We start from the raw sequence: 43,836 nt of genomic DNA on the forward strand, positions 1-43,836 counted from the left end.
CCGAGACGCGTGCTATCTGAGAGGATAGAAACAACATGACGACGATTGCGAAGCCGGTAGTTCGCCCGGCTAACCCTAATTTTTCATCCGGTCCCTGTGCAAAACGTCCCGGCTGGTCGCTCGACGCGCTGGTCGATGCCGCTCTTGGCCGTTCGCATCGCGCGAAAATCGGCAAGACCAAGCTGAAGGACGCCATCGACCTTACCCGCGAAATCCTGCAGGTGCCTGCCGATTACCGTATCGGCATCGTTCCGGCATCCGATACCGGCGCTGTGGAAATGGCGCTGTGGTCCATGCTCGGCGCGCGTGGCGTCGATATGGTCGCGTGGGAAAGCTTCGGCGCGGGCTGGGTTACGGATGTGACCAAGCAGCTCAAGCTCGAAGATGTGCGCACTTTTGTGGCGCCTTACGGCGAGATTGTCGATTTTTCGCAGGTCGATTTCGACCGCGATGTCGTCTTCACCTGGAACGGCACAACGTCGGGCGCGCGCGTACCGAACGCCGATTTCATCCCGGCCGATCGCAAGGGTCTGACCTTCTGTGATGCCACCTCTGCGGCTTTCGCGCAGCGTCTGGATTTCGCGAAGCTCGACGTCGTGACCTTCTCCTGGCAGAAGGTTCTGGGCGGCGAGGGCGCACATGGCATGCTGATCCTCAGCCCCCGCGCCGTGGAACGTCTGGAAAGCTACAAGCCTGCATGGCCGCTGCCCAAGATTTTCCGCATGACTTCCGGCGGCAAGCTGATCGAAGGCATCTTCGTCGGCGAAACCATCAACACGCCGTCCATGCTCTGCGTGGAAGACTATCTCGACGCGCTTAACTGGGCGAAGTCGATTGGCGGCCTTGATGGTCTGGTCGGACGAGCCGACAGCAATTTTGCCGTTCTGGATGCTTTCGTGGCCAAAACGCCATGGATCGCCAATCTGGCCGCGAAGCCGGAAAACCGTTCCAACACCTCCGTTTGCCTGACCATCGTCGATCCGGAAGTGACCGCACTTTCTGCCGAAGCTCAGGCTGCTTTCGCCAAGGGCATGGTTACGGCGCTGGAAAAGGAAGGCGTCGCCTATGACATCGGCGCTTATCGCGATGCGCCTTCGGGCCTGCGTATCTGGGCCGGTGCGACGGTTGAGACGTCAGATCTGGAAGCACTGACCCATTGGCTCGACTGGGCTTTTGAAGCGCAGAAAGCTGCACTCAAGGCTGCTGCCTGAGGCGCGTTCCTGTTAAGCCGTGGCCATTCGTTGGGCCACGGCCCGCATTCCCAAAATATTTGCAGCATTTCGCATGAGCCCAATGCGGTGCCTATCTGCAAGCTCACGGTTTGAAATGCTTGGTCAGGAATTGTTTGAAGGAGGCCCCAATGGCACCTCGCGTTCTCGTATCCGATAAGCTTTCGCCCACTGCCGTCCAGATTTTCAAGGATCGCGGTGTTGAAGTCGATTACTTGCCCGATCTCGGCAAGGATAAGGAAAAGCTCCTCGAAGTTATCGGCCAGTATGATGGTCTGGCAATTCGTTCGGCCACTAAGGTCACGGAAAAGCTGATCGCCGCTGCTAAAAATCTCAAGGTTGTCGGTCGCGCCGGTATCGGCGTGGACAATGTTGATATCCCGGCTGCTTCGCGTCGCGGTATCATCGTGATGAATACGCCTTTCGGCAATTCGATCACCACAGCGGAACATGCCATTGCGCTGATGTTCGCCGTGGCGCGTCAGTTGCCGGAAGCCGACACTTCCACCCGCGCCGGCAAGTGGGAAAAGAACCGCTTCATGGGCGTGGAAATCACCGGCAAGACGCTCGGTGTCGTCGGTTGCGGCAATATCGGTTCGATTGTCGCCACGCGCGGCATTGGCCTCAAGATGCATGTGGTGGCTTTCGATCCGTTCCTGTCCGAAGCCCGTGCGCAGGAACTGGGCGTTGAGAAAGTGGAACTGGACGAGCTGCTTGCCCGCGCCGATTTCATCACGCTGCACACGCCACTCACCGACAAGACCCGCAATCTCATCAATGCGGAAAGCCTTGCCAAAACCAAGCCGGGCGTCCGTATCATCAATTGCGCGCGCGGTGGTCTGATCGTTGAAAAGGACCTCATTGCCGCATTGAAGTCCGGTCACGTGGCCGGTGCCGGTATCGATGTTTACGAAACCGAGCCCGCGACGGAGAATGAGCTTTTCACCCTGCCGAATGTCGTCTGCACGCCGCATCTGGGGGCTTCGACCTCGGAAGCGCAGGAAAATGTCGCGCTTCAGGTGGCCGAACAAATGTCGGACTATCTCACCAAGGGTGCGGTTTCCAACGCCATCAACATGCCGTCGATCACGGCGGAAGAAGCGCCGCGCCTACGGCCTTTCGTCAAGCTGGCGGAAGTTCTCGGTGCTTTTGTCGGTCAGGTGACGGATGAACCGATCGAGGAAGTGGAAGTGCTGTTCGACGGTTCCACCTCCGCCATGAACACCCGCGCTTTGCTGAGTGCGGCTCTGGCCGGTCTCATTCGCCCGCAGGTCGCCGATGTCAACATGGTTTCGGCGCCGATCATGGTGAAGGAGCGCGGCATCATCGTTTCGGAAGTGAAGCGCGACAAGTCCGGCATTTTCGACGGCTATATCAAGCTGACCGTCCGCACGACGCTGCGCGAGCGCTCCATCGCCGGAACCTGCTTCTCGGATGGCAAGCCGCGCTTTATCCAGATCAAGGGAATCAACCTCGATGCCGAGGTCGGTCCGCACATGCTCTACGTCACCAACAAGGACGTTCCGGGCATGATCGGCCTGCTCGGCACGATCTGCGGCAAGCACAATATCAATATCGCAAATTTCTCGCTTGGACGCGATCATCCCGGTGGCGACGCCATTGCCATGCTCTATGTGGATGAACAGATTCCGCAGGCAGCACTTGACGAACTGATAGCTCAGGAGGCAATCAGAGCGGCAACACCGCTTGAGTTCAACGTCGGAGAAGTTTGAAAACATGACTGAAGAGATGGCACAGCCGGAATGGCGGCGCATGCACGAGCAGGATATCGAGCGCGTGACTGTGGTAGCCAATGTGGTCCATCTCGACTTTTTTCGAGGATGAAGCGGTCTTCCGGGACCGCTTCAAGCTCTATCCGGCGGGTTGTTTCGTCTATGCCCGTGACAATGACATTCTGGGTTATGGCATCAGCCATCCCTGGAAACTCGATACGGTGCCCGCGCTGAATTCGGTTCTCGGCGAACTGCCGGAAGACACCAGCACCTACTATATCCACGATATTGCGCTTTTGCCCGCCGCCCGCTCCGCCGGTGCCGCCACGCGCGTGCTGGAACTGATGGCCGCCCAGGCCGAAACAGACGGCTTTTTCACCATGTCATTGGTGGCCGTGAATAACTCCGAAGGTTTCTGGGAAAAGAAGGGCTTCGTCTCCCGCGACCTGCCAGCACTGGAAGAAAAGCTGAAAAGCTACTCTGATGATGCCGTCTATATGGTTCGCGCAGGCTAGCTCGCAGATATTCCGCTTCTGACGGTCTGCAAATGGCGTGATTTTTCGCTTCCGGTGCTCATGTACCCAAAAGTACATTCCGCTCCGGTTCTCCAATCCCACCATTTTCGCCTCGTCATAAACGGAATCTCAAGCGACCTAAGCGCCTCTTCTGTCCACCGTGCTCGCAAAAATCGTGATTTTTTTTGCACGAAAGAGTCGCGCAAGCGGGATTCAGTCTGTATAGAGACGAGGGATCAGCACCCCGTGAACCTTTCGGGGAAGCTTGCGATCCTTGGGTTGTTAAAGGCCAATAGTTAGTTTTACGCATTTCCGAACGCAAAACCGCTTCACACTTTTGCTGGAAATGCTTCATGCCGACCGAGGAGTTTTCTTAAATGGCAAATGTGGTTGTCGTCGGGTCGCAATGGGGCGACGAGGGCAAGGGTAAGATCGTGGACTGGCTGTCCGAACGCGCCGATGTCATCGTGCGCTATCAGGGCGGTCACAATGCCGGTCATACGCTTGTTATCGATGGCGTCAGCTACAAGCTTTCGCTGCTGCCATCGGGGCTGGTGCGCGGCAAGCTCAGCGTCATCGGCAACGGCGTCGTCGTCGATCCGCACCATTTCGTCTCTGAAGTCGCGAAGCTGCGCGCACAGGGCATCGAGATTTCTCCCGACGTTCTGCGCATTGCCGAAAACGCGCCGCTCATTCTGTCGATCCACCGCGACCTCGACGCCATGCGCGAAGGCTCCAATTCGGGTCTCAAGATCGGCACCACCAAGCGCGGTATCGGCCCTGCCTACGAAGACAAGGTCGGCCGTCGCGCCATCCGTGTCATCGATCTGGCCGAACCGGAAACGCTGGAGCCCAAGGTCGAGCGCCTGCTGTCGCACCACAATCTGCTGCGTCGCGGTATGGGCCTTGAGGAAATCGCCGTTGAGACGATCCTCAAGGAACTGACCTCGGTTGCCGATGAAATCCTGCCTTATATCGATCAGGTGTGGCGTGTGCTCGACGAGCGTCGCAAGGCTGGTGACCGTATCCTGTTCGAAGGTGCGCAGGGCGCTCTGCTCGACAACGACCACGGCACCTATCCGTTCGTGACCTCGTCGAACACCGTTGCCGGTCAGGCTGCTGCCGGTTCGGGCCTTGGCCCGACGGCTATCGGCTATGTGCTGGGCATCACCAAGGCTTACACGACCCGCGTTGGCGAAGGTCCGTTCCCGACGGAACTCCACGACGAAATCGGCGAATTCCTTGGCACCAAGGGCCATGAATTCGGCGTGGTGACAGGCCGCAAGCGCCGCTGCGGTTGGTTCGATGCCGTGATCGTGCGTCAGACGGTTCGCACTTCCGGCATTACCGGCATCGCGCTGACCAAGCTCGACGTTCTTGACGGTCTGGACGAAATCAAGATCTGCGTTGCCTACGAACTCGACGGCAAGCGCATCGACTATCTGCCGTCCTCGATGGGCGCGCAGGCTCGCGTCAAGCCGATCTATGAAACGCTGCCGGGCTGGTCGGAAACGACCGCAGGCGCCCGTTCCTGGAACGATCTTCCGGCGCAGGCCGTCAAATATGTTCGCCATATCGAAGAACTGATCGGCGCTCCGGTGGCCATGCTGTCCACCAGCCCGGAACGCGAGGACACCATCCTCGTCACCGATCCTTTCCAGGATTGATCATTTCAAGGTGGCGTATTGATCAACCCGAAGCAGTTTTGCATAAACTGCTTCGGGTTTTCAGTTTTTGAGCATTGCAGTGGTGTCCGGTGGTTCAGATTGGCCAGAAAATGCCCGAAGCTTCGTCAAATCTGCCGCTATTTCGCCTCATCGTTTTGAAAAGCTTCGCTTAATTACTGCCAGACACTTTGCTTTCCCTTGATTATTGTGATTATTGGGACATTTAATTGCATCCAGTGCTTGTGGTATCTGAACGGGCGATAAACCGGGTAAGACGGAATGGCGGATTTTGTAGCTGTACTGAAAAAGACGATCGATGCGCAGGCGGACAAATCGCCTGAATTACGCCAGCGCGTTTACGCGAAGGCGCGCGCGACGATCGAGCAGAAGCTTGTGACGGCAAATGCCTCGCAGGCTGTGGCGGTACGCCAGCGCAATATTCTTGAAGATGCGATTGCCGAAGTCGAAGCCTTTTATGCGCCGCCGGCGGCTGCGGCGGCACCCGATCCGGTCAATGATGCGCTCGAAGATTTTCTGCAGGAAGCGGATCAGGGCGTAAGCGCCACACGCGCTCACCATGACGACGATGACGACGCCGCTTTTTCTGCCGCACCAGCTGCGGAGCGTCACGACCATGTGTCGGAACCGGACGAAGATGCGTCGTTCAGCGCGGATCGCAGCGGCGACTGGAAGATCGACCGCGCCAAGGAAAAGGCGCAGGCGCGCCGCAGCGAATATATCGAGCGCAGCGCCGTCAAGGAAAAGCGCTCCTATAAGGGGCTGATTGCCGGTCTCGTCGCTCTGCTCGTTCTGGGCGGCGCGGGTTACGGCGTCTGGACCAACAAAGACAAGATTCAGGAACTCGCATCGAGCCTCGGTCGCAACGATGCGCCGTCCACGCCTGCCAGCGGCGACGCGGGCACGACGACGCCGCCTCCCGCCGAGAACCACACGGCAGATCAACAAACCACGCTACCGCCGGAACATCAGGCTCAACCACCGGCTGGCGAGCAGAAGCTCACCCAGCGTTTGATGCCGGATGGCAGCGAAACCGATGAAGGTCCCGCTGGCGGCGCGCCGGGTCTCGGCGAAGGCAAATCCACGGCAGCATCAACGCCGTCTGGCTCGCAGGCGACACCGGGCGAGCAGCCACCGGCCTCGCAGCAGGCTGTGGCCGTCGGTCAGCAGGCGCTGCTTTATGAAGAGCGTGGCGGCACCGAATCCGGTTCTGTGGAAAAGGGCAATGTCGTCTGGTCGGTCATTCAGGAAAGTCCGGGTGACGGTCAGCCGGAAGAACCGGCGGTCCGTGGCACGGTGACGATGCCGACGAGCAATCTTCAGCTGAAAATGACGATCCGCAAGAATACGGATCAGTCCATCCCCGCCAGCCATTTGATCGAGATGGTGTTCACCGTTCCCGATGGCTTCACCGGCGGCGTGATCGACAATGTTCAGCGCATCACCTTCAAGGATACAGAGCAGGCAGCGGGTAACCCGCTGATCGCGGTTCCGTCCAAGATTGCGGATAATTTCTTCATCATCTGGCTCAACGATGCCCGCACGGCACAGGATACCAACCTGTCGCTGATGCGCCGTCTGCAATGGATCGATATTCCGGTTTCCTATCGTAACGGTCGCCGTGCGCTGATCAGCCTTGAAAAGGGCGTTCCGGGCGAGAAAGCCTTCACCGACGTTCTGGGCGCTAACTAAAGCACCGTTATTGCAATGAAAAAAGGCCGCGCGAGCGGCTCTTTTGTTTGCAGAAATCTCTGCGTTATTTCTTGTTCTTTTCCGTGAAAGCCCTGATGGCTGCGGCAACTTCATTCTGTGCTGTTTCAGCGGTATCAAAGCCACCCAGTTCCACGACCTTGCGGCCTTCCGGCAGCTGCTTGTAGACGCGGAAGAAGGCTTCCAGACGCTGCTGCTCAATCTTCGGCAGGTCGGCGACTTCCTTGATGTTGTCGTAGGTCGGATCGATATCGGAAGCCGGAACGGCGACGATCTTGTCGTCCTTTTCGCCGCCATCGATCATCTTCAACACGCCGATCGGGCGAACCTTGATGATGGCGCCCGGTACGATCGGCTCGCGCGTGTAGACAAGCGCATCGAGCGGATCGCCGTCGCCGGCCAGCGTGCTGGTGATCGAGCCATAATTGGCCGGATAGATGACCGGCATCGACTGGTAGCGGTCAACGACGATATGACCGGTCTTGTCGTCTATTTCGTATTTGGTGAAGCTGCCCTGTGGAATTTCGATGGCCGTGAAGAATTCCTTCCCATCCTGTTCCTTCTGCGGATAGTCGAGATAGGAAACATAGTCGGAAGCAGATGCGGCAGTAGCAGCGGTCAGCGCAAGAGCTGCGGCGAGCAGGAGCTTTTTCATGGGATGTCCTTTAGGCATCGGTGAAACACGCTTTGTGCCTAAAGGCCTACCATTGCAGTTATTTGAAGCTTTTATTGCGGTTGGATGACGGTTCCGCGAGAAAGCGTCTGCGATATTCCGCCGGGCTGATGCCGATCTTCTGTCGGAAATGGTGGCGCAGCGTGTAGGCGCTGCCAAAGCCCACGGAAGCGGCGATATCGTCCACACTGGCCGGGGTCTGGCAGAGCAGTTGCTTGGCGGTCGTCACCCGTTCGGCAACCAGCCATTCGCCGGGCGTGGTCGCGGTCGCTTCCGCAAAACGCCGCAGAAAAGTGCGGGCGCTCATGCGGCTCTCGCTGGCCATTCGTTCGATGGTCCATTCAGAGCCGAGATTGCTTCTGATCCGATCGAGGAGGGGGCTGATTTCGGCGCCTTCGCGTTTGGCGACCGGCCTTTCGAGAAACTGCGCCTGTCCGCCGGTGCGGTGCGCTGGCATGACCAGACGGCGGGCGACGGAATTGGCCGCCACCGGACCAAAGTCCTGCCGCACGATTTCGATCAGCAAGTCTATTCCCGCAGCACTACCCGCAGAGGTCAAAATACGATCATGCTCCCGATAGAGCGATGCGTCATCGACCGCAATGTCAGGGTGTCTGGCGCGCAGGGCCTCCGCATAGCGCCAATGGGTCGTGGCCTCACCTCCATCAAGCAGACCTGTCGCTGCCAGAACAAATGCGCCGGAACAGATCGAAGCCAGCCGTGCGCCGCGCCGGTGCGCGCGCCGCAGTCTTTGGCAGATCGCTTCGGGCACGGGAATATCGGCGCCTTTCCAGCCCGGCACGATGATGATGTCAGCCTCATCGATCAGTTCCGGCCCATGGTCCGGGGTGATGACGAAACCGCCATGCGCGCGCAATGGGCCATCCTCAATCGGGCAGCTGGCAAAGCGATACCAGTCCGGCCCCATTTCCGGGCGGGGCAGACCGAAGATTTCTGCCACGATGCCGAATTCGAACGTGCAGAGTCCATCGTAAAGAAGGGCGACGACCAGCGGGCCGGCGGTTTGGGGCGTCTGTTTTGTCATGATCTTTACGTATATTGTCAATCTCGCCAATTGCAAGCGCGATGATGTTCAGGCGAAAAGAATGGCGAACATCACAACAGGAGATCGCCATGACCATTGCGTTGAAGACCCCGGCCAAATCCGCCGTGACAGCCATTGAAGCCGCGCCAAGTGCTTTGGCGCGCGACCATTTTGCAGCGCAATTCGCTTTCGAGACGGATTGCTGGGATGTGCATGATGCGCTTTCGAAGGGGGCCGATTTTGTGCTTCTCGATGTGCGCAGCCCAAGCCAGTTTGCAAAAGGGCATGTGCCGGGCGCGATCAATCTGCCGCACGGCAAGATCATCGGCTCGAAAATGGCAAAATGGCCGGAAGAGACAGTGTTTGTCACATATTGCGCGGGGCCGCATTGCAATGGTGCGGCGCGTGGCGCCTTGCGGCTCGCCGATCTCGGCAGGCCGGTCAAGCTCATGGCTGGCGGGATAACCGGCTGGATCGATGAGGGTTTTGAGCTGGAAACCGGGGAGGCGGCAGAATAGCCGTGCCCATAAACAAATCTGCCGCAGGGCGCTTCACGCATCCTGCGGCAGAAAAAAGTGCTTAAGGTTTAAGCCCTTACGCGTGCGCTTCCTCGACGTGGTTCAGCGCCTTTTGCTGCTTGAATGCGGCAGCCTTGACGGCAGCCTGCACCTTTTCAAAGGCGCGCACTTCGATCTGGCGCACGCGCTCGCGGCTGATACCGAACTCGCTGGACAGGTCTTCCAGCGTCATCGGATCGTCGGAAAGACGGCGGGCTTCGAAGATACGACGCTCGCGATCATTCAGCGTGTCCATGGCCTGTTCAAGCATCGAGCGGCGGTTTTCCAGCTCGTCCTGTTCGATCAGAACCTGTTCCTGGCTGTTGCTGTCATCGACCAGCCAGTCCTGCCATTCGCCGGATTCACCTTCGCTTGCACGCAGCGGCGCATTGAGCGAGGCGTCACCCGACAGACGGCGGTTCATGGAAACCACTTCGTCCTCACTGACATTCAACTTGGTCGCGATCTGCTTGACCTGATCCGGACGGAGATCGCCATCGTCGAGCGCCTGAATCTTGCTCTTCATCTTGCGCAGATTGAAGAACAGACGCTTCTGGTTGGCGGTCGTGCCCATCTTCACAAGGCTCCACGAACGCAGGATATATTCCTGGATCGAAGCCTTGATCCACCACATGGCATAGGTCGCAAGACGGAACCCGCGTTCCGGCTCGAAACGCTTGACGGCCTGCATCAGGCCGACATTGCCTTCGGAAATGACTTCGCCGATCGGCAGGCCATAACCGCGATAGCCCATGGCAATCTTCGCCACGAGACGCAGATGGCTCGTCACCAGCTTGTGAGCGGCTTTCGGATCCGTATGTTCATGATAACGCTTGGCCAGCATATATTCTTCCTGCGGCTCAAGCATCGGAAAACGGCGGATTTCTTCCAGATAACGGGTAAGGCCACCGTCACCGGACGTAATGCTCGGGAGATTCATTTGGGCCATAGAGCACCCTCCTTTATAATTTCAGGTTCCCATTTGGCGAACCTGTCGCGGGGGGCTGCCTCCTGCACTTCCCTCACGCGAGCCTCCATATATAGGCATGATTTTGGCGAAAACACGATCCTTTAACTCATGAAACAATCTGTCACTGCAATGTGAACGCTGATCTGCGTGAAAAGTTGCAGAAAGCGTTTGTAAAGCACAGCGGATCGGACTGTTCCCGATGATCCAGGCGCAGTTTTCGAAGTAACTGCACCCGGAACGACAATGGTTCGGTCCTACCCATGCGCTTCAAAAGCTATGTTTACATGCGACGCGAGGCAGGGGAGAACCGGAAGACCTGACAGTATTATATGGAGTGCGCGCGGAAATTTTCCAGTAGGTGCTCCATATCTTCGGGCACGGGCGCTTCAAAACGCATCAAGTCATCGGTTGCGGGATGCGTGAAGGCCAGAAGCCAGGCGTGGAGCGCCTGTCTGTGAAAGCCGTTTACAGCTTCCTTCAGCGGTTCCGGCAGCTTGTTCGCTTTGGTTTTATAGGCGCTGCCATAATCCATGTCGCCGACCAGCGGATGACCGATATGGGCCATATGCACGCGGATCTGGTGTGTGCGACCGGTTTCAAGACGGCATTCCACCAGAGACGCCAAAGCTGTGGCATCCTCGCGGGGGCCGAATTTTTCCACCGTCGCATAATGGGTGACAGCGTGGCGCGCATCTTCGCGCTCCTCATTCAACACGGCCTGCTTCGTGCGGTCGCGATGCGAGCGCCCGAGATGCGCATCGATGACGCCTTGCGGGCGCTCGGTCATGCCCCAGACGAGGGCGAGATAAGCGCGCTCCAGATCGCCAGTGCGGCCATGATCTGCAAATTGTTCGCTCAAATGCCGGTGCGAACGGTCGTTCTTGGCCACCACCATGACGCCGCTCGTATCCTTGTCGAGACGATGAACAATGCCCGGACGGCGGATTCCGCCTATGCCGGACAAGCTATCGCCACAATGATATATAAGGGCATTGACAAGCGTTCCCGTCCAGTTGCCGTTGCCAGGGTGAACGACAAGGCCAGCAGGCTTGTTGATCACGATGAGATCATCGTCCTCGTAAAGAATATCGAGGGGAATGTTCTCGCCTTGCGGTTCGGCAGGTTCAGGCTCGGGCAGCACGATGGCAATCTTCATGCCTTCGCGTAGCTTCTGCTTGGTTTCACGAGCAGGTTCGCCGTCGATGGTCACATGACCGTCGGCAATCAGGGACTGAACGCGACTGCGGGAGAGTTCCGGCCCTAATGCTGCGGCCAGCCACTGGTCCAATCTTTTGCCCGCAGCATCAGTGTCGGCAATTAGTTCTTTCAATTGTCTCTTCCCTTCGTTATCACGCGCCACGGGTGCATGAACCGGAGTCATTTAATGCAGGATCCACACTATCCGCGATACCAGAATCAGCAGGATTCAGGATATCAGGACTATCAGCAGGGCTATTATCAGGACGAACAACCGTCCGAGCCTGTGCTTGATCCGGCAATGGAACGTGTGCGCCGCAAGATGATCCGGCTTCTGGCCGTTTCCATCGGCGTTATGCTGATCGGTCTTATGGCCGTGCTCGCCGCTGTTGTCTACAAGATCAATCGCGCGCCCGAAACCCCTGCCACGCAGGAAGCCCGTTCGGATATTCCGGGCCAGACCGCAGCGCAGCCTGTAAAACCGGAACCGCCGAAGCTGATCGAGTCGCAGATCAACCTCGTGCCCGGCACCCGCCTTCTGTCGCAAAGCCTGTCCGGCAATCAGCTTTCTCTCGAAACGCTGCTGCCCGATGGCGGTACCGAACTCATCATCTATGATTATCGCGAATCCCGCGTGGTCGGGCGCATCAAACTCGGCAGCGTCGAGTAAGATCGGGCTGTCTATCAATGCAAAAAGGGCGGCTGGAGCCGCCTTTTTTATATTCCCGGATTGCGCTTTTCTGTAAGGGCGATTATATCAGCCAGCAATAGACCCTATGCGCCCATCGTCTAGCGGTCAGGACGGCGCCCTCTCACGGCGCAAACAGGGGTTCGATTCCCCTTGGGCGTACCATTGATTTCCAGCACATTTTTTCGATGGCTCATAAACCGTGGTTATCCCTTGCCGCGCAGTTCTTCGACAACCAGCAATAGGACGGCTGGTAACCATCACGAAAAACGCCGTCAGCCCAACATTGAACCAGTCCATGGAAGCCCCCCCAACACCCATTCGGCCCCCCGAACCGTCCGCCCTATTTAAATTGAACGTCGAGATGTTGATTCAGTTAGTGGTTTTTACAGAGAGAACCAGTGGAGATATTGGCTAAAGCGCTTTTGAATAGACGAAAAACCCCGCCTGTGGCGGGGTAAAAGAGCAGAGGGGAATAGAACAGATGCTTTTAATTATTCCGGGCACCCCTTGTTGGGTTGAAGCTCAACACCCCTTTCACCAACGACCAAACACATTTTGGTATGCGATATACAATGTCCTGGTAATGAACTGCCTGGGCAAACGACGCCTAGTTCCTGAGCAGTAGCGTTGGAAATCAAGGTGCCTATAAGCACAGCTACGCTTAATGAGAATTGAAGAGTTGCTTTCATCTTTAAATCAACCTACAAGTTTTTATTTTAATATTATAATTTTGAAATTATATTCTTAACAATGCAAATTGCAATCGCAATAGGTTTTCCGCCAAAAACCTTTGGCAATAAATATGGCGCTTGAGAGCCTCATTTAAATCGCTGGGGAGATTGCCTCATTCCAGTTGCGAAAATTTGCAACTGGCGGCGGGAGGGTGCATAATCAGCTTATGAGCGAACGTTACAAAAAGCCCGATTACGAACAAGGAATTGCGACAGGCCGGGGTGCGCATCACGCGCCCGCGCCGCATCATCCTGAATATTCTGACTGAAACGGAAGATCATCCGGATGCTTTGGAGATTTTTCGCAGGGCGGTCGAGATCGACAGCAGCATTTCGCTTTCGACCGTTTACCGCACCATGAAGCTTTTGGAAGAGCGCGGTGCCATCCATCGTCATGCCTTTGCGGGCGGCCCGTCGCGGTTCGAACAGGCAAGCGGCGCCCATCACGACCATATCATCGATATGGATTCCGGCGAGGTCGTTGAATTCCGCTCCGACAAGATCGAAAAATTGCAGGAAGAAATCGCCCGCTCGCTCGGCTATGAGATCGTTCATCACCGTCTCGAACTTTATTGCAAAAAAATAAAATCCTGACGGAACCAAATTCCAGGGCCTGCGTTTTTGGTCCATGAAGCCCGTGACCCCGCCCCCCAACACGGTCTTCACAGTTCGCCCCAACTCCCCCAACAAGGGTGGACGGCGTGAACGCCGCGCAGACGGTTAACCGTTGTGCCAGCAGGCGTTTCGCTCTTTTTTAATAAGCCGTCATGGTTCGTCCATGACGGCTTTTATTTGGGCCGGAGTGTTGTCTGGAAATCAGGAATCGAACTGTTCGTCCGGTATGGTCAGCGAATAGACAGCGCCGGTGCCATCGATGCGGTATTGCGCCTGGCCGTTGACCGAGGCGGGGACTATGCGCTGAAGCACAGCGCTGCCGAAACGGGGATCGTGCTGATAGACCTCCGGCATGGCCGGATTGGTTTCTTCCCAGCGGAAGACCAGCTTTTCGCCTTCGTTTTCGGTGCGGACGACTTCTGCCGAAATCGCCACACGGCCATAAGGGATCGAAAGGCCACCGAATGAGGTCGCATTGACCACCAGCTCATGCAGCGCCAAACCGACATGCAAGGCGGCGCCCGGGAATAGATAGGGGTTGTCTCCTTCGAGACTGAGTCGCTCATCGGTGACGTCGATATATTTTTCCACCTGAGAATGGACAAGGTCGCGGAAAAGCGCGCCGCGCCAGTTGGAATCAGTCACCAGATCCTGTGAATAGGACAGCGACTGGATACGTCCGCGGAATTTCAGGAGAAAATCATCGATCGTGTCGGTGAAGCGCGCTGTCTGGCTGGCGATGCTCTGCACGATGGCCAGCATGTTCTTCGACCGGTGACTGACTTCGCGCAAAAGCGTTTTTAATACCTGCTCGCGGCGTTTCAGCTCGCTGATTTCCAGTGCTGTCGTCACCAGTCCGAGGAGATTGCCGCTGGTATCGCGGTCGCAATCGATATGCAGTTCGACCCAATGGAGCTTGTTGCCGTCCATGATGGAAAGTTCGACATTCTGCGCCGTCATGGTTTGAAGCGCCGTCTCTTTGGCCGATTTCAGCTTGGCGAGCGATGTGGAAACGATGAAATCCTCGTCGGTGCCGCCGGCTTTCCAGTTATTTTGCCAGTAGACGGGTAGATTTTCCCCCCCAGGCATAGGTCAGATCGGGACGCTGATAGAGCACGCAGACATTGCTGTTACGGACTGCCCGAAGGAGCGCGCGCAGACGGGCTGCATCCGGTTCGGCTTCGCGTAATGGCAGGTCTGATGCGCTCATTATAGTCTCGATAACGGTCGATTGGGCCGGATGGCGTGCGCTGACTGAAGGTCGGGACGGTGGACCCTATTTTTCTCCAGAAAGCAAACCGCCGCGCAATCTCGCGCGACGGTATGTTGTTGTTCATATCGGTAGGGCCGGTTTACGGCCAAAAACAGACCAGTTCTGAACTGGGTTTTTCTCCGCTCTATCAGGCCTTGCGGATCGCCGAGGCTATCAGCGAAATGACCAGCAAGGCTAGGAACACGAAGAACAGAATTTGGGCGATACCCGCCGATGCTCCGGCAATGCCGCCAAAGCCCAGCGCACCGGCGACAAGAGCCACGACGAGAAATACGAGCGCGTAGTAAAGCATATCCGATCTCCTCTTTTGTATATGAGGAATAAACTACTTTGCTATGCATTCGGTTCCTGCCAGCGCTTAAAAATGAGTTATTCAGGGTTGAGAGCGGGGCTTTCTCAGGTTGCAAAGCGGGAATGCACGCCGCTCCGGGAAGAGGGTTTCCCTTTCCCGGAGGCGATTACAACCGCCAAACTTGGCTGTAGCGGGCCGAACTCAGGCCGCGACTTGAGAAGCCTCTTCGAAAAACAGCGCCTGACTGATCAGGGCTTTCACCATGTCGGGATTGAACGGCTTGGTCACGAGGAAGGTCGGCTCGGGGCGTTCGCCGGTCAGCAGGCGTTCTGGAAAGGCCGTGATGAAGATGACAGGGATTGTGTCGTCTTTCAGGATTTCATTCACGGCGTCGATGCCCGAGCTGCCATCGGCAAGCTGGATATCAGCCAGAACCATCCGCGGCTTCTCTTTTTCATAGAGTGCGAGGGCCTCATCCTTGGTGCGGGCGATGCCGACGACCTCATGTCCGAGGCTTTCGACCATCTGCTCGATATCCATGGCGATCAGCGGTTCGTCTTCGATGATCATCAGGCGGGTTGCGACCTGACGCGAGATTTCCGTCGATGCGGCGGAAAGGAGACGCCCCAGTTCGCCATCGTCGACATTGAGAACCTCGGCGGCTTCCTTGTCGCTGAAGCCTTCGACGGCCACCAGCAAGAAGGCCTGACGGGGCAGCGGCGCAATATGCGCCAGATTGCGGTTTGCCCGCTGTTCCCAGCCGATCTCCGAAGATTGTTCCGGCACCCGGATCGATGCGGTCTTGTAGAGGTCGCAGAACAGGCGATAGACGCCGATGCGGTCCGACGATGTATCCGGGAAAATGCTCAGATCGGCGATCAGAGCTTCTAGCACGGCCGCCACGTAAGCATCGCCGGATGTCTGAGAACCGGTGAGGGCACGCGAAAAACGGCGAAGATAGGGAAGATGCGGCGCGATACGCGTCGATAACGTCATGGTAATGGAACTCCTCATCTGCCGCTTTGTTTTACATTCGCATGAATCCGGTTTGAACAATCGGCTCGAACCAGCTTTTGGCCAAGCGCGATCATCCGCAATCGGGCGCGGCATTACGGATGGAAACGATGCGACTTGAAAAAAGTTCCGAACTGACGGCATAATTTCTGGAACTTTTTTGGGGCTGGTGCATTCCCCGTCCAACAGAAGCTTTGTAACAAACAGGACAGGGCTCATCGCCTAGAACGATACAATATGACAGATAAAGATAACCTTCATACGAATGGCGTCGCGGCGTCGCGGCGCGTCCCGAAGGACATATTAGGACCCAATTGTGAAGTCGGATTGAAACTCAAGGCGTTATACGCCTCGATTCAAGATGAGACGATCCCGGACCGTTTTCTCGATCTTCTCGAAAAACTCGATCAGGCTGAACAGGAGAGTATGCGTGGACAGAGCACCCGTTCCGTCGGTTGATGGAAATGCCCCTCAGGAGGGCCCGCAAGGCGCGCAGTTCAAGCGAGAGCTGCTGGCGTCGCTGCCAAGCTTACGCGCATTTGCCGTGTCACTTATCGGCCAGCATGACAAGGCAGACGATTTGGTACAGGACACCATCATGAAGGCCTGGGCCAAGCAGGAAACCTTCGAGATGGGCACCAATATGAAGGCCTGGCTTTTCACCATCCTGCGCAATGAATTCTACACTCAGATGCGCAAGCGTGGGCGTGAGGTGCAGGATACGGATGGCCTGTTCAGCGAACAGCTCGCCGTGCATCCTTCGCAATATGGTATGCTGGATCTGCAGGATTTTCGCTCGGCGCTCGAGCAATTGCCCGACGATCAGCGCGAAGCGATCATTTTGATCGGCGCTTCCGGCTTTGCTTATGAAGAAGCGGCAGAGATTTGCGGCTGTGCGGTCGGTACGATCAAGAGCCGTGTCAGCCGTGCGCGGACCCGGCTTCAGGAAATCCTGAAGATCGAAGGCGAGGGCGATTACGGCCCCGATGCCGATTCGTCCCGCGTCACCTTGAGAAGTTTTGCATGAGGCTTCATGCCGCCGGATTCTTTGATCCGGCGGCATTCACCACAAGCTTAAGCAGTTTGTGTGCCATTTTGGCTTAAATGATCCGGTGCCGTCGCCCGGCGGCATTTATTTTCGCTGGTCATGACAGTTTTTTGCCCCAGAGACTTGAAGGTTAGCCGCCACTGATATTTGCTATCAGAAGTGGGTGTTCAATTTGTATTGGGGCGCGTTTTGCCATCAGTCTTGTTGCAGAAACTGCTTCAGTCTTCACCGAAACCGATTGCGGTTATCGTCTCGCTCGGACTTGTGCTTCTTTCTGCCGTGATGACGCTGTTTCTGTCCTCGAGCGTTACGCATCAGATTGTCGATATTTCCCGCAATTATGCCTTGCGCCAGCAGGTGGACAAGGTTGCCCGGCTTGCCAACAATATCGAGATGAGCCGTCGCGGCTATCTTCTGACGCTCGACGAGGCGCATCTCGATCTCTATCGCAATTCGATCCTCTCTGTTGAGCAGACATTGACCGATCTGGAGGCCCTGTCGGTCCCCAATCCGTTGCAGGATACGCGGGTAAAGCAGATTCGCGCTCTGATCGAGCGAGAAGAAGCGGATGTGCGCCAAACGGTGGAGCTTGCATCGTCGGGCAATGTCGCAGCAGCGATGCAGCGGGTGCGCAGCGACGAAGGCAAGGCGTTGATGGACCAGCTGTCCACCACCGTGTCGGACTTTATCGATGTGGAAGAAAAGCAGCTTGCCGAACGGAACGAGCGCATCAACCGGATGCGCTACTGGATGACGGCCACCTCCATCGTGGCGCTGGCTTCGGCGGCGATGCTGGGCTTACTGCTTTTCAGCCGCGTGCAGCGTTATGCGCGCACCATGTTCGAAGGGCAGTCGGCGCTGCGCTCTGAAAACGAGTTTCTTGAACAGCGGGTGCGCGAACGCACAGCCGAGCTGGAGGAGGAGCGCCGCATTGCGGAGCGTGAGCGTTATCGCGTCGAGCTTCTGCTACAGGACACCAATCACCGTATCGGTAATTCTCTGGCGACCGTCTCCTCCCTGCTGGGTTTGCAGATGCGACAGGCGCGTAGCGAGGATGCGCGTGCTGCCCTTTCGGCGGCGCGCGACCGGGTGCAGACGGTTTCGACAGCCCATCGGCGTTTGCGGCTGGGCGAAGACATGGAAACCGCCCGCGTCGACGAGTTTCTGACCACGGTTATCAACGATATCCGCAATGCCATCGGTCAGGACCGCCAGATCGAGATCGTGACGAATTTCGAGCAACTCGACCTGAAAGCCCGGGATGTGACGACCATTGGCATCATTGTCGGCGAACTTGTGACCAACGCCATCAAACATGCTTTCAAGGGGCGACCAGGCGGACAGATTTCCGTCAGTTTTCAGGCGGATGCCGATGGTGTGCCCGTTCTGGCGGTGGAAGATGATGGCGTCGGTTGGGGGACGGAAGGCGCGAAGCCGGGCGACAAGAACGGACTTGGCACGCTGGTGGTGGAACAGCTTTGCATGCAGTTCGGCGAAAAGCCGGTCTATGGTGAAGCCGTGGATCGCGCTGGCACACGCGTTTCTGTGCGCCTTGCATCGCTGGTCGATAGCACCGACGCGGCTGCGCAGTAAAGCGAAGCGCCTCCCGATGACCCATGAAAAAACACCGGAACAGGTTCCGGTGTTTTTATTTTTATAGGGCTTTTGTCAGGCTTTGGGCGGTCGCTTCTTCTTGTCTGAGAGGAGCGAAACCAGAGCAATGCCTGCAAGCGGCAGGGCGGCTGCCAGTATCGGCCGCTTGAGGATTGATGGGATCGTCGCAAGAGCGGCTGTCGCCATCATTGCCGATTTGTCGGCTGCGATCCGCTCTTTGCGCTTTTTCGCCTCTGCTGCGGCCTGTATCTTCAGCACAGCGAGAACGAGCAGCGCAAGTATCAGCGAAATGGCGGCAAGAATCAGTGCCGCAAGCGGACCGCCATAGGTCTGCGCCAAAGCCAGAAAGGCCGCGACACAGAGAAACGTGACCGTGATGATGCCGAAAATGCCAATCGCCACGCCGTAAATCGCTGCGCGTCGCGTTTGGCTGACGGTGAATCTCACTTCTTCGCCAGCCAGAGCGGACAGGATAGGGACCAGAGCTTTAAGCATGGGACGCCTCAGCGGCGGGAAAGAAGGGCGAGCAGATAGCCGATGCCAAGCGCGGTAGCGAGCGATGTAATCGGACGTTCACGAACGGTTGCCGTCAACTGCGCTTCGAGGTCCTGCGCCTTTCCGCACAATTCATCAACAACATCGCCGCCTTGCAGATAGGCGCTCTGATAGGTTTCCTTCGCGGTGCGCTTGGCGTCGCGGACGGTCTGGTTGCCGAGATTGGCGAGCGTCGCGGCGATGGCTGCGATGTCCTCCTTCAACTGCTCGACCTGCGCCTGCAAGTCTTCCGTGGTCGAATCGGTCAACGCTTCCTCGATCTTTTCTTCGATCTTGTTCGTCTTCGCGGATGCACGCGCCATATCTGGCCTCCTGTCATAACGGATTATCGTTGTAACAACGCTTTTCGTCACCAATGGTTGCACGCATTAGCCAATTGCAGCAACGCTGCGCGTCACTTCTCGTGCGTCATGGTAAACGGGCAGAGCCGTCGCAGGTGCTGGTCAGAACAAGGCGTGGTCAGACCATGTCAGACGAGGAACAGATAGGCTGCGCCTGCAATCATCAGGAAGGCAAGGCCGACATGGGCCGGTTTCAGCGCGCGCTGCGGAGCTGGCAGCGGATCATCATTGCCCGCCATGGCGGTTCTTGCCGCATGTTCGAGTGCCTGAATGTCTTTGTGCATCATGTGCATGCTCCTCCTGCCGGACCGCACGCTCCAATATTGTTGATCAGGGAGACGAACACATCCGACATGGTTATCAGGTCTGATTTGTCCGCATTATGCAACAGCTATTTATAAGGGGTTTGACAGGCCCCACCTCCCACAAAAGCTGGCAGAAAAAGGCAGTTACAACAAAACATGACTTGCATCATCATATTATTGGGGGTTAAAAAGGGTTCAACAAGCAGCGCTGCGGCGTGCGTGATGGGTCGTCCTTGGCGCCCGAGTTGAACAATCAAAAGGCGATCAAGATGACTGGTTTCTGTCGGAAAGGCTTCATGGCTGCGGCGATGGGCATTGTCTTGCTGGGCGTTGGTCCGGCATTGGCTCAAGAGGCGACACAGCCCAATCCTTCAACTGCGCCCGCAGCCACTCAACCAGCCACCCAGCCTGCGCCGGCAGCGCCTGCCCCTTCGGCCCCGCAAGCCGAGCCACAGCCCGTAATCGCTGGCCAGCCTGCCGCTGAAGAGCGCGATGCCAGCCTTCCGCATGATCTGTCGCCCTGGGGCATGTTCATGGCTGCCGACTGGATCGTGAAGGCGGTGATGATCGGTCTCGGTCTTGCCTCGCTCGCAACATGGACCATCTGGGTCGCCAAGTCGCTCGAATTGGCTGGCGCTCGCCGCCGGGCTAACAAGGCGCTGAAGACCATCGGTCATTCCGCCACGCTTTCCGAAGCCGTCCGCGCGCTTGACGGCGTCAAGGGTCCGGGCGCCATCATGGTGCGCGCCGCAGAAGACGAGGTTCGTCTCTCCAGCCCCGCACTGGCGCGGGCTGGCGGCGAGGGCCTGAAGGAACGCGTTTCGTCGCGCCTGTCCCGCATTGAAGCCAAGGCTGGCCGTCGCCTGTCCAAGGGCACCGGCATTCTCGCCACCATCGGCTCGATTGGACCATTTGTCGGTCTGTTCGGCACCGTCTGGGGCATCATGAATTCCTTCATCAACATCAGCGAAGCGCAGACGACCAATCTGGCCGTGGTAGCTCCGGGTATCGCCGAAGCGCTGCTCGCCACGGCCATCGGGCTTGTCGCCGCTATTCCGGCGGTTGTGATCTATAACGTCTTTGCCCGTGCGATCACCGGCTACCGTTCGCTTCTGGCCGATGCATCGGCAGGCGTTGAACGTCTGGTCAGCCGCGATCTGGATTTCAGGGCAGCTGGCGTGCGTGAAGGCACGCTGCACGCAGCGGAGTAGGCATCATGGCGAGTAAAGTTCGCGAAGGCGGTGGTGACGATCTCGAACTCAATCACGAGATCAACGTAACGCCCTTCATCGACGTGATGCTGGTTCTGCTCATTATCTTCATGGTGGCAGCGCCGCTTGCGACCGTGGACGTGAAGGTTGATCTGCCAGCATCGACCGCTGCCGCCGCGCCGCGTCCCGACAAGCCGCTTTATGTGACGCTGAAGGAAGATCTGAGCGTCAGCGTTGGCAATGATGTCGTGGCGCGCGAGCGTCTGGGGGCGGCACTGGATGGTCTTTCGGAGAAGAACAAGGAAACGCGCGTTTTCCTGCGCGCCGACAAAACCGTCCCTTATGAAGAGCTGATGCGCATCATGAATTCGCTGCGTGAAGCGGGCTATCTCAAGATCGCGCTGGTCGGCCTCGAAACCGTTGGCGCGGCTGCTCCCGCTGCTTCTGCGTCCCCAGCACCGGCGCCTGCTGCGCCCGGAGCGGCACAATGAACGCACTTCCGCCCGATCATCCTCCCGTGAAGGTGGCTTCTGCCGACGCCCATCATCATTCCTTCTGGCATGATGCGGGACGCTGGATCGGCGCGGGAATTCTTGTGCTGACTGTGCATGCGGCTGGTGCTTATGCAATCCACCAGATGCGGGAAGAAGAGCAGCCGTATGGCGCTGAGGTTGCGGCTATGGTAGTCGAGCTTGCGCCGGAGCCGATGGCTCCGATGGAAGAGCAGGTTGCTGATGAGGCACAGCCGGAAACGGCGGAAGCGCCGCAGGAAGTCGAGCCTGAGCCGGTCGTTCAGCCGGAACCGCAACCTGAAGAGCCAACGCCGCCAGAGCCCGAGCAGGTAACACCACCGGAACCCGAGCCGCAACCTGAGCCGGAAGTTCAGGAGAAGCCGGAAGAGATTATTCCGGATGTGGTCGAGGCTGAAAAGCCGGAAGTGGCCGTACCCATGCCGGTTGAAAAGCCGGAACCAAAGCCCGAGCCGAAGCCAGAACCCAAGAAGGTTGAAAAGCCGAAGCCTGAAAAGCCCAAGCCGCAAAAGGTTGAGAAGCCGAAGCCCAAGAAGGCGGAAAAGGCACCTGAGACCCGTCAGGCCAGTGCGCCGCGCATGGATGCCGATAACGGCCCGAAGGCGGCTGCAAACCGCCGTGGTCAGAATAACGCGTCGGCCGGTGTCAATTCGGACAAATGGAAAGCGAAGCTTTTTTCTCACCTGAATCGCAATACCCGGTACTTGCAGCGCAAAATGCGCAACGCCCGGGGTCTTGTGACGGTGACATTCGTTGTCGATCCTACCGGTACTGTCTTGTCGGCCCGTGTGGCCGGGTCGTCGGGTGACCCTGCGGTTGATCAGCTTGCACTTGAAGCGGTGCGTCGTGCGTCACCCGTACCCGCTCCGCCGCCAGCGCTCGCCGAGCCGCGCAAATCGATCAGCGTGCCGTTGATGTTCAAGTAAGTTCTCGAGCGTGTATTCGAAAAAAAGCCGGTCTGGAGGAACCAGACCGGCTTTTTGCTGTGTCCTATTCGGACGACAGCGCGACGGCTGGAAGTAGGCGCGACGCCTTGCGGGCAGGCAGAAAGCCGAAGACTAGCCCTGTTGCGAAGGCGCAGGCGAAAGCCAGCAGAACCGGTCCGATGCTGTAACCGACCGAAAGTCCGGCCCAACCGGCGATGGCGGCGGCCCCAAGGCCGATGACCACGCCGAAAGCGCCGCCAATGGCCGAGACAGTGAGCGCTTCCGTGATGAATTGCAGGAGGATATCCCGCCGCCTTGCGCCGGTGGCCATGCGCACGCCGATTTCGCGTGTGCGCTCCGTCACGCTGACCAGCATGATATTCATGACTCCGATACCGCCGACCAGAAGCGAGATGGCGGCAACTGAACCGAGAAACAGCGTCATGGTGCTGCCCATGGCCGCCGCATCGTCGCGAATCGACGACATATTGGTGATCATCGTGTCACGCTGCTTGTGGCGCTCGTCGAGCAGGCCCTGAATCTGCTCCTGTGTCGTGTTGATGAGGTCCGCATCCATCACCTGCACGGTGATGGTGCGCACATATTTCTGGCCGAACAGGCGCAGATTGCCGGTCGAAAGCGGAACGATGACCACATCATCCTGATCCGTACCGCCGAAGCCAGCCCCTTTCGGCGCAAGCGTTCCGATGACCTGAAACGGGATTTTCTGGATCAGAATATATTGGCCGATCGGATTGCTGCCATCCGGAAACAGCGTCTTGACCACGGTGGCTCCGAGCACGGCAACCGGCGCATAGGAGGTTATATCGTTCTGCGTGATGAAATCGCCCGTCGCGAGCTTCCAGGATTTGGCCTCCGAAAAAGCCGGAACCGTGCCGTTGGCCTGTGACTGGTAATCGACATTGCCGCGCCTGAGCGTGACTGTGCCTGTCACTTCCGGCACGGCGGATTTGATGTTCGGCAGTTCGAGGATCGCGTCCGCATCGGCTGGCACAAGCGTTGCGATACTGCCCGAGCCGCGAAAACCCGTCATGGACGGGCGCACCAGCACCAGGTCGGTGCCCATGGCGTTGATGCGGTCGAGGATCGAATTTTGCGCGCCGGTGCCGATGGCGAGCATCGTCACCACCGAACTGACGCCGATGATTATGCCGAGAAGCGTCAGTACCGTGCGGAAAATATTGGCCCGCAAGGCGCGCATGGCCATTTTTACGGCTTCCGAAATATCGGCAATGCGCGCGGCATGTCCATCGCCCGCCCGCTGCAAGCGCTGCGGCGCCTGCCGGTCTGGAATGCCCCGCTTGGTCGTATCGGACAGGATTTCGCCATCCTTGATCTCGATCAGCCGGTCTGCGCGCTCCGCCACTTCGCGGGCGTGGGTGATGACGATGATGGTGTGGCCCTGCTGATGCATGTTGCGCAGCAGTTCCATCACATCCTCGCCGCTCTGGCTGTCGAGCGCGCCCGTTGGCTCGTCCGCGAGAATGATGCGTCCGCCATTCATCAAAGCGCGCGCGATGGAAACGCGCTGCTGCTGACCGCCCGACAGCTGGTTGGGACGATGGTCGATACGGTCTCCGAGCTTCAGCGAGTTCAACAGTTCGGCTGCCCGCTCGTGACGCTCGGCAGCGGGCATGCCTGCATAGATCGCCGGAACCTCGACATTTTCCTGCGCGGTCGATGTCGAGATCAGATTGTAGTTCTGAAAGACGAAGCCGAATGTGCGGCGGCGCAGGGCGGCCAGCGCATCGGCATCGAGGGTGGAAACATCCTCACCATCGAGCCGATATTGCCCGCCAGTCGGGCTGTCGAGGCAGCCCAGAATATTCATGAGGGTGGATTTGCCTGAACCCGAAGCACCCATGATGGCGACGAACTCGCCCGCACGGATGTCGAGGCTGATGCCATGCAGAACCTCAACGGCGAGGTCGCCATTGTGATACGTCTTGCTGATCTCTTCAAGCCGGATGAGGGGCGCGTCTTGCATGGGGGACGTCCTCAGAAGAAGGGCATGCCGCCGGGGCGACGACCGCCACGTGCATTGGCATTTCCAGCGGACGAAGTTCCCGAAGCGCTGGTGACGACGACCTTGTCGCCTTCCTCCAGTCCGCTTTTGATTTCGGCCTGCACGCGGTTGCGCACGCCGACTTCGACCGTGCGCTCGGCGATAGCGCCATTTGCGTCAACGACCCTGACGATGATCTGTGGTTTTCCGCGATGCTGGCCCTCACGCGGGCTGCCGCCATTGCGGGTGCCGTTGCGCTGTCCTTGCGGGCGTTCGGCTTGCTGACCTCCCGCCTCACCGGAAGGATCGCGGCGTTTGAAGCTCAGCGCAGAGGTTGGAACGAGCAGCACATCCTTGGCCGAATCGATCACGAAATAGACCTGCGCGCTCATATTGATCATGAGCTCGCCGGTCGGGTTCGGCACATCGAACAGCGCATAATAAAGCACGACGTTATTTTCGGTGGCAGGTGTCGGCTTGATCTGGCGCAGCGTGCCCGTGAAACGTTTTTCCGGCTGGCCGAGCAGGGTGAAATAAACCTCCATGCCGGGCTTCAGTTTGGCGATATCCGCTTCGGAAACCTGCGCTTCGACCGTCATGACCTTGAGGTCGGCGACCGTCACGACGGTCGGCGCGGTTTGCGATGCGTTCAGCGTCTCGCCTTCCTTGGCGGATTGATCGACGACGGTGCCCGCCATGGGGCTGTTGATCTTGGTATAGCCGAGATCGACCGTGTCGCTCGCCAATTGCGACTGCTGCTGGCGGATTTGCGCGCCAAGCGCCTTCACATCTGCATCGGCCATGGCGAGATCGGCTTCGGCCTGATCGACTGTCGATTGAGAAACGCCGCGCGTGGCAAGCAGGGACTTCTGCCGCGTTGCGTTGAGCTTCTTGAGCGTCAGTTGCGCTTCCTTGCTGAGAAGCTGGGCTTTCAAATTGTCGAGCTGCGCGCTGGCGATCTCAACCCTCTTCTCGAAGGGAGAGGGATCGATCTCGGCGATAAACTGGCCTTCCGTGACCTGGTCGCCAACTTCCACCTGCACGCTTTTGAGCTGTCCCGAGACCTGCGCACCGACATTGATGCTGCGCAGGGCGCTGACTGTACCCACCGCGGTGATCGCGTTTTCAATATCGCCACGCACAACCGTTTCAGCGAGATAGCTGCTTTTTTCATTTCCGGCTGCGCGCGCATCGAAGAAATACCAGCCAGCGCCGACAGCAATGACCGCAGCGGGCAGCCACAGCCACCAGCGACGGCGTTTGCCGAAGGCGCGCTTTTGCGACAATGTCGCCTTCTGGCCCGAACCGGATGAAGCGGAAGATGTGCCCAACGTTAAATCCCCTGAATTCTTGAATCCCCGCTCTCGCGGGAAAACCATGCCTTGTCCGTGAAAAGCACCCGTTCTGGCCGCAAGCCTGCACGCCCGATAACCGAAGCGTGCCCGTACTTCTCCCAATAAAGTGGTGCTTCGGGTTATCTAAACTTTCGCACTCAAGATTTCATCTTAATTATCTGTCATGCAACCAGCCATTGTCGACGCTTCGGGGACTGGTTGGCGGGTGGTCGCTTTCGCCGTAGACTTGCGCGGGTAAACAAGGGAAGCTGCGTAACTGCCGTTATTTTGTGCAACTTGTGGTTATAATTTACTGCGAGTTCAATAAGGTTTTGCTGTTTCTATCTATTTAGCTTTTATTAAATTATTTTATGTTGATATGGCATCGACGGCGTTAATATGAAAAGTAATAAAAATAAAAATCGAACGCATTTCTTCTGTCAAACAGTTGAATGCGCGTGCATGAAGCATGTTCATTCGTGATGTATATACATAAAAGTTTATCTGCTCTTGGACGGGAGGGCATATGGACTGCGGGAACACAGTTAAAACGATTAATTCCCCATCGTTGAAGAGAAAAGCATGGTTTCAGGAGAGTTTAAGATCTGCTGTTCTTTTTCCACGTAATAAAGTGGGAACTGCGGCAGTAGAGTTTGCGATACTGGCGCCGGTTTTTCTGCTGCTGCTGATGGGCGTGATCGCCTTTGGCATTTATCTTGGGGCGGCCAATGCCGTGCAGCAGCTGGCTGCGGATGCGACGCGCACGGCCCTTGCGGGCATCGATGCGGCGGAGCGGCAGACGCTTGCCACGACCTATATCCAGAAAAACGCGGCCAAATACACGCTGATCAACCCGGCGCAGATCGAGACCGCAATCGACAATGCCGCGTCGGATCCAAGCCAGTTCACAGTCACGATCAGCTATAACGCGGCCAATCTGCCGATCTGGAATCTGTTCACGGGATTGCCTTTGCCGGGCAAGACGATCACGCGTGCCTCGACAATCCGGCTCGGAGGGACATGACATGCGGGCGGGGGGCTTACGGTTTCTCAAGGCGCGCGAAGGCAATCTGGCCACGATGGCGGCCCTTGTCGCGCCGCTCTTTCTGGCAATCGCTGCACTCACCATCGATTCAAGCTCGCTCTATCTGGAGCGACGGCAATTGCAGAACATGGCCGATCTGGCGGCTATCAGTGGCGCAAGCGCAATAGGCACTGCTAGCGACGCGGTGAAAAAGCAATTGCAGGCCAACGGGCTTGATCCGGTCATGATGACGGGCGCTTACGATCCGTCCGTCGTGAAAGGCAAGACGGATAATCTCACGCGTGTCTGGGTGGAGACCGGCAAATATACCGCCGATAAATCGATTGCTGTCGGCTCGCGCTTCGTGGCAGGTGGAACAAGTCCCGATGCCGTGCGGGTGACGCTCGCAAAACCTGGCAATCTCTATTTCGGTCAGGCGCTGATGGATCGCCCTGCGGTCAGCGCGAGCGGCATGGCCGCCTCCCATGCGGAAGCGGCCTTTTCCATCGGCTCCCGATTGGCCAGTCTGAACACGAATGAAAGCGCGTTGAACGGACTTCTCGGCGGTTTGTTGGGTACAACCCTCAATCTCAAGCTGTTGGATTATAACGCGCTTGCCGCCACCGATATCAATCTGCTTGGCTTTCTCGACAAACTGGCGCCGCAGGTTGGGCTGACCGCCGGGACTTACGACCAGCTGTTGAACACGGATGTGTCAGTCGGCGTTCTGGCAAAGGTGATGGCGGATGTCGTGACCAACAACGCAACAGCCAAGGCGGCGCTCAATGTTCTTGGAAAAAATGCTGCAGCACTTTCCACCAAACTGCCAGTCGGAAAACTGCTTGGGCTTGGTTCTCTGGCGAATGCCAGTATAGGGTCTGCTGGCAATTACAACATCACCGCCAATGTCTTGCAGCTTGTGACCGCATCCGCAATCTTGGGTGGCAAGCACCAGATCGACGTTGGAACAGGGCTCGACCTTGGCGGGCTTGCAACCGTTACGGTCAGTGTCGCTATCGGCGAACCAGCCCAATCGACTCCATATTTCAGGGTTGGCGCTCTCGGTTCGCTCGTTCGCACCGCTCAAATCAGAATATCGCTCTATGTGGGGCTGTTAAACAGCTCGGTTCTCGGGCTCATTACGCTCGGAGATTTGAAATTACCCATCTATGTCGATGTTGCTTCGGCGGAAGGGGAACTGAAAAGCGTAAGCTGCCCGGCGGGGCCGCAAAGTGCGAAAGTCGGCATTGGTGTGACGACCGGAATTGCTGGGGTTTACCTTGGAAATCTAAGCGATCCCGACTTTAAAAATCTCAACAAGAAGCCGGTGGTCACCAGCAAGAAGATTGCGCAAATAAAGGTTTTGGGTATTGGACCCGATGTATATGCGAAGGCAGAAATTCCGTTGGGAGATGATGTCCAAAGAATTCTCAACTTCAGTTATAGCGACATACAGAATAAAAAAATCCAAACTGCCTCGTCGACCAAGCTCCTGGGGGACTCACATCCGCCCTGCTTTCGAAGATGGAAGTGAACGTAGATTTGGGTTTGATTTCTCTGGATTTAAGCGGCGTTTTCAGTCTTCTCGGTGCTCTTCTCACGCCTATCTCAGCACTGCTTGACAATCTGCTCTTTGCTCTTCTGGATTTGCTCGGTGTCAAACTAGGCCAAGCCGATGTGCAAGTGACCGGCGTGATCTGCCAACAGGCGGCGCTGACACAGTAACGCCCAAACCAAAAAACCGGGCATTTCGCCCGGCTTCTCATTCAAGCTATTTCGCTTGTTCAGGCCGTGCCGGTCGAGCCGAAGCCGCCCGCGCCGCGCGTGGTTTCGGTCACCTCAGTGCGTTCCTCGATCTTCGGCTGTACCACGGGTGCAAAGACTGCCTGTGCGATGCGCATGCCGCGTTCAATGCGGAAATCATCGTCACCCAGATTGACCAGCAGCACCTTCACCTCGCCGCGATAATCGGAATCGATGGTTCCCGGTGTGTTGAGGCAGGTAATGCCGTTTTTGAAGGCGAGGCCGGAGCGCGGACGAATCTGCACTTCAAACCCTTCCGGGATTTCGAAGATCAGACCCGTCGGCACCAGCGTCCGGCGTCCGGGCAACAGCACGATCTGGCGGTCTTCGGCAACGGCTGCGCGCAGGTCCATACCTGCAGAACCGGAGGTCTCATAGGCGGGAAGTTCAAGGCCTTTCGCATGTTCGAGGCGAATAATGCCGAGCGTTGGTGCTTGAGCGGATGCTGCGGTCATGAGGGAGCCTTTCCTGCGGGAATTCAAATTGGCGACGCTCATACGTGAAAACAGATCAAAGGTGTACCGCCTATTTGGCGTTTTGCAATGATAGTACGGCACAGGATCATGCTTTTTTCGTGTATAGCCGATCTGACGCTGCCGTCAGCGCAGGTCGAGCGGGACGACGGTGGTTTCCTTGATTTCTTCCATCACAAAGGAAGCCGAAACATCCGACAGCGGAACGCTGGCGATCAGTTGCTGATAGAGCCGGTCATAAGCCTTCACATCGGTGACCCGCGCTTTCAGCACGTAATCGAGATCGCCGGTCATGCGGTAGACACCGACGATTTCCGGGAAACGCGCCGTGGCGTTGCGGAATTTGGCCAGCCATTCCGGATCATGGCTGGATGTGCGCACCAGAATGAACACGGACAGGCCGCAACCCGCCAGCTCGGCGTCCACCAGCGCGACGCGCGCCTTGATGATGCCTTCCTCTTCCATGCGCTTGACCCGCCGCCAGCACGCATTGCGCGACAGGTTCACGCGCTCCGACAGAGAATCAACGGACAATGTGCCGTCAATTTGCAGTTCTCCCAATATTTTGCGGTCTATCTCGTCCATAGATGCTATCATGGTGGGATGATTGTCCCAATTTTTTACAGATTTCAAGGATATTTTGAGATTTCATCTTCCTCTTTCTTGCTAAAATGATTTTCCAGAAAGGCGCTTAAGCGCAGGGCATAAGAGAATGAATTTCTCAATCAAACGGGAGCACTTGCAATGACGACGCGTATTACCCGCATTTTCACCGACCATCCCGCATCGGTCGACGAGACCTATTTCGAGCATATGGCATTTGCATCGCGGTTTTCATTCAAACTGTTCGGGGCAGCCTTTGCTGCTTTGATCCATGCATTTTTGCCATTTTTGTTCGAAAAGACTGCAAGCACCATCGTCCGTCAGCTTTATGAGCGGACGCATAACAGAGGTCGCTGAGTTACGCGGTTTCCGCTTTCGGGCGACACGTTTATATCGGATCGCACATGTGCCGTTGGGCCGCCTATCTCGGACCTGAGACCTATCTGGAAGACATTATTTCGTCTCCCTGCCATTCGCTCGTGGCGCAAAGCCACGATGCGCATGAAGCCAAAACACGCACCAATGGCGATGGTTTCGGCGTCGCCTGGTATGGGCATCGCACCGAACCGGGCCTTTATCGGGATATTCTGCCAGCCTGGTCCGATCAGAATCTTGGTAGTCTGGCGCGACAAATCAGGTCGCGCCTTTTTCTTGCGCATGTGCGCGCCTCGACGGGCGGGCTAACCAGCCGTTCCAACTGCCATCCCTTTGTTTCCGGGCGCTGGAGCTTCATGCATAACGGGCAGATCGGCAGTTTCGACCGGCTGCGCCGCAGGCTGGAAGCGCATCTGAGCGATCATGTCTATGCGCAGAAGCACGGCGCAACCGATTCCGAACTGATCTTTCTGCTGATGCTGGAATTCGGCCTCGACAGCGATCCGGTTCAGGCCATGAAGCGCATGGTGGCGACGATCGTGGATGAAGCCGGAAAGGCCAATGTGCCTCCGTTTCTGCGGCTGACAGCCGCCTTTTCCGATGGCAACCAGCTTTATGCAATCCGCTATGCCACCGACGCCTTTGCGCCGACGCTTTATACCGCGACGCTTGGCGCATCGTCCGGCATCTGTGTGGTGTCGGAGCCGCTGGATGGCGAAGCCGCCAACTGGATGGCCGTGCCGGCAAACAGCTTTGTCACCGTCTCCCGGCAGGGGCGCATCGCCATCGACGGTTTTGAGGGGACGATGGCGTCTCCTCAGGGTGTGGCAACAGTTTAGGCGTTGCCGATCAGAATACCCGCCGCCAGAACCAATGCGCCGCCCAGCACCACTTGCAGGACCGAGCGGAAGAAAGGCGTTTCCATGAAGCGGTTCTGGATGAAGGCAATCGCCCAGAGTTCAAAGAACACGATGACCACCGCCAGAGACGTAGCCGTCCAGAAATCGGTGATCAGATAGGGCAAAGCGTGGCCGAGGCCGCCCAGCGCCGTCATGATACCGCAGGACAGGCCGCGTTTGATCGGCGAACCACGGCCAGACAGTTTACCGTCATCATGAATGGCTTCCGTGAAACCCATCGAGATACCCGCGCCGACCGAGGCGGACAGGCCAACGAGAAAAGTCTGCCAGGTGTCCTGCGTAGCAAAAGCGGCAGCAAAGATCGGCGCAAGGGTGGAGACCGAGCCGTCCATCAGACCCGCAAGGCCGGGCTGCACATAGGTGAGGATGAACTGCTTGCGCTCCAGCGCACGCTCCTCGTCCTGTACGGTTTTGGGCGTCAGCTCATGTTCCAGCGATTCGGCTTTAACCTCGTGCTGCTTTTCCTGAAGCGCCAGATCGCCCAAAAGCTTGCGCGTGGCCGCATCTGTGACGCGCTTTGCGGCCTCGACATAGAAGCGATAGGCCTGATCTTCCATCTCGGAGGCCGCGTCGCGCACCTTGTCGATGCCCAGCGGACGCACCAGCCAGTCGGGCTTGCGGTCATAATAGCCGCTGACATGTTCGCGACGAATGAGCGGAATATGGTCGCCGAAACGCGCGCGGTGCCGCTCGATCAGCGCATCGCGGTGCCCGTGTTCCTCCGCCGCCATCTGCTCGAAAATCTTCGCCGACTGCGGGAATTCTTCGCGCAAGCCATCGGCATAGGCGAGATAGATGCGCGCATCGTCCTCTTCAGACGAGATGGCAAGCGCAAGGATTTCCTGTTCGGAAAGCGAATCGAACGGGCGACGACCGTTGCGGAAAAATCGACTCAGCATAATCAAATCCATCAGTTTAGAATTATTCTAAAGTTATAATGAGTCAGCTGAAAGTCAAGTCTTGCGGTGCGGGCTTGTTTGGCGCATTACATTTCGGCCCCGGTAAAGCGGGGTTTTGCAAAGCAATGACCTGACGAAAAAGCCAGTAAAGAACAGGATCGATGGCATCGATGAACACGCACGCGCAAGGCATTAGCCCCCGTCCGCTGAATGGACAGGATTTCCGCACCCTTGGCCTTTCGGCCCTTGGCGGCGCGCTGGAGTTTTATGATTTCATCATCTTCGTGTTCTTTGCCAGCGTCATCGGGCATCTGTTCTTTCCGCCGGATATGCCGGACTGGCTGGTCATGATCCAGACTTTCGGCATTTTCGCAGCCGGTTATCTGGTGCGCCCGGTCGGCGGCATCGTGCTGGCGCATTTCGGCGACAAGTTTGGGCGCAAGCGGGTTTTCGCTTTCTCGGTGTTCCTGATGTCGATCTCGACATTGGCCATGGCCTGCCTGCCCACTTATGCGACGCTGGGTGTCGGCGCGCCGATCCTGCTCATCGTGTTTCGCATGTTGCAGGGCGCGGCCATTGGCGGCGAGGTTCCCGGCGCGTGGACCTTTGTGGCGGAACATGTGCCTGCCAATCGGGTCGGCATGGCCTGCGGCTTTCTCTGTTCCGGCTTGACGCTCGGCATCATGATTGGTTCGTTGATCGCCACGGCCATCAACTGGATTTTCACCCCGGAAGAACTCTCCGCCTATGCATGGCGCATTCCGTTCTTCATCGGCGGTATTTTTGGTCTGCTCGCGGTTTATCTGCGGCGCTGGCTGGCAGAAACCCCGATCTTCACCGCGATGAAGAACAGCCATTTGCTGAAAGACAAGCTGCCGCTGAAGACCGTTCTGCGCGAGCATATGCACGGTGTCATCATCTCCGTGCTTCTGACCTGGATCTTGTCAGCCGGTATCGTTGTGACCACGTTGATGACGGCGACTTTCCTGCAAAAGCTCTATGGTTATACGCCTTTGCAGTCGCTTGCCGCGACCAGCTTCGGCACGCTTTTCCTGATGTTCGGAACTGTGACTGCCGGTTCTATCGTTGACCGTATCGGCAGCGGACGTTTCTTCGCGGTGGCCGGTGTTTTCTTCGGCATTGCCACCTTCGTTTTCTACAGCTTTGCCGGTACGTCGCTGCCGGTGCTGTTTGCGCTTTATGCGGTGATGGGACTTTCCGTCGGTATGGTTGGCGCGGTGCCCTATGTCATGGTGCGCGCATTCCCGGCCCCGGTGCGGTTCTCCGGCCTGTCTTTCTCCTATAACATTTCCTATGCGGTGTTCGGTGGCTTGACGCCGGTGATCGTGACGACGATGCTGGCGGTCAACCCGATGGCCCACGCCTGGTATCTGGTGTTTATCGCGGTGCTGACCTCCGGGCTCGGTTTCTACCTCATGGCGCGCAGCGACCGGGTGGAAGGTGCTATCGGCCTTGATGATCTGTCGGTTGCAAACGCTGTTCCACACAGGAGCTAACAAAAAGGGCCGCATCAGCGGCCCTTTTCTTTTCGTGTTTAATGCGCCGCCAGTTTGGCAGTGCTCAAGTTCTTGTCGTGAACGGCGAAGCGGTCGATCATGTCGGCGCTGGCTTCGTTGAAACCGATCACCGACACCTCGGTGCCGCCGGTACGATATTTCATCACCACCTTGTCGAGTGCGCCGACTGCGGTGATGTCCCACAGATGCGCGTGGCTGACATTGATGGTGATCTTTTTCGCCGGCTTGGCGAAATCAAACGCGGCGATAAAATTCTGCGCCGAAGCGAAGAAAATCTGGCCCTGAACAGTATAGATGCGTTCGCTACCGTCGCTGTTTTCGGCCTCGGAGACGCGGAACATCTTGGCGACCTTGCCCGCAAAGAACACGCCGGAAAGCAGAACGCCGACCAGAACGCCTTTGGCCAGATCATGCGTTGAGACGACGGTGACCACCGTTGCCAGCATGACGAAGGACGAGGATGGCGGGTTACGACGCAGATCGAGGATAGACCGCCACGAGAATGTGCCGATGGATACCATGATCATCACCGCCACTAGTGCCGCCATCGGAATGATGCGCACAAGATCGTCGAGCACCAGAATCAGGAACAGCAGGAAGGCGCCCGCCACGAAGGTCGAAAGCCTGCCGCGTCCGCCGGACGACACATTGATCACCGATTGTCCGATCATGGCGCAGCCGCCCATGCCGCCGATCAGCGCCGAGGCGATATTGCTCGTGCCCTGACCGATACATTCCTGGCTTTTGTTGCTGGGCGTGTCGGTCATGTCGTCAACAATCTGGGCGGTCATCAGCGATTCGAGCAGCCCGACCGCCGCGAGCGTGATTGAATAAGGCAGGATGATCTGCAAGGTTTCGAGCGTTACCGGCACTTGCGGCAATGCGAAGACCGGCAATGCGGATGGCAATTCGCCGAGATCGCCCACGGTGCGAAGATCCATCCCGCTCCACCAGGCCAGTGCGGTGAGAACCGCAATGGCGACCAGCGGCGAGGGGATCGCCTTGGTCAGTCGCGGGAACAGATAGATGATGGCGAGGCCGCCCGCGATCATCCAATAGGTCTGGACTGGCACATGGATCAGCTCTGGTAGTTGTGCCATGAAAATGAGGATCGCCAGCGCATTGACGAAGCCGGTGATGACCGAGCGCGATACAAAGCGCATCAGGCGTCCGAGCTTCAGGAAACCGGCAAGGATTTGTATTATGCCCATCAGGATTGTGGCGGCAAACAGATATTGCAGCCCGTGTTCCTTGACGAGCGAGACCATCACCACGGCGGTTGCAGCCGTGGCGGCGGAAATCATGCCGGGGCGACCGCCGGTAAAGGCGGAGACGCAGGCAATGGCGAAGGAAGCAAAAAGGCCCACTTTGGGATCGACCCCGGCGATGACCGAAAAGCCGATGGCTTCGGGAATAAGGGCAAGTGCTACGACGATGCCGGAGAGAATATCGCCGCGAATATTGGAGAACCACTCGCGGCGGTAGGCAGCAAGACGTGTCATTGAATTTTCCGCAAATAGAAGACGGGCGTTGAGAGCCGTCCGATTCAACATGGCCGATTGTAAAAATGGGAGATGTTGTTGCGTTGTCTGGCGGATAGGCGGCCAGAAGAGCCACCCGGGCTTTCACCGGGTCCTTGCGAATACACGTGTATAAACAAAAAGAACGCAGCAGGGCAATAACCCGCTGCGTTTTCTATTGGGCACTATTGAATAGATCAGAGAATCTTCTGCATGAAGGTCAGATCGAGCCAGCGTCCGAATTTCTGGCCGACTTGTTTCAAGGTGCCACAATCTTCAAAGCCCTGCGATTTATGCAGCGCGATGGACGCGGCATTGCCCGCCTCGATACCAGCCACCAGCACATGCACCTTGCGGCGGCGCGCTTCTTCCACCAGTTCGGCCAGCAAGGCGCGACCGATGCCGCCGCCGCGCGCATCGCTTGCCACATAGACCGACAGTTCGGAGGAATGGCGGAAGCCTTCGAAGGGCCGGAAAGGACCATAGCTCGCATAGCCGACAACCTGGCCTTCGCGCTCGGCCACCAGCACCGGGAAGCCGTCGCGATTGCGGCCTTCCAGCCATTGGCGCCGGTTTCCCAGATCGACGAGCGTTTCATTCCAGATGGCAAGCGTGTTGTCGACCGCATCATTATAGATGGCGAGCAGCGCGGGAAGATCTGCTTCCGTCGCATGGCGGATGGAGAGGGTCATTTCAGATGCCTTTGTAAAAGAGGGTGGTGGCGCAGGGGCTGCCATCGGGAAAGAGCGCGTAATTCGGGATCACGCCGACAGGCTGCCAATTCAGATGCGTATAGATCGCTTCGGCGGGGCTACCGGTGGCGGTGTCGAGACAGATCAGCGTTTTGCCATGCATGCGGGCTTGGGCTTCCGCCGCGGCCATCAGCTTGCGGGCAAGGCCGAGGCCGCGCGCCTTGCGGTGGATCAGCAGCTTTTTCAGATCGGCGCGATGCGGCTGATTGGGCATTTGGGAGAGACCAAGCTGCACCGTGCCGACGATCGCGCCGTCATGCTCAGCGACGATAAGCAGCGTCTCGTCGTTCTCCGTCTCGCGGGCGATGCGGGTCCAGTAAGGCGTAAAATCCTGCGGCTCACAGGGTGCCATGAACCCGACCGATGCGCCACCCATGACGCAGTCGGCAAGAATTTCGGCGAGCGCCGGAATGGCTCGTTTCGCTTCTTCTGCATTGAGAACGTGGATCATCGGACGGTCTTTCAGAGGTTGCTGCGGCGTTCGAGCACAATGGCATAGCGTGCAGGGGTCGAACCGGGATTGTGAAAAGTGATGCCCGCCATGATCGGCATATAAAGGCAGTCGCCGGGCTTGAGGCTATAATGCGTGTCGCCGACGGTCATTTCCATGGCACCGGCAAAGAGCCACATATGCTGGGTGATACCGGCATTGGCGGTCTGGGGTGCGAAAGTGACCTTGCCGCCCGCCGGAAACTCGACCTCGATCAGATCGACATTCGAACCGGTGCCGGGCGGGGAGACCGACCGGCGCACATAGCCGGTGTCCGGATCTCGCCAGACCGGCTGGCGATCATGGGGGAGGTAGGGCGAGGGCGGAGCTTCCGCATCGCCAAAAAATGCTGATAGCGACGTGCCAAGGGCGGCGCAAATGCGCGCCAGAAGCTGGGCCGTCGGACTTGTCTCGCCGCGCTCGATCCGCGAGATCATGGCGCGGCTGACACCGGAAACATCGCCCAACGCATCCAGCGTCATGCCTTGCGCCAGACGCAGGCGGCGCAGGTTCTCACCAATGGCGTTGTCGAGCTGTTCGATAGCGTTTTCCACTATGTTAGAAATAATATCTATTATAATGGAGTCAAGCGATTTTGGCGTTAACGAGCGATATTTAAGGTAGCCATAGTGCGGAAAGAGAGCTGCTGTTTTCGCTTTCGAATGCACTACGCTGCGACTGATATCAATGTCAGTTTAATTTAAAATATTTTTGATATAATTTTAAAATTTTTAATGATATTTTTATCGATGATAATATAAGGAAATTAATATGAGTTTACGTGAAAGTATAGATGTCTATAAAGGCCATGACTTTATTCCAAGATCTAATTATAAAATACAAATTTCTTCACTTGAGTATTACGGTGTCGCGTCTGAAATAGATGATAAGGTTAGGTACGTTGCGTTCGGAAAATATGGAGGCGTATTTAATTTATTAATTTCCAATGATGATTTAGCAATGCAGATCAAGCTAAATACTGTAATTTCAATTTTCACAAGCTCAAAAGAAGATGATCCATATGTCTTATTTTTCTTGAATTATAAATCTGATTCAGAATCAGTGCTTGTCGATTTGTGGTATTAGGCGTCCTCTCGCGGAACATACCTTTCACAGTTTCAGAATGTGAAAGGTATGTTTTCAAGAATATTGGAATCAGCCTTGCGCCTTCAGTTCCAAGCGGCGGCGATGCAGGACCGGCTCGGTATAGCCGTTCGGCTGTTCGCGGCCTTTGAAGACGAGATCGCAGGCGGCCTGGAAGGCGATGGACTTGTCGAAATTGGCAGCCATCGGGCGATACAGCGCATCGCCTTCATTCTGTTTGTCGACGACAGCGGCCATGCGCTTCATGGTTTCCATGACCTGCGCTTCCGTGACAACGCCATGGTAGAGCCAGTTCGCAATGTGCTGGGCGGAAATGCGCAGTGTCGCACGGTCTTCCATCAGGCCGACATTGTTGATGTCCGGCACCTTCGAGCAGCCGACGCCCTGATCGACCCAGCGCACGACATAGCCGAGAATCCCTTGCGCGTTGTTGTCGATTTCCTTTTGGATATCTTCCGGCGTCCAATTCGGACGGCTGGCGACCGGCACCGACAGAATGTCGTCGAGCTTGGCGCGCGGGCGGTTCTTGAGCTTTGCCTGAACGGCCGCAACGTCCACTTGGTGATAGTGGGTGGCATGCAGCGTGGCAGCGGTCGGTGACGGCACCCATGCGGTGTTCGCGCCAGCCTTCGGATGAGCGATCTTCTGCTCCAGCATTGCCGCCATCAGGTCGGGCATGGCCCACATGCCCTTGCCGATCTGCGCGTGGCCGGAAAGGCCGCATTCGAGACCGATATCGACATTCCACTGCTCATAGGCACCGATCCAGGCGGCCTGCTTCATGTCGCCCTTGCGGATCATCGGGCCAGCTTCCATCGAGGTATGAATCTCGTCGCCGGTGCGGTCGAGGAAGCCGGTATTGATGAACACGACGCGATCCTTGGCGGCGCGAATGGATTCCTTGAGGTTGATCGTCGTGCGGCGTTCCTCGTCCATTACGCCCATTTTGAGCGTGTTGGGCTGCATGCCGAGCAGTTCTTCCGTCCGGGTGAAGATTTCATTGGCGAAAGCCACTTCTTCCGGGCCATGCATCTTCGGCTTGACGATATAGACCGAGCCTTCGCGTGAGTTCATGTGACGGCCATTCGGGCCGATATCGTGCAAGGCGATCAGGCTGGTAAAGGCGGCATCCATGATGCCTTCCGGCACTTCATTGCCGTCAGTGTCGAGAATGGCCGGATTGGTCATCAGGTGCCCGACATTGCGAACCAGCATCAGCGAGCGGCCCTTGAGCGTCAGGTCGGAGCCATCGGCGGCGCGATAGCTGCGGTCGCCATTGAGACGGCGCGTCATCTGCTTGCCGTTCTTTTCGAACGTGTCTTCCAGCTTGCCGTTCATCAGGCCGAGCCAGTTGCGATAGACCGCAACCTTGTCCTCGGCATCGACGGCGGCAATCGAATCTTCGCAATCCTGAATCGTGCTGATGGCCGATTCCAGAACCATGTCTGCAATATGCGCCGGATCGGTCTTGCCGATCGGATGGTCGGCATTGACGACGATATCGACATGCATGTTGTTCTTGGCCAGCAGCACATTGGTCGGGTTGGCGGCGTCGCCATTATAGCCCTTGAACTGGCTGGCATCTTTCAGAACCGTTGCGGAACCGTTCGTCAGCTTGATGTCGAGCTTGCCATCCTTGACGGCAAGGCCAGCGACGTCGGCCCATTTGCCGGAGGCGAGCGGCGCGCTTTCATCGAGGAAATTCTTCGCCCAGGCGATGACTTTCTCGCCGCGCTTCGGATTGTAGCCCTTGCCCTTTTCCGCGCCATCGGCATCGGAAATCGCGTCGGTGCCGTAAAGCGCATCATAAAGCGAACCCCAACGCGCATTGGCAGCGTTGAGGGCGTAGCGGGCGTTCATGACCGGGACGACAAGCTGCGGACCGGCAATATGGGTGATTTCCGGATCGACATTGGCGGTCGAAACGGTGAACTCCCCGCCTTCCGGCAGGAGATAGCCGATGTCCTTCAGGAACTGCTGGTATTCCGCCTGGCTATAGCCTTTGTCGCGGTTTTCCTTGTACCAGCTGTCGATCTTCGCCTGCATGTCGTCACGCTTTTTCAAAAGCGCGCGGTTCTTCGGGGCAAGATCGCGAACGATTGCGGCAAAACCTTTCCAGAACTTGTCCGGGTCTACGCCGGTGCCGGGCGCGGCCTCCTTGGCCAGAAACTCCACGAGTTCAGGGGCAACACGCAAACCTTCAATTTCGACGTAATTGCTCATGGCTTGGCCTCCTTCAGAATAAATACAACTACCGCCAGCGCTTTTCAGGCGTCAGCTACCATGCTGCCTTTGAACCGCTTTGGCGCGCTTTCGTCAATCGACGCGGCGGCACATCATCTGTGACGCTGGGGAGAAAATAAATCACAATTTTAAGGTGTGTCTTATTTGGTCCGGCGTCCATCCCTGTTCACGCAACGATGCAAGAGCGGTATCCTTGCGGCTTTTCGACAGTTTCAGCCCATCGTCGCCCAGCACGAGGTCATGATGGTGATAATGCGGCTCCGGCAGACCGAGAAGCTTTTGCAGGAGGCGGTGCACAGCGGTCGCGTGGAAGAGATCGCGGCCACGCACGACATGGGTGACGCCTTGCAGGGCGTCGTCCACCACCACAGAAAGATGATAGCTGGTCGGCGTGTCCTTGCGTGCGATGATCACATCACCCCATCGGGCGGGATCGGCGGCAATGCGCCCGGTCTCGCCATCCGGTCCGGCGCCGTTTTCTTCCCAGAACAACGTTTCACCCACGGTGGCCAGCGCCTTTTCCATGTCGAGACGCCAGGCATAGGGGACGCCGGATACGATCCGTTCCAGCCGGTGCGCTTCATTGAGGTTGCGTTCGCCCTTTGGATAAAGCGGCGTGCCGTCCGGGTCCGACGGCCAGACCTTGCCCCTGGCGTGGGCTTCGCCAATCCGCTCGCGCACTTCGCCACGGCTGAGAAAGGCCGGATAGACAAGTCCCTTGTCGGCAAGCTTTGTCAGCGCATTGCGATACTCGCCAAAATGCTCCGACTGGCGGCGTACGGGCTTTTCCCATGACAGGCCGAGCCAGTGCAGGTCGTCGTAAATGCCCTGTTCCAGCGCAGGCGTGCAGCGCGCCGTGTCGATGTCTTCCATGCGTAATAGAAAACGACCGTCGCTTTCGTTCGCCATGCGTGCGTTGAGAAGAGCTGAATAGGCATGGCCGAGGTGCAATTGGCCATTGGGGCTGGGGGCAAAGCGAAAGACGGGTCTGGTCATGATCATGTCAGTTGATTGTCATCTGAGCACATTGGTACTTTGTCGGCGATTGAAATGAAAGGCCACAGCATGCAGCGCATCGATACATTGGAGGATATAGAGGCTGGCCTTGAAGCGCTGGTTTTGGCCGATATGCGCCTGGCCGATATTCGCAGCCGCGCCCATGCGGTTCCGCTGCGTCGCTCACCGCCAGGGTTCGAAAGTCTGGCTTCCATCATCGTGGCACAGCAGGTTTCAACTGCAAGCGCTGCGGCCATCTGGGGGCGGTTGAAACAGGTGATCGATCCGCTGACGCCGCAGGCCTATATTGCTGGCGGCGAAGAGGCGTGGCGCTTTGCCGGGCTGTCTCGGCCCAAGCAGAGGACGCTTCTGGCTGTATCGCAGGCGCTGGTGGATGACGGGATCGATCTGCACGGGCTTTGCGATCTGCCTGCGGAGGAGGCGATAGCTGCGCTCACCGCTATCAAGGGCATCGGGCCGTGGACGGCGGAAGTCTATCTGCTGTTTGCCGCCGGTCACCCGGACGTGTTTCCGGCGGGTGACGTGGCGCTGCAAGCTGCCGTCGGTCATGCCTTTGCCCATGAAACGCGCCCGGATGCTGTGGCGCTGCGCAAGCTTGCGGAAGACTGGGCGCCGTGGCGCGGCGTGGCGGCGCGATTATTCTGGGCCTATTACGCGGCAATCAAGGGCCGCGAGGCGGCCCCACTTTTGTAGATGCATCTGTAAATGTTGCGTGTTTCCGGTGGCACAAATGCGTTTCCGCTTCACAATCCTGTCACGTCAGGCTTACATTATCGCCATCAGCTGATGACGGTATTTCGATCTGCAGAAGCTTGATTTTCTGCTGATTGCAGTCCCGTCCTCACGAGGTTGGAGCGTCGTTGTTGCGCCCACAATGGACGCGCGGCGCTCCGATGAAGAGCGCAATTCCGCTGGGAAAGTCGTCGTTTCGCCCTTTCTCGGAGTTGCTCTGAAGGAGGTGCGTCCTTGACCATTGCAGTCTCACCCCGGACCGTCTCGACGAGTGGCTTGCCCGCTCTGGTCCTCAACGCGGATTATCGTCCGCTCAGCTATTACCCCTTGTCGCTCTGGTCATGGCAGGATGCGATCAAGGCGGTCTTTCTCGAACGCGTGAATATCGTCGCGGAATACGACCAGATCGTTTCCTCGCCGTCTTTCTCCATGCGTGTTCCGAGCGTGATCTGCCTGAAGGATTATGTGAAGCCGCCGCGCTATCCGGCGTTTACGCGCTTCAATCTTTTCCTGCGTGATCGTTTCGAGTGCCAGTATTGCGGCTCGCCGCATGATCTGACCTTCGATCACGTCACCCCGCGTTGCCATGGCGGCGAGACGACGTGGGAAAATGTGGTCGCCGCCTGTTCACCATGCAATCTGCGCAAGGGCGGTCTCATGCCTGCGGCTGCGCATATGTGGCCGCGCCAGAAGCCGGTCATGCCGACCGTGCAGGATCTGCACAATAACGGTCGTCTTTTCCCGCCCAACCATCTGCATGATAGCTGGCTGGATTTTCTGTATTGGGATGTCGAACTGGAGCCTTGACGCATGTTGCGCAAAACTGCGTAGCAATCCTGCGACAACATCATGCGAAAAAAGAAGACCTAAGCCCCTCAGAATCTTCCCTTACTTGCCACTCTTCGCAAAAGCGCCGTAGTAGCCGATGGCTGCAAAGAACAGGCTTGCGACGATATTCCATCCGGCAAAGGACAGACCAAGGAAAAAGCCGGGTGCGCTGTCGCATGCGGGCGGGCGCGTATTGAGATCGCCCAGAAGGTTGCCCGCGTCCAGCGTGACTTTCATCGTCGCCGCGCTGCAATCGGCCGGGCCCGGCCAATACTTCAGCTCAACACCCGTATGATAGACCGCCAGCGCCAGACCATAGGTCATCAAAAGCGCGCCGATCAGGATGAGGCCGCGTGTCAGAATCGGCGGCCATTTCAAGCCGTAGGAAAGCCAGGCCGCAGCCAGAACCGGAACGCCGATATAATAAGGCGTGCGCTGTTCAAGGCAGAGTTTGCACGGCATGAAACCGGCAATATGCTCGAAACCGAGCGCGGTGCCGACAGTTGCGGCCAGTCCGAAGGTCATGATGCCTGCGGTCCATGCCTGTGTTTTGCCAACCGGGTTATTGAGTGCAAATGCCATATGAAAATTCCTGACGCGGCTCTTTATGTGCAGCTAAACTAAGATAGAGACTTGTTTCCAAGCAATTTATTTTGACCGGCGTGAGGCAGCCGGCTCAGGCGTGAAGATATTTCACAGCAAAAAACAGGGCGATCAGCAAGACCGCCACGGCGCTGGCGATCAGGCCAAGGCGCTTTTCGATAAAATGGCGGATCGGCTCGCCATAACGGCGCAGCAGCCAGGCCAGGAAATAGAAGCGCGCGCCGCGCGCAACAATGGCCGATGCGATGAACAGCCAGATATTGACGCCAGCCGCTCCCGACAGGATTGTCACAACCTTGATCGGCGGGAGATGGGCGAGGCCCGATGTGATCAGCATCAGCAAAATGGTGTCGGCGCTGGTTGTGCCGCGCAATTGCTCGAACGTGTCCAGCTTGCCATACATTTCCAGCACCGGCTTGGCGATCTGTTCATAGGCATGATAGCCGAGATACCAGCCCGCGATGCCGCCCAGCACCGATGCAACGGTTGCGATGAAGGCGTAGCGCCAGGCGCGTTCCGGACGGGCCAGCGCCATCGGCAGAAACAGAACGTCTGCCGGGACAAGGAAAACCGAACTCTCCACGAAAGCAATGATCGCCAGCCACCATTCGGCTGATTTTCTTGCGGCAAGCGAAATAGTCCAGTCGTAAAGGCGGCGCAGCATGGATTGTCCGGATAATGTGCGGCGGATAGCCGTCGTTGCGGTTGCACCGTCTATAAATAAAAAAGACGGCGCGAACAATCCGCACCGTCTCTTCATTGGCTTATATCAATCAGCGCTTATAGGCGCTGCAGATATATTTGGTTTCGAGATATTCCTCGATGCCGTATTTGGAGCCTTCGCGACCGAGGCCGGACTGCTTGACGCCGCCGAACGGCGCGACTTCATTGGAGATCAGACCGGTATTGTGGCCGACCATGCCGTATTCGAGCCCTTCGCTGACGCGGATCGCACGGCTGAAGTTCTCCGTATAGAAGTAAGCGGCGAGACCGAAGATCGTGTCGTTGGCCATGGCCAGCACTTCCTCTTCCGTGTCGAAGGCAAAGAGCGGCGCGAGCGGGCCGAAAGTTTCCTCCTGCGCAACGGCCAT

At 57.4% G+C, this 43,836-nt stretch carries 44 protein-coding genes, 1 tRNA gene, 3 pseudogenes and 1 other annotated feature (1 of these 49 cut by a window edge); of the genes and pseudogenes, 24 read left to right on the forward strand and 24 right to left on the reverse strand.

Translation table 11 applies throughout. From position 1 onward, the window contains the following. Positions 1–35: 35 nt before the first annotated feature. The 5 genes and pseudogenes from QLQ11_RS10715 to QLQ11_RS10735 all read left to right on the forward strand — a co-directional run bounded on the left by QLQ11_RS10715 (position 36) and on the right by QLQ11_RS10735 (position 6,854). A complete protein-coding gene (locus tag QLQ11_RS10715; protein ID WP_121538556.1) occupies positions 36–1,211 on the forward strand; it encodes a phosphoserine transaminase in 1,176 nt (391 codons plus the stop codon). 149 nt (positions 1,212–1,360) lie between these two features. Continuing rightward, positions 1,361–2,962, forward strand: coding sequence for a phosphoglycerate dehydrogenase (serA, locus tag QLQ11_RS10720; protein ID WP_121538554.1), 1,602 nt, complete (start codon positions 1,361–1,363; stop codon positions 2,960–2,962). Positions 2,963–2,966: 4 nt separating this feature from the next. Continuing rightward, positions 2,967–3,477 (forward strand): annotated as a pseudogene (locus tag QLQ11_RS10725) (GNAT family N-acetyltransferase). Positions 3,478–3,854: 377 nt separating this feature from the next. Then, positions 3,855–5,144, forward strand: coding sequence for an adenylosuccinate synthase (locus tag QLQ11_RS10730; protein ID WP_109369738.1), 1,290 nt, complete (start codon positions 3,855–3,857; stop codon positions 5,142–5,144). Between the two features lie 279 nt (positions 5,145–5,423). Beyond that, positions 5,424–6,854 carry a transcriptional regulator gene (locus QLQ11_RS10735; RefSeq protein ID WP_371835874.1) on the forward strand — a complete coding sequence of 477 codons (1,431 nt, stop codon included), beginning with the start codon at positions 5,424–5,426 and terminating at the stop codon, positions 6,852–6,854. A 64-nt stretch (positions 6,855–6,918) separates the two neighbouring features. Here QLQ11_RS10735 and QLQ11_RS10740 read toward each other — a convergent pair whose 3' ends face one another. Together QLQ11_RS10740 and ftrA are read right to left on the reverse strand one after the other, a co-directional pair. Continuing rightward, positions 6,919–7,527 (reverse strand): inorganic diphosphatase, encoded by a 609-nt coding sequence (locus QLQ11_RS10740; protein ID WP_283735948.1) that lies wholly within the window; start codon positions 7,525–7,527, stop codon positions 6,919–6,921. A 58-nt stretch (positions 7,528–7,585) separates the two neighbouring features. After that, a complete protein-coding gene (gene ftrA / locus QLQ11_RS10745) occupies positions 7,586–8,590 on the reverse strand; it encodes a transcriptional regulator FtrA (protein ID WP_121538546.1) in 1,005 nt (334 codons plus the stop codon). Between the two features lie 89 nt (positions 8,591–8,679). Between ftrA and QLQ11_RS10750 the strand changes: the two genes are divergently transcribed. Beyond that, a complete protein-coding gene (locus QLQ11_RS10750) occupies positions 8,680–9,108 on the forward strand; it encodes a rhodanese-like domain-containing protein (RefSeq protein WP_121538544.1) in 429 nt (142 codons plus the stop codon). 76 nt (positions 9,109–9,184) lie between these two features. Here QLQ11_RS10750 and rpoH read toward each other — a convergent pair whose 3' ends face one another. Further along, positions 9,185–10,096 (reverse strand): RNA polymerase sigma factor RpoH, encoded by a 912-nt coding sequence (gene rpoH, locus QLQ11_RS10755; RefSeq protein ID WP_109369733.1) that lies wholly within the window; start codon positions 10,094–10,096, stop codon positions 9,185–9,187. A gap of 346 nt (positions 10,097–10,442) precedes the next feature. Continuing rightward, complete coding sequence (locus tag QLQ11_RS10760; RefSeq protein WP_283735947.1) at positions 10,443–11,498, reverse strand: RluA family pseudouridine synthase; 1,056 nt, start codon at positions 11,496–11,498, stop codon at positions 10,443–10,445. A gap of 3 nt (positions 11,499–11,501) precedes the next feature. Between QLQ11_RS10760 and QLQ11_RS10765 the strand changes: the two genes are divergently transcribed. The 3 genes and pseudogenes from QLQ11_RS10765 to QLQ11_RS10775 all read left to right on the forward strand — a co-directional run bounded on the left by QLQ11_RS10765 (position 11,502) and on the right by QLQ11_RS10775 (position 13,330). Further along, complete coding sequence (locus tag QLQ11_RS10765) at positions 11,502–11,984, forward strand: hypothetical protein (protein ID WP_109369731.1); 483 nt, start codon at positions 11,502–11,504, stop codon at positions 11,982–11,984. A 108-nt stretch (positions 11,985–12,092) separates the two neighbouring features. Further along, a tRNA-Glu gene (locus QLQ11_RS10770) sits at positions 12,093–12,167 on the forward strand. A 736-nt stretch (positions 12,168–12,903) separates the two neighbouring features. Continuing rightward, positions 12,904–13,330: pseudogene (locus tag QLQ11_RS10775) on the forward strand (Fur family transcriptional regulator). A 222-nt stretch (positions 13,331–13,552) separates the two neighbouring features. On the opposite strand, the pseudogene QLQ11_RS10780 reads toward QLQ11_RS10775, so the two are convergent. The 3 genes and pseudogenes from QLQ11_RS10780 to QLQ11_RS10790 all read right to left on the reverse strand — a co-directional run bounded on the left by QLQ11_RS10780 (position 13,553) and on the right by QLQ11_RS10790 (position 15,912). After that, positions 13,553–14,561 (reverse strand): annotated as a pseudogene (locus tag QLQ11_RS10780) (sensor histidine kinase). A gap of 190 nt (positions 14,562–14,751) precedes the next feature. Continuing rightward, entirely contained in the window at positions 14,752–14,916 is a 165-nt protein-coding gene (locus QLQ11_RS10785) for a DUF1328 domain-containing protein (RefSeq protein ID WP_006473348.1), read from the reverse strand. Between the two features lie 201 nt (positions 14,917–15,117). Further along, complete coding sequence (locus QLQ11_RS10790; protein ID WP_109369728.1) at positions 15,118–15,912, reverse strand: response regulator; 795 nt, start codon at positions 15,910–15,912, stop codon at positions 15,118–15,120. Positions 15,913–16,167: 255 nt separating this feature from the next. Between QLQ11_RS10790 and QLQ11_RS10795 the strand changes: the two genes are divergently transcribed. From QLQ11_RS10795 to QLQ11_RS10805, 3 genes are all read left to right on the forward strand, one after another. Beyond that, positions 16,168–16,389 (forward strand): NepR family anti-sigma factor, encoded by a 222-nt coding sequence (locus QLQ11_RS10795; RefSeq protein WP_109369727.1) that lies wholly within the window; start codon positions 16,168–16,170, stop codon positions 16,387–16,389. After that, positions 16,361–16,957, forward strand: a complete 597-nt coding sequence (locus QLQ11_RS10800; RefSeq protein WP_109369726.1) for an RNA polymerase sigma factor — start codon at positions 16,361–16,363, stop codon at positions 16,955–16,957. The genes QLQ11_RS10795 and QLQ11_RS10800 overlap by 29 nt, the downstream gene beginning before the upstream one ends. Before the next feature lie 210 nt (positions 16,958–17,167). Then, entirely contained in the window at positions 17,168–18,571 is a 1,404-nt protein-coding gene (locus QLQ11_RS10805) for a sensor histidine kinase (protein ID WP_283735945.1), read from the forward strand. Between the two features lie 75 nt (positions 18,572–18,646). On the opposite strand, the gene QLQ11_RS10810 is transcribed toward QLQ11_RS10805, so the two are convergent. The 3 genes from QLQ11_RS10810 to QLQ11_RS10820 all read right to left on the reverse strand — a co-directional run bounded on the left by QLQ11_RS10810 (position 18,647) and on the right by QLQ11_RS10820 (position 19,775). Beyond that, on the reverse strand, positions 18,647–19,087 hold the full coding sequence (locus QLQ11_RS10810; RefSeq protein ID WP_121538540.1) for a phage holin family protein: 441 nt from the start codon (positions 19,085–19,087) through the stop codon (positions 18,647–18,649). Positions 19,088–19,095: 8 nt separating this feature from the next. Then, positions 19,096–19,449, reverse strand: coding sequence for a YqjD family protein (locus QLQ11_RS10815; RefSeq protein WP_109369724.1), 354 nt, complete (start codon positions 19,447–19,449; stop codon positions 19,096–19,098). Positions 19,450–19,616: 167 nt separating this feature from the next. After that, positions 19,617–19,775 carry a hypothetical protein gene (locus QLQ11_RS10820; RefSeq protein WP_167836095.1) on the reverse strand — a complete coding sequence of 53 codons (159 nt, stop codon included), beginning with the start codon at positions 19,773–19,775 and terminating at the stop codon, positions 19,617–19,619. 251 nt (positions 19,776–20,026) lie between these two features. Here QLQ11_RS10820 and exbB point away from each other — a divergent pair, with 251 nt between their 5' ends. Genes exbB through QLQ11_RS10835 form a run of 3 tightly spaced genes read left to right on the forward strand, consistent with a single transcriptional unit; the run spans position 20,027 to position 22,460 of the window. After that, complete coding sequence (gene exbB, locus QLQ11_RS10825; RefSeq protein WP_121538538.1) at positions 20,027–21,004, forward strand: tonB-system energizer ExbB; 978 nt, start codon at positions 20,027–20,029, stop codon at positions 21,002–21,004. 5 nt (positions 21,005–21,009) lie between these two features. Then, positions 21,010–21,495, forward strand: coding sequence for a TonB system transport protein ExbD (exbD, locus tag QLQ11_RS10830; RefSeq protein WP_121538536.1), 486 nt, complete (start codon positions 21,010–21,012; stop codon positions 21,493–21,495). Then, positions 21,492–22,460: an energy transducer TonB gene (locus QLQ11_RS10835; RefSeq protein WP_121538534.1), complete on the forward strand. Its 969-nt coding sequence runs from the start codon at positions 21,492–21,494 to the stop codon at positions 22,458–22,460. Before exbD ends, QLQ11_RS10835 begins: the two co-directional genes overlap by 4 nt. Before the next feature lie 64 nt (positions 22,461–22,524). Here QLQ11_RS10835 and QLQ11_RS10840 read toward each other — a convergent pair whose 3' ends face one another. After that, positions 22,525–24,468: a MacB family efflux pump subunit gene (locus QLQ11_RS10840; RefSeq protein ID WP_121538532.1), complete on the reverse strand. Its 1,944-nt coding sequence runs from the start codon at positions 24,466–24,468 to the stop codon at positions 22,525–22,527. 11 nt (positions 24,469–24,479) lie between these two features. Next, positions 24,480–25,865, reverse strand: a complete 1,386-nt coding sequence (locus QLQ11_RS10845; RefSeq protein WP_371830826.1) for an efflux RND transporter periplasmic adaptor subunit — start codon at positions 25,863–25,865, stop codon at positions 24,480–24,482. A 586-nt stretch (positions 25,866–26,451) separates the two neighbouring features. Here QLQ11_RS10845 and QLQ11_RS10850 point away from each other — a divergent pair. The 3 genes from QLQ11_RS10850 to QLQ11_RS10860 are packed head-to-tail and all read left to right on the forward strand — an operon-like array spanning position 26,452 to position 28,569. Continuing rightward, positions 26,452–26,844, forward strand: a complete 393-nt coding sequence (locus QLQ11_RS10850) for a TadE family protein (RefSeq protein WP_235858975.1) — start codon at positions 26,452–26,454, stop codon at positions 26,842–26,844. Between the two features lies 1 nt (position 26,845). Next, on the forward strand, positions 26,846–28,378 hold the full coding sequence (locus tag QLQ11_RS10855; RefSeq protein ID WP_371835875.1) for a pilus assembly protein TadG-related protein: 1,533 nt from the start codon (positions 26,846–26,848) through the stop codon (positions 28,376–28,378). Further along, entirely contained in the window at positions 28,375–28,569 is a 195-nt protein-coding gene (locus QLQ11_RS10860; protein ID WP_371835876.1) for a hypothetical protein, read from the forward strand. The genes QLQ11_RS10855 and QLQ11_RS10860 overlap by 4 nt, the downstream gene beginning before the upstream one ends. A 59-nt stretch (positions 28,570–28,628) precedes the next feature. On the opposite strand, the gene dut is transcribed toward QLQ11_RS10860, so the two are convergent. Next, positions 28,629–29,102, reverse strand: a complete 474-nt coding sequence (gene dut / locus QLQ11_RS10865; protein ID WP_109369716.1) for a dUTP diphosphatase — start codon at positions 29,100–29,102, stop codon at positions 28,629–28,631. 144 nt (positions 29,103–29,246) lie between these two features. Then, entirely contained in the window at positions 29,247–29,717 is a 471-nt protein-coding gene (locus QLQ11_RS10870; protein ID WP_109369715.1) for an Lrp/AsnC family transcriptional regulator, read from the reverse strand. A gap of 147 nt (positions 29,718–29,864) precedes the next feature. Here QLQ11_RS10870 and QLQ11_RS10875 point away from each other — a divergent pair, with 147 nt between their 5' ends. After that, the gene (locus QLQ11_RS10875; RefSeq protein WP_121538526.1) at positions 29,865–30,080 is read left to right on the forward strand and encodes a DUF6356 family protein; all 216 of its coding nucleotides are present in this window, start codon (positions 29,865–29,867) and stop codon (positions 30,078–30,080) included. Positions 30,081–30,127: 47 nt separating this feature from the next. After that, on the forward strand, positions 30,128–30,937 hold the full coding sequence (locus QLQ11_RS10880; protein WP_121538524.1) for a class II glutamine amidotransferase: 810 nt from the start codon (positions 30,128–30,130) through the stop codon (positions 30,935–30,937). On the opposite strand, the gene mbfA is transcribed toward QLQ11_RS10880, so the two are convergent. Further along, positions 30,934–31,917: an iron exporter MbfA gene (gene mbfA, locus QLQ11_RS10885; protein WP_121538709.1), complete on the reverse strand. Its 984-nt coding sequence runs from the start codon at positions 31,915–31,917 to the stop codon at positions 30,934–30,936. The genes QLQ11_RS10880 and mbfA overlap by 4 nt on opposite strands. Before the next feature lie 161 nt (positions 31,918–32,078). On the opposite strand from mbfA, the gene QLQ11_RS10890 reads away from it, so the two are divergent. After that, complete coding sequence (locus tag QLQ11_RS10890) at positions 32,079–33,434, forward strand: MFS transporter (protein ID WP_121538522.1); 1,356 nt, start codon at positions 32,079–32,081, stop codon at positions 33,432–33,434. 38 nt (positions 33,435–33,472) lie between these two features. Here the strand turns inward: QLQ11_RS10890 and QLQ11_RS10895 are convergent, their stop codons facing one another. From QLQ11_RS10895 to QLQ11_RS10910, 4 genes are all read right to left on the reverse strand, one after another. Then, positions 33,473–34,957, reverse strand: coding sequence for a SulP family inorganic anion transporter (locus tag QLQ11_RS10895; protein WP_121538520.1), 1,485 nt, complete (start codon positions 34,955–34,957; stop codon positions 33,473–33,475). An 81-nt stretch (positions 34,958–35,038) separates the two neighbouring features. Continuing rightward, positions 35,039–35,094 (reverse strand) — a sequence feature (sul1 is cis-regulatory element that is thought to sense ions involved in sulfur or methionine metabolism; They are found in Alphaproteobacteria). A gap of 78 nt (positions 35,095–35,172) precedes the next feature. Continuing rightward, the gene (locus tag QLQ11_RS10900; RefSeq protein ID WP_121538518.1) at positions 35,173–35,667 is read right to left on the reverse strand and encodes a GNAT family N-acetyltransferase; all 495 of its coding nucleotides are present in this window, start codon (positions 35,665–35,667) and stop codon (positions 35,173–35,175) included. Position 35,668: 1 nt separating this feature from the next. Beyond that, complete coding sequence (locus QLQ11_RS10905) at positions 35,669–36,178, reverse strand: GNAT family N-acetyltransferase (RefSeq protein WP_121538516.1); 510 nt, start codon at positions 36,176–36,178, stop codon at positions 35,669–35,671. Between the two features lie 11 nt (positions 36,179–36,189). Continuing rightward, entirely contained in the window at positions 36,190–36,771 is a 582-nt protein-coding gene (locus tag QLQ11_RS10910) for a helix-turn-helix domain-containing protein (RefSeq protein ID WP_121538514.1), read from the reverse strand. 217 nt (positions 36,772–36,988) lie between these two features. Here QLQ11_RS10910 and QLQ11_RS10915 point away from each other — a divergent pair, with 217 nt between their 5' ends. Next, positions 36,989–37,303: a hypothetical protein gene (locus tag QLQ11_RS10915; protein WP_283735943.1), complete on the forward strand. Its 315-nt coding sequence runs from the start codon at positions 36,989–36,991 to the stop codon at positions 37,301–37,303. A gap of 69 nt (positions 37,304–37,372) precedes the next feature. On the opposite strand, the gene QLQ11_RS10920 is transcribed toward QLQ11_RS10915, so the two are convergent. Together QLQ11_RS10920 and gluQRS are read right to left on the reverse strand one after the other, a co-directional pair. Then, on the reverse strand, positions 37,373–39,544 hold the full coding sequence (locus tag QLQ11_RS10920) for a malate synthase G (RefSeq protein ID WP_121538510.1): 2,172 nt from the start codon (positions 39,542–39,544) through the stop codon (positions 37,373–37,375). Positions 39,545–39,685: 141 nt separating this feature from the next. Further along, positions 39,686–40,561 carry a tRNA glutamyl-Q(34) synthetase GluQRS gene (gene gluQRS, locus QLQ11_RS10925; RefSeq protein ID WP_121538707.1) on the reverse strand — a complete coding sequence of 292 codons (876 nt, stop codon included), beginning with the start codon at positions 40,559–40,561 and terminating at the stop codon, positions 39,686–39,688. Positions 40,562–40,630: 69 nt separating this feature from the next. On the opposite strand from gluQRS, the gene QLQ11_RS10930 reads away from it, so the two are divergent. Further along, entirely contained in the window at positions 40,631–41,275 is a 645-nt protein-coding gene (locus QLQ11_RS10930; protein ID WP_109370304.1) for a DNA-3-methyladenine glycosylase, read from the forward strand. A gap of 273 nt (positions 41,276–41,548) precedes the next feature. Beyond that, a complete protein-coding gene (locus tag QLQ11_RS10935; RefSeq protein WP_078339434.1) occupies positions 41,549–42,121 on the forward strand; it encodes an HNH endonuclease in 573 nt (190 codons plus the stop codon). Between the two features lie 81 nt (positions 42,122–42,202). Here QLQ11_RS10935 and QLQ11_RS10940 read toward each other — a convergent pair whose 3' ends face one another. The 3 genes from QLQ11_RS10940 to QLQ11_RS10950 form a co-directional block, all read right to left on the reverse strand. Beyond that, the gene (locus tag QLQ11_RS10940; protein ID WP_109369706.1) at positions 42,203–42,724 is read right to left on the reverse strand and encodes a disulfide bond formation protein B; all 522 of its coding nucleotides are present in this window, start codon (positions 42,722–42,724) and stop codon (positions 42,203–42,205) included. 94 nt (positions 42,725–42,818) lie between these two features. Continuing rightward, positions 42,819–43,409 carry a YqaA family protein gene (locus QLQ11_RS10945; protein ID WP_109369705.1) on the reverse strand — a complete coding sequence of 197 codons (591 nt, stop codon included), beginning with the start codon at positions 43,407–43,409 and terminating at the stop codon, positions 42,819–42,821. A 109-nt stretch (positions 43,410–43,518) separates the two neighbouring features. Then, positions 43,519–43,836, reverse strand: partial view of an NAD-dependent succinate-semialdehyde dehydrogenase gene (locus QLQ11_RS10950; RefSeq protein WP_121538508.1) — the 3' end only. The gene runs 1,134 nt beyond the window's last position; 318 of the gene's 1,452 nt are visible here — the last part of the coding sequence; its start codon lies beyond the right edge, outside the window — the gene reads right to left on this strand; the stop codon is at positions 43,519–43,521.

Origin of the sequence: Ochrobactrum sp. SSR, from assembly GCF_030067775.1 — a bacterium.
GTDB lineage: Bacteria > Pseudomonadota > Alphaproteobacteria > Rhizobiales > Rhizobiaceae > Brucella > Brucella teleogrylli.

Coding starts and splice junctions, on each gene's coding strand:
- QLQ11_RS10715 (WP_121538556.1), top strand. CDS start 36: ATGACGACGATTGCGAAGCCGGTAGTTCGCCCGGCTAACCCTAATTTT.
- serA (WP_121538554.1), top strand. CDS start 1,361: ATGGCACCTCGCGTTCTCGTATCCGATAAGCTTTCGCCCACTGCCGTC.
- QLQ11_RS10730 (WP_109369738.1), top strand. CDS start 3,855: ATGGCAAATGTGGTTGTCGTCGGGTCGCAATGGGGCGACGAGGGCAAG.
- QLQ11_RS10735 (WP_371835874.1), top strand. CDS start 5,424: ATGGCGGATTTTGTAGCTGTACTGAAAAAGACGATCGATGCGCAGGCG.
- QLQ11_RS10740 (WP_283735948.1), bottom strand. CDS start 7,527: ATGAAAAAGCTCCTGCTCGCCGCAGCTCTTGCGCTGACCGCTGCTACT.
- ftrA (WP_121538546.1), bottom strand. CDS start 8,590: ATGACAAAACAGACGCCCCAAACCGCCGGCCCGCTGGTCGTCGCCCTT.
- QLQ11_RS10750 (WP_121538544.1), top strand. CDS start 8,680: ATGACCATTGCGTTGAAGACCCCGGCCAAATCCGCCGTGACAGCCATT.
- rpoH (WP_109369733.1), bottom strand. CDS start 10,096: ATGGCCCAAATGAATCTCCCGAGCATTACGTCCGGTGACGGTGGCCTT.
- QLQ11_RS10760 (WP_283735947.1), bottom strand. CDS start 11,498: ATGACTCCGGTTCATGCACCCGTGGCGCGTGATAACGAAGGGAAGAGA.
- QLQ11_RS10765 (WP_109369731.1), top strand. CDS start 11,502: ATGCAGGATCCACACTATCCGCGATACCAGAATCAGCAGGATTCAGGA.
- QLQ11_RS10785 (WP_006473348.1), bottom strand. CDS start 14,916: ATGCTTTACTACGCGCTCGTATTTCTCGTCGTGGCTCTTGTCGCCGGT.
- QLQ11_RS10790 (WP_109369728.1), bottom strand. CDS start 15,912: ATGACGTTATCGACGCGTATCGCGCCGCATCTTCCCTATCTTCGCCGT.
- QLQ11_RS10795 (WP_109369727.1), top strand. CDS start 16,168: ATGACAGATAAAGATAACCTTCATACGAATGGCGTCGCGGCGTCGCGG.
- QLQ11_RS10810 (WP_121538540.1), bottom strand. CDS start 19,087: ATGCTTAAAGCTCTGGTCCCTATCCTGTCCGCTCTGGCTGGCGAAGAA.
- QLQ11_RS10815 (WP_109369724.1), bottom strand. CDS start 19,449: ATGGCGCGTGCATCCGCGAAGACGAACAAGATCGAAGAAAAGATCGAG.
- QLQ11_RS10820 (WP_167836095.1), bottom strand. CDS start 19,775: ATGATGCACAAAGACATTCAGGCACTCGAACATGCGGCAAGAACCGCC.
- exbD (WP_121538536.1), top strand. CDS start 21,010: ATGGCGAGTAAAGTTCGCGAAGGCGGTGGTGACGATCTCGAACTCAAT.
- QLQ11_RS10835 (WP_121538534.1), top strand. CDS start 21,492: ATGAACGCACTTCCGCCCGATCATCCTCCCGTGAAGGTGGCTTCTGCC.
- QLQ11_RS10840 (WP_121538532.1), bottom strand. CDS start 24,468: ATGCAAGACGCGCCCCTCATCCGGCTTGAAGAGATCAGCAAGACGTAT.
- QLQ11_RS10845 (WP_371830826.1), bottom strand. CDS start 25,865: ATGGTTTTCCCGCGAGAGCGGGGATTCAAGAATTCAGGGGATTTAACG.
- QLQ11_RS10855 (WP_371835875.1), top strand. CDS start 26,846: ATGCGGGCGGGGGGCTTACGGTTTCTCAAGGCGCGCGAAGGCAATCTG.
- dut (WP_109369716.1), bottom strand. CDS start 29,102: ATGACCGCAGCATCCGCTCAAGCACCAACGCTCGGCATTATTCGCCTC.
- QLQ11_RS10870 (WP_109369715.1), bottom strand. CDS start 29,717: ATGATAGCATCTATGGACGAGATAGACCGCAAAATATTGGGAGAACTG.
- QLQ11_RS10875 (WP_121538526.1), top strand. CDS start 29,865: ATGACGACGCGTATTACCCGCATTTTCACCGACCATCCCGCATCGGTC.
- QLQ11_RS10880 (WP_121538524.1), top strand. CDS start 30,128: ATGTGCCGTTGGGCCGCCTATCTCGGACCTGAGACCTATCTGGAAGAC.
- mbfA (WP_121538709.1), bottom strand. CDS start 31,917: ATGCTGAGTCGATTTTTCCGCAACGGTCGTCGCCCGTTCGATTCGCTT.
- QLQ11_RS10890 (WP_121538522.1), top strand. CDS start 32,079: ATGGCATCGATGAACACGCACGCGCAAGGCATTAGCCCCCGTCCGCTG.
- QLQ11_RS10895 (WP_121538520.1), bottom strand. CDS start 34,957: ATGACACGTCTTGCTGCCTACCGCCGCGAGTGGTTCTCCAATATTCGC.
- QLQ11_RS10900 (WP_121538518.1), bottom strand. CDS start 35,667: ATGACCCTCTCCATCCGCCATGCGACGGAAGCAGATCTTCCCGCGCTG.
- QLQ11_RS10905 (WP_121538516.1), bottom strand. CDS start 36,178: ATGATCCACGTTCTCAATGCAGAAGAAGCGAAACGAGCCATTCCGGCG.
- QLQ11_RS10915 (WP_283735943.1), top strand. CDS start 36,989: ATGAGTTTACGTGAAAGTATAGATGTCTATAAAGGCCATGACTTTATT.
- QLQ11_RS10920 (WP_121538510.1), bottom strand. CDS start 39,544: ATGAGCAATTACGTCGAAATTGAAGGTTTGCGTGTTGCCCCTGAACTC.
- gluQRS (WP_121538707.1), bottom strand. CDS start 40,561: ATGACCAGACCCGTCTTTCGCTTTGCCCCCAGCCCCAATGGCCAATTG.
- QLQ11_RS10930 (WP_109370304.1), top strand. CDS start 40,631: ATGCAGCGCATCGATACATTGGAGGATATAGAGGCTGGCCTTGAAGCG.
- QLQ11_RS10940 (WP_109369706.1), bottom strand. CDS start 42,724: ATGGCATTTGCACTCAATAACCCGGTTGGCAAAACACAGGCATGGACC.
- QLQ11_RS10945 (WP_109369705.1), bottom strand. CDS start 43,409: ATGCTGCGCCGCCTTTACGACTGGACTATTTCGCTTGCCGCAAGAAAA.